At 41.5% G+C, this 57,671-nt stretch carries 43 protein-coding genes and 1 pseudogene (2 of these 44 only partly in view); 28 read left to right on the top strand and 16 right to left on the bottom strand.

Translation table 11 applies throughout. The annotated features are described in order from the left end of the window. From VB073_RS10805 to VB073_RS10815, 3 genes are all read left to right on the top strand, one after another. Positions 1-1,092: the end of an N-6 DNA methylase gene (locus tag VB073_RS10805; RefSeq protein WP_323404181.1), read on the top strand. It extends 1,716 nt beyond the left edge of the window; only the last 1,092 of its 2,808 coding nucleotides appear in the window; its start codon lies beyond the left edge, outside the window; its stop codon occupies positions 1,090-1,092. Further along, the gene (locus tag VB073_RS10810; RefSeq protein WP_323404182.1) at positions 1,085-1,960 is read left to right on the top strand and encodes a hypothetical protein; all 876 of its coding nucleotides are present in this window, start codon (positions 1,085-1,087) and stop codon (positions 1,958-1,960) included. Before VB073_RS10805 ends, VB073_RS10810 begins: the two co-directional genes overlap by 8 nt. An 85-nt stretch (positions 1,961-2,045) precedes the next feature. Beyond that, entirely contained in the window at positions 2,046-3,527 is a 1,482-nt protein-coding gene (locus VB073_RS10815; protein ID WP_323404183.1) for a glycosyl hydrolase family 28 protein, read from the top strand. Positions 3,528-3,606: 79 nt separating this feature from the next. Here the strand turns inward: VB073_RS10815 and VB073_RS10820 are convergent, their stop codons facing one another. From VB073_RS10820 to VB073_RS10840, 5 genes are all read right to left on the bottom strand, one after another. Then, complete coding sequence (locus VB073_RS10820) at positions 3,607-6,996, bottom strand: family 16 glycoside hydrolase (RefSeq protein ID WP_323404184.1); 3,390 nt, start codon at positions 6,994-6,996, stop codon at positions 3,607-3,609. 125 nt (positions 6,997-7,121) lie between these two features. Further along, positions 7,122-8,375 (bottom strand): Gfo/Idh/MocA family oxidoreductase, encoded by a 1,254-nt coding sequence (locus tag VB073_RS10825; RefSeq protein ID WP_323404185.1) that lies wholly within the window; start codon positions 8,373-8,375, stop codon positions 7,122-7,124. Positions 8,376-8,464: 89 nt separating this feature from the next. Then, positions 8,465-9,823 carry a Gfo/Idh/MocA family oxidoreductase gene (locus VB073_RS10830; RefSeq protein WP_323404186.1) on the bottom strand — a complete coding sequence of 453 codons (1,359 nt, stop codon included), beginning with the start codon at positions 9,821-9,823 and terminating at the stop codon, positions 8,465-8,467. Between the two features lie 13 nt (positions 9,824-9,836). Then, positions 9,837-10,781, bottom strand: a complete 945-nt coding sequence (locus VB073_RS10835) for a sugar phosphate isomerase/epimerase family protein (RefSeq protein ID WP_323404187.1) — start codon at positions 10,779-10,781, stop codon at positions 9,837-9,839. A gap of 87 nt (positions 10,782-10,868) precedes the next feature. Continuing rightward, a complete protein-coding gene (locus VB073_RS10840) occupies positions 10,869-11,861 on the bottom strand; it encodes a metallophosphoesterase family protein (protein ID WP_323404188.1) in 993 nt (330 codons plus the stop codon). A 269-nt stretch (positions 11,862-12,130) separates the two neighbouring features. Here VB073_RS10840 and VB073_RS10845 point away from each other — a divergent pair, with 269 nt between their 5' ends. The 3 genes from VB073_RS10845 to VB073_RS10855 are packed head-to-tail and all read left to right on the top strand — an operon-like array spanning position 12,131 to position 14,190. After that, the gene (locus VB073_RS10845) at positions 12,131-12,415 is read left to right on the top strand and encodes a LysO family transporter (protein ID WP_323404189.1); all 285 of its coding nucleotides are present in this window, start codon (positions 12,131-12,133) and stop codon (positions 12,413-12,415) included. Then, entirely contained in the window at positions 12,405-13,004 is a 600-nt protein-coding gene (locus VB073_RS10850) for a lysine exporter LysO family protein (protein ID WP_323404190.1), read from the top strand. Before VB073_RS10845 ends, VB073_RS10850 begins: the two co-directional genes overlap by 11 nt. A 55-nt stretch (positions 13,005-13,059) precedes the next feature. Further along, positions 13,060-14,190 (top strand): glycoside hydrolase family 130 protein, encoded by a 1,131-nt coding sequence (locus VB073_RS10855; RefSeq protein WP_416349527.1) that lies wholly within the window; start codon positions 13,060-13,062, stop codon positions 14,188-14,190. On the opposite strand, the gene VB073_RS10860 is transcribed toward VB073_RS10855, so the two are convergent. Next, positions 14,191-16,332, bottom strand: a complete 2,142-nt coding sequence (locus tag VB073_RS10860; RefSeq protein WP_323404191.1) for a hypothetical protein — start codon at positions 16,330-16,332, stop codon at positions 14,191-14,193. It abuts the gene before it with no gap. 477 nt (positions 16,333-16,809) lie between these two features. Between VB073_RS10860 and VB073_RS10865 the strand changes: the two genes are divergently transcribed. Together VB073_RS10865 and VB073_RS10870 are read left to right on the top strand one after the other, a co-directional pair. Continuing rightward, a complete protein-coding gene (locus VB073_RS10865) occupies positions 16,810-17,349 on the top strand; it encodes a DUF4230 domain-containing protein (RefSeq protein WP_323404192.1) in 540 nt (179 codons plus the stop codon). A gap of 176 nt (positions 17,350-17,525) precedes the next feature. Beyond that, a complete protein-coding gene (locus tag VB073_RS10870) occupies positions 17,526-18,050 on the top strand; it encodes a hypothetical protein (protein ID WP_323404193.1) in 525 nt (174 codons plus the stop codon). A 59-nt stretch (positions 18,051-18,109) separates the two neighbouring features. Here the strand turns inward: VB073_RS10870 and VB073_RS10875 are convergent, their stop codons facing one another. The 5 genes from VB073_RS10875 to VB073_RS10895 all read right to left on the bottom strand — a co-directional run bounded on the left by VB073_RS10875 (position 18,110) and on the right by VB073_RS10895 (position 24,304). Beyond that, entirely contained in the window at positions 18,110-18,667 is a 558-nt protein-coding gene (locus VB073_RS10875; RefSeq protein WP_323404194.1) for a GNAT family N-acetyltransferase, read from the bottom strand. 93 nt (positions 18,668-18,760) lie between these two features. Further along, a complete protein-coding gene (locus VB073_RS10880) occupies positions 18,761-19,483 on the bottom strand; it encodes a DsbA family oxidoreductase (protein WP_323404195.1) in 723 nt (240 codons plus the stop codon). Between the two features lie 531 nt (positions 19,484-20,014). Beyond that, positions 20,015-22,582, bottom strand: a complete 2,568-nt coding sequence (locus VB073_RS10885) for an ATP-dependent Clp protease ATP-binding subunit (protein WP_323404196.1) — start codon at positions 22,580-22,582, stop codon at positions 20,015-20,017. A gap of 235 nt (positions 22,583-22,817) precedes the next feature. Continuing rightward, the gene (locus tag VB073_RS10890) at positions 22,818-23,948 is read right to left on the bottom strand and encodes an AI-2E family transporter (protein WP_323404197.1); all 1,131 of its coding nucleotides are present in this window, start codon (positions 23,946-23,948) and stop codon (positions 22,818-22,820) included. A 125-nt stretch (positions 23,949-24,073) separates the two neighbouring features. Beyond that, entirely contained in the window at positions 24,074-24,304 is a 231-nt protein-coding gene (locus VB073_RS10895) for a hypothetical protein (protein ID WP_323404198.1), read from the bottom strand. Positions 24,305-24,422: 118 nt separating this feature from the next. On the opposite strand from VB073_RS10895, the gene VB073_RS10900 reads away from it, so the two are divergent. The 3 genes from VB073_RS10900 (at position 24,423) to VB073_RS10910 (ending at position 28,302) form a co-directional block, all read left to right on the top strand. Then, entirely contained in the window at positions 24,423-25,178 is a 756-nt protein-coding gene (locus VB073_RS10900) for an SDR family oxidoreductase (protein ID WP_323404199.1), read from the top strand. Between the two features lie 28 nt (positions 25,179-25,206). Further along, positions 25,207-27,624 carry an alpha/beta hydrolase family protein gene (locus tag VB073_RS10905; protein ID WP_323404200.1) on the top strand — a complete coding sequence of 806 codons (2,418 nt, stop codon included), beginning with the start codon at positions 25,207-25,209 and terminating at the stop codon, positions 27,622-27,624. Positions 27,625-27,732: 108 nt separating this feature from the next. Next, positions 27,733-28,302 carry a pyridoxamine 5'-phosphate oxidase family protein gene (locus tag VB073_RS10910; RefSeq protein ID WP_323404201.1) on the top strand — a complete coding sequence of 190 codons (570 nt, stop codon included), beginning with the start codon at positions 27,733-27,735 and terminating at the stop codon, positions 28,300-28,302. On the opposite strand, the gene VB073_RS10915 is transcribed toward VB073_RS10910, so the two are convergent. The 4 genes from VB073_RS10915 to VB073_RS10930 form a co-directional block, all read right to left on the bottom strand. After that, positions 28,289-28,819, bottom strand: a complete 531-nt coding sequence (locus VB073_RS10915; RefSeq protein WP_323404202.1) for a DUF192 domain-containing protein — start codon at positions 28,817-28,819, stop codon at positions 28,289-28,291. The genes VB073_RS10910 and VB073_RS10915 overlap by 14 nt on opposite strands. Before the next feature lie 124 nt (positions 28,820-28,943). Continuing rightward, complete coding sequence (locus VB073_RS10920) at positions 28,944-29,750, bottom strand: ABC transporter ATP-binding protein (protein ID WP_323404203.1); 807 nt, start codon at positions 29,748-29,750, stop codon at positions 28,944-28,946. 72 nt (positions 29,751-29,822) lie between these two features. Next, positions 29,823-30,830, bottom strand: coding sequence for an iron ABC transporter permease (locus tag VB073_RS10925; protein WP_323404204.1), 1,008 nt, complete (start codon positions 30,828-30,830; stop codon positions 29,823-29,825). A gap of 8 nt (positions 30,831-30,838) precedes the next feature. Continuing rightward, positions 30,839-31,645 (bottom strand): helical backbone metal receptor, encoded by an 807-nt coding sequence (locus VB073_RS10930; RefSeq protein WP_323404205.1) that lies wholly within the window; start codon positions 31,643-31,645, stop codon positions 30,839-30,841. A 311-nt stretch (positions 31,646-31,956) separates the two neighbouring features. On the opposite strand from VB073_RS10930, the gene VB073_RS10935 reads away from it, so the two are divergent. The 3 genes from VB073_RS10935 (at position 31,957) to VB073_RS10945 (ending at position 37,648) form a co-directional block, all read left to right on the top strand. Then, a complete protein-coding gene (locus VB073_RS10935; protein ID WP_323404206.1) occupies positions 31,957-32,229 on the top strand; it encodes a co-chaperone GroES in 273 nt (90 codons plus the stop codon). 122 nt (positions 32,230-32,351) lie between these two features. Then, the gene (groL, locus tag VB073_RS10940) at positions 32,352-33,986 is read left to right on the top strand and encodes a chaperonin GroEL (protein ID WP_323404207.1); all 1,635 of its coding nucleotides are present in this window, start codon (positions 32,352-32,354) and stop codon (positions 33,984-33,986) included. A gap of 392 nt (positions 33,987-34,378) precedes the next feature. After that, positions 34,379-37,648 carry a TonB-dependent receptor gene (locus tag VB073_RS10945; RefSeq protein WP_323404283.1) on the top strand — a complete coding sequence of 1,090 codons (3,270 nt, stop codon included), beginning with the start codon at positions 34,379-34,381 and terminating at the stop codon, positions 37,646-37,648. A gap of 128 nt (positions 37,649-37,776) precedes the next feature. On the opposite strand, the gene fldA is transcribed toward VB073_RS10945, so the two are convergent. Then, on the bottom strand, positions 37,777-38,283 hold the full coding sequence (gene fldA, locus VB073_RS10950; protein ID WP_323404208.1) for a flavodoxin FldA: 507 nt from the start codon (positions 38,281-38,283) through the stop codon (positions 37,777-37,779). 351 nt (positions 38,284-38,634) lie between these two features. Between fldA and VB073_RS10955 the strand changes: the two genes are divergently transcribed. The 14 genes and pseudogenes from VB073_RS10955 to VB073_RS11025 all read left to right on the top strand — a co-directional run. Beyond that, positions 38,635-39,033 (top strand): carboxypeptidase-like regulatory domain-containing protein, encoded by a 399-nt coding sequence (locus VB073_RS10955; RefSeq protein WP_416349528.1) that lies wholly within the window; start codon positions 38,635-38,637, stop codon positions 39,031-39,033. Between the two features lie 386 nt (positions 39,034-39,419). Next, the gene (locus VB073_RS10960; protein ID WP_323404209.1) at positions 39,420-41,384 is read left to right on the top strand and encodes a glycoside hydrolase family 97 protein; all 1,965 of its coding nucleotides are present in this window, start codon (positions 39,420-39,422) and stop codon (positions 41,382-41,384) included. 44 nt (positions 41,385-41,428) lie between these two features. Beyond that, on the top strand, positions 41,429-42,592 hold the full coding sequence (locus VB073_RS10965; RefSeq protein WP_323404210.1) for a glycoside hydrolase family 5 protein: 1,164 nt from the start codon (positions 41,429-41,431) through the stop codon (positions 42,590-42,592). 103 nt (positions 42,593-42,695) lie between these two features. Then, positions 42,696-45,365 carry a DUF5722 domain-containing protein gene (locus VB073_RS10970; RefSeq protein WP_323404211.1) on the top strand — a complete coding sequence of 890 codons (2,670 nt, stop codon included), beginning with the start codon at positions 42,696-42,698 and terminating at the stop codon, positions 45,363-45,365. A 53-nt stretch (positions 45,366-45,418) separates the two neighbouring features. Continuing rightward, positions 45,419-48,019 carry an SGNH/GDSL hydrolase family protein gene (locus VB073_RS17465; RefSeq protein ID WP_416349529.1) on the top strand — a complete coding sequence of 867 codons (2,601 nt, stop codon included), beginning with the start codon at positions 45,419-45,421 and terminating at the stop codon, positions 48,017-48,019. Positions 48,020-48,075: 56 nt separating this feature from the next. Then, complete coding sequence (locus tag VB073_RS10985) at positions 48,076-48,723, top strand: carbohydrate-binding family 9-like protein (RefSeq protein ID WP_323404212.1); 648 nt, start codon at positions 48,076-48,078, stop codon at positions 48,721-48,723. Positions 48,724-48,787: 64 nt separating this feature from the next. Further along, entirely contained in the window at positions 48,788-49,873 is a 1,086-nt protein-coding gene (locus tag VB073_RS10990; protein WP_323404213.1) for an aminoglycoside phosphotransferase family protein, read from the top strand. Between the two features lie 134 nt (positions 49,874-50,007). Then, positions 50,008-50,583 carry a DUF177 domain-containing protein gene (locus VB073_RS10995; RefSeq protein WP_323404214.1) on the top strand — a complete coding sequence of 192 codons (576 nt, stop codon included), beginning with the start codon at positions 50,008-50,010 and terminating at the stop codon, positions 50,581-50,583. A gap of 31 nt (positions 50,584-50,614) precedes the next feature. Then, the gene (gene rpmF, locus VB073_RS11000) at positions 50,615-50,800 is read left to right on the top strand and encodes a 50S ribosomal protein L32 (protein WP_323404215.1); all 186 of its coding nucleotides are present in this window, start codon (positions 50,615-50,617) and stop codon (positions 50,798-50,800) included. Positions 50,801-50,888: 88 nt separating this feature from the next. Next, entirely contained in the window at positions 50,889-51,896 is a 1,008-nt protein-coding gene (locus tag VB073_RS11005; RefSeq protein WP_323404216.1) for a beta-ketoacyl-ACP synthase III, read from the top strand. 112 nt (positions 51,897-52,008) lie between these two features. Then, positions 52,009-52,902 (top strand): GTPase Era, encoded by an 894-nt coding sequence (era, locus tag VB073_RS11010; protein ID WP_323404217.1) that lies wholly within the window; start codon positions 52,009-52,011, stop codon positions 52,900-52,902. Between the two features lie 129 nt (positions 52,903-53,031). Next, the gene (gene der / locus VB073_RS11015) at positions 53,032-54,345 is read left to right on the top strand and encodes a ribosome biogenesis GTPase Der (protein ID WP_323404218.1); all 1,314 of its coding nucleotides are present in this window, start codon (positions 53,032-53,034) and stop codon (positions 54,343-54,345) included. 290 nt (positions 54,346-54,635) lie between these two features. After that, positions 54,636-56,891: a DUF349 domain-containing protein gene (locus VB073_RS11020; protein WP_323404219.1), complete on the top strand. Its 2,256-nt coding sequence runs from the start codon at positions 54,636-54,638 to the stop codon at positions 56,889-56,891. A 204-nt stretch (positions 56,892-57,095) separates the two neighbouring features. Beyond that, positions 57,096-57,671 (top strand): annotated as a pseudogene (locus VB073_RS11025) (glycoside hydrolase family 43 protein) (its annotated part continues 375 nt past the right edge of the window); the annotation flags it as partial.

Here is a 57,671-nt window from a genome sequence, read left to right on the forward strand (position 1 = left end):
AAGCCTACGGATAGGGTCCCTGCAATTTTGCCTCATAATAATGTCTATGCGTTAATTCCAAATAATAGAATAGAGTTAAGTATAGAGTATTTATATTATCAATTGCATTCTGCTTTTATTCAGGAGCAGATTGAGAAACGCAAGCAGGGAGCTGTGATGCCTTACATCAGTATTGCAGGTCTTGAAGAGACCGTTATACCCTATATGAGCCTGGAAGCCCAGCATGAGTTTGTGCAAACCCAGAAAGCGAACCTGATCGCTGAAGAACGGAATAAGATAGAAGAACGGATCAAAGCATTGGGTTATAAAGAGGAAACAAAACAAGTTGAAGCCGATGTCATAAAGACATTGACGCATCAGCTAAGACCTACGTTTTCCGGATTGAATGGGATTACAAAACGTATAGAAAGAATTGTACAACGAGAAGAATTAGGTCATTTGAAAGAGTATGACAAGATAGAATTGAATGTGGATCCTGAAATTGAACGACATATATCCTTTCCTGAGAATTATACCCTTGATCAATTAATATACAACCTCTCCAAGGAAACTCAACATCTGAGTGACATTCTTACCAATGTGGATAAGGTGATGAATTTTAAATTACTACCGGAGGAATTAAGGGAAGAAAATATACTGGATTTTTTGAATGAATACAGGGCGCAGAAGATTGTAGAGCGTAATGGTGAATATGGTATAGAGGTAAGAGGAGAGTCTGTTTCAGTCCTTTTACATAAAACCTCTTTTAAGGAATTGTTGGATCAATTACTGATCAATGCTGAGAAACATGCATTTATCGATCAGTATAAAAACCAATCGAATAAAGTAATATTTATTGTGCGTTACAATAAAAGAAGAGAGGTTGTCTCCATTGAATATTCGAACAATGGAAAACCTTATGAACTAACTCAAAAAGACTTTGTGGCGGCATTTGAAAAAGGGAGTAGGAGCAAAGGCTCAGGAATCGGGGGCAATTATATCAATCGGGTTGTCGCGGCACATAAGGGAAAGCTAATCGTAGAAGAAAATAATAAAAAAGGTTTTTCATTGACCATTGAATTACCCACGCCAAATAGTAGCATGTATGAATAGTATTATTTTAGTTGATGATGATAATGAATTCATCAGGAACTTTACCAATGAGGCATACGCTAAAAAAATTACTGTGGCAGCAAAAACCAGCCTCGAAGGATTAAAGCAATTGCTTCCTGCTTATGCCCATAAATATGCAGCAGTTGTGTTAGATATAAAATGCCTTCTCCGGGATGACCAGGCAAAAGAAGATGCGTCTTTTATAACTTCAGCACTTAAATATTTGGATTCTACAATATCCGGATTTCCCCGGTTTATCTTGACCGGTGATGATTCTGAATTTGATACCCTCAAAAGATATTACACGGAAGAAAAAATGTTTATAAAGAAGCCTGATGATCAGGAAAGGCTTTTGAATGAGTTATTGTATTGTGTGCAAAATGCAGAACCACTCAGGATCAAAAGAGAGAATTTTGACATCTTTGATGCATTTGAACGTGGATTACTCCCTACAAACAAGGAGGTGACGGTGTTGAATATCATACGACGCTACGATGAGAAAGATCCGGCCAATTTTAAAGGTGTGATCGGAGATATAAGAGAGATCCACGAAGAAGTTTATAAGTCACTCAATAATAGAAATAAAGCGATAGTTCCCGATAGATATATCAATGCTAACGGTTCTCCCTCTTTCAGTGGCGATTTTTATAAGCATCTATTGGGAAACCCGGATCATAGGAGCGGTTTTGCTCCTACTACTCCTGTTTATCAGGATAGTACAGTCTCCTGCCATACTAAGCTCATCCACAGCGCTTGTAGCGAGTACCTGCACGGGACATCAAGGACAGGATTTTCAATTTCATCCTATACTTTGAAAAGTTTAATTAATAGCCTGATGGAAATAATAATCTGGTCAAAGCAATATTGAAAACATCCTCAAAGACTAAAAATGGGTCGAACGGAATAAAACACCCGGCGCATTCAGTGTAATTATTATTTGTATATACCTCCGTATGAAAAAAATATTCTTTCTATTATTATCTACTTGCATGGTAATCACTTCATGCAAATATTCTAAAAGTGATGTAATTGTTTACAGTGCTCCTGAAGGGGAGGCGTTAAACGAAAAATTCACTGTCTCTGTAAATGGTATTAATGTGCCTGTTTATAATGCCAGAGTATGTACCGAAGACATACAGGGACGTCATGAAGCGGGAATTATTTCTCTGGCAGATTCGGCTTACGATATTGCCGGTTTTGCCTCCTTTGATTTAAAAAAAGGGGCGGCAAGAGTTAGTATATCTGTAAGTGATTTGATTACAACAGCCCGGATACTTCCCACCTCTTTTGGTATAATTCCGACTATAAAAGGTAAAACGATCACTTTTGAAGTTGACACACCCCAACATGTTACAGTAGAGATCAATGGCGACCATATACGTTCGTTACACCTCTTTGTGAATCCGGAAGAAACAGACATTCCCGATCCAAACGATCCGAATGTGATTTATTTTGGTCCGGGTATTCATGAAATCACTTCAGTTCCTGTTGGCGACAATCAGACCGTTTATATTGCCGGAGGAGCCGTTGTGAGAGGTATATTGCCTGAAGATGGAAAGGATAGGGTAGAGCCCTCTTTTGTGTTGAGAGGTAAAAACATTACTTTCCGGGGCAGGGGGATATTTGATCAGGGGCAGATACCGCGCGTAAAGGGTCGCCAAACGATGAACGTTACTGTAGATGGATTTAAACTGGAAGGAGTCATATTATGCAATTCAAGTATATGGACAGTTGCTTTACGCGATTGTAATGATGTACATATAGACAATGTGAAAATATTTGGCCATCGCGCCAATTCCGACGGTATAGACATCACTGCCTGCATTGATGTATTGGTGGAAAATTCTTTTCTACGCACATGGGACGATCTTATTGTGGTTAAAACCTTGCGGGGTGTCACCCAGGAGGCTCGTCGTATCCATGTGCGGAAATGCGTACTTTATAACGAAATTGCCCATGCATTGAGTATTGGAGCAGAACTGACCCGGAATGTGGAAGATGTTTTATTTGAGGACTGCGATATAATTGGTGATCACGGACGTGAGTGGACACTACGTATTTACCACACTGATGCGGCAACGGTAAAAAATGTTCGCTTCGAAAATATCCGTATAGAGGAATCCGTTCAATTTGCTTCGTTATGGATAAATTCGGCAGTGTGGACCACAGACACTGAGCGCGGTCATATAGAAGATGTAGTATTCAGGAATATTACCGTCAACAATTCAGGTTATCAACTCCATAAGGATTTTGAGTTTTTGGGTTATGATGCTGATCATGCAATCAAAAACGTGTTAATTGAGAATGTATCGATCAATGGAAGAAAAATCACACAGGAGGATGTGAAGATCAATCCACCCATAGGTAGCAGAGAATCCAAAGAGGGTATCGTTATGAATGAATTTGTTCACAACGTAACCGTCATATCGGAATAAAACCGGTAATACCGGAAAACAAAAGCGCCATGCGGAATAAACCGCATGGCGCTTTTACTATACTACTGTTAACTATGCCTTATTTCAGTTCCTTGATACGGATATTCCTGAACTGCACTTTGGAACCATGCCCCAGAAAACCGATATGACCGGTTTTGTTGAGTAATCCGGGGTGTTCTTTTTTGTCTATCGTACCGTTTTTGGAGGCTTCACGGATATTGCCATCAAGGATAGTCGTTCCGTTAAGAATCACCTTGATATGATCACCGTTGGCAACCACTTCCTGGTAGTTCCATTCTCCGGTCGGCTTGAGAAACCCTCTCTTTGCAGGGATCACGCCATAGACTGACCCGTGATACTGGTATTTTTCCAACTTCTTGTAAATAGGTGCTTCGTTATCGAGTATCTGCAGTTCCATACCCCCATAAGCGGCATCTCCTTCTGTGGGAGTTCGGATACCTAATCCGTTATTGGCACCGGGTGTGAGCATGAATTCGAAGCGGAAAACAAAGTTGTCGAATTCGTCGGCGGTGTAGAGGTTACCTCCTGATCCCTGGCTGGGGTGTAGTACGATATTACCGCCTTCTACCACATAATCCTTTTTATTTCCTGTCCATTGGTCGAGGTTTGTCCCGTCGAAGAGGATCCGGAATCCTTCCTTCTCTTCTTCAGCCGATAACTTGAAGGGATCGGGGGCAGGAATCTCCCTGATGAAGATATCACGATAGGCTACCTCGCTACCATGAGCCTGTAATTCAATTTGTTCTACCGGGAAGATCGGCTGGTTCCTGTCCCAGAAGTTCTCCAATACCACTTCATCGGTTACAAGTTCGCCATTGAGCCAGACCGATACACGTTCACCTACCATCCGGATAAAGAAAGTGTTCCATTCACCCACCTTCTGGTCTGCCACCTTGAGTGGTTTGCTCGGGTTTTTCTGGTTGTTGTAGAGGCCTCCTGATCCCACTTCCGCACCTACATTCGTACGGGCGGTATCCCATATCTGTACTTGTGGCGTTCCACGCAAGTAGATACCTGCATCAGGTTCGGGACCCGGATAGAGTTTCCAGTCGATCATCATTTCAAAATCACCATACAGTTTTTCAGTACAGAGGTTATTGTATCCTTTCCCGTCGAAGAAGATAGTACCATCCACTACTTTCCAGTCATTTACCGCTTCCTTGTCTGCTTTGACCTGTGCAGCGGCCAGTTCCTTCTTACTCATTTTAGCCCGGGCAATAGGATTTTCCACCAATCCTTTCCATCCATCCAGGTTCTTACCATTGAATATGGAAATAAATCCTCCTTCGTTCGGATTCTCAGCCAGGAATTTGTTGATGGATTGTCGTTGGTAATCCGCATCGGGGTTAGAAAGCGTCTTGCTTACTTTATTCAGGATTTTGGTGGTTTCACTACCGGCGAATGAAGGATTATTGAGAGCAATATTCATTGCGGCCAATGCAGCCGATTCTTTCACCGCCGGTTCATCCATATAAGGCGCAACGAGAAGTAATGCCTGGTATTGCCCCGTATTGCCGATCATCCGAAGAATATCGTTTTTCTGTTTGTCGTTTTGGGCGAATTGCATCGCTTCACGGAGGTAGAGATACTGGATCGCTCCGGTCTGTCCGGATTTGCGGATAACAGAAATCAATGCGTCAGTCACCTTTTGCAATTCACCTTTGTCTTTACTGTTACGTGCAATATCGAGCATCGGGTAGATCACGTGGAACGATTTCCAATGGGTGAGTGCGTCAAAAGCAGCATCTTTTTCAGCCCCTCTGGCAGAAGCGTAGGCTTTGGTAATGAGCTCCATGGCTCCTTGCGAGCCGCTGTTTGCCAATGCAGTGTAATAAAGATGTTTCTTGGTAGAACTTTTCATCTTTTCCGTTACCAGAGGAAGTTGTTGTTCTGCCGGTAAATAGTTTAATGCTGCGTTAATGGCCTGTTGAATGGCAGGTGTTTGTGCCGCATCCGACCTTTCGAGCAAAGTAAACAGGTCGGCCAGATTCTTGTCAGTCACCACATCCTTTAGGGTATTGGCAGCAGCCGACTTCACTGTTTCATTGTCAATGAACATCTGGTTATATACCAGGTTATACTGGCTTTCCATCTTACGGTTGGAGATGAGTTCCAGGACAGCTTTTTTACCTGCATCGCCGATCTTGTCAAACGCGGAAGCGAGAGTATAGGAGATATCTCCATTAAAAGTGGAGAGCGCTTCTTTTCCCAGTGCTACAGTCTCTTCGTTATCGCTTTTCAGCAGAGAAGCCAATGCGATGAGTGACTCATCCCCACCGAACTTGGCCAACGAGAGTGCCCCCGCTTTTTGTGCCATTTTATCGGATGAATTGATCAGTTTCGCAATCTGCGGTATAGATGCGTTTTTATTATGATTGGCCGACCAGTAAGAGAGTGCTGTTTGTACTTGTGGCGACTTCGATGAAACAAGCTCTTTTTGTATCAGTTCTGCTGATTTTTTGTCATTTTCGAACGGATAGAGATTGAGCAGGCCGGAGAGGTAGGTGAGATCTCCATCCTTGATAGCACTTTTCAGTATATCCTCTTTTTTGACCGAAGGTTGGGCCAGTAAAAGTTTTGCGGCGGCAATCTTAATATCTTGTTTATTCTGTTTCCCCGCTGTAGCGAGCAGCTTCTCCGCCTCTTTCTTCACCGATTTGGGTGCAGTATTGTTCAATTTACCCAGTAGAGCGATGTATGAAGCGGTGGCATTATCTTTCTGATAAGCATAACCTGTTTTTTCTGCTGCGCTGCTTAATGCTTTGAGTGACTCTTGGGTGCCTATGTTTCCCAGAGTATTCAGCAATACTTTCTGTATCGCTTCCGATGGGTTGCCGTTCAGTAGACCAAGCAGCGTGGGTTCTGCTTGTGTAAGACCGGTTTGTCCGATGGCATTGATCAGATTCAACCGGATGCCGTCACTATTTGTCTCTTTGAGTGCAGCCAATAAGGCATTACCTGCTTTTTCGGTTCCGATAGAAGCCAGTGCCTGTGCGGCAGGAGCGGAGAGATAGTCATCTGTGAGAAAAGCCGACAAGCCATCCACATTGTCATCTGTTCCGATGGTACGAAGCTGACGTATCACGAATGCTTTCACATCTTTATCCAAGGGCTTGCCAAGCGCTTTCTGGAAAGCGCCGGCAGCAACCTTGCGTGCCGCATTGTCCTTGGCTGCGAAATGAGTCCATCCGCTGATAGCGAAATCCAGTGTCTCGTTGCTCTGTTTCCCCGGAGGATTCATCCTCCCGATCAGATCGAGTAAGCCAGCTTCTCCGGTGGAAACCAGATCGGCGATTGTCTGGTTATATTTCTGGGGGGTATCCGCCGGCAGTTGGGCCAGCGCATCGGCAATAATGGTGGAGGTTGTTCTCCCCGCTGGTAGTTGTGCCTGTATACCACTTGCAATAAGCAAGCTAAGGCAAAGTATAATTAATTTTATATGTTTCATTTTTTGAATTGGAAGTTTGAGATTGGAACTTGGAACTTGGAAATAGGAAGTTAAGAAGTTAAGAATTTTTGATTCCTGGTTCTTGTATTTACCTTCCCACTTTTTCACTATTTCACCTTTCCACTTTAAATAGTCCACGGAGCACGGACAGGTTGATTGATCAGGCGGTTAGCCTCTTCATCGTTCACAAAGAGTTCGTTTACAGGATCGTATTCGAGCGTTCTGTTCAGTTGAAGGGCGGCAATACCCATATTGACAATTGTACAGGAACGGTGTCCGTTGATCTCGTTCAGTGCGAATTTCTGTCTGTTACGAACACTTTCGATATAATTTGTATTTTGAATCTGAGGTTCGGGGAAATCAGCCAGTTTCTTTTGCCAATTGGGGATATCACATACGAAGTTCTGGTAAACATTTCCATTCGGTCCGGATATGTAGGGAGTTCCCGGTTTTCCGTAATCACCGCCCCAAAGAATAATCTGACAACCATCTTCATAGGTATAAGTGATACTCCTCCAGGTACCCACTGCATCGGGATGCTGTTGGGGCGCATCTACTTCCACTTTGACAGGACTGGTATCATCTTTTCCCAGCATATATTGTACGGGATCGATATAGTGTTGTCCCATGTCTCCAAGGCCTCCGCCGTCATAGTCCCAATATCCGCGGAAAGTACCGTGCACGCGATGTGCATTATAAGGTTTATAGGGAGCTGGGCCGAGCCACATATCATAATCGAGTTCCTGAGGAATTTGTTGTGGTTCCAGATGCTCTTTTCCAACCCAGAAGAATTTCCAGTCGAAACCGGTATGTTTGCTGATTGTCACCTTCAATGGCCATCCCAGTAAGCCGCTATCGACCAGTTTTTTGAGAGGTTTCATGGGTGTTCCCAATCCGTAGAATTGATCATGGAATCGGAACCATGTGTTGAGACGAAAAATGTTTCCGTGTTGGGCTATCGCTTCCCTTACCCGTTTTCCTTCACCTATAGTGCGGGTCATCGGTTTTTCACAGAAAATGTCTTTTCCTGCTTTTGCTGCTTCCACCGACATAATACCGTGCCAGTGGGGTGGGGTGGCGATATGTACAATATCCACGTCTTTGTCGAGGATCAGATCCCGAAAATCGTGATAGAGGTTGATCTTTTCTTTTACCATCGCGGCTGCCTGTGCAAGATGTGTTTTATCCACATCACACATGGCAACCACACGTGTCTTGTCATAGGGAATATGGCCACGGCCCATTCCCCCCACGCCGATGATACCTTTGGTCAGTTCGTCACTTGGTGCGATCAAACCTTTTCCTAGTACATTTCGAGGTACAATGGTGAGTAATGTAACTCCTCCCATTGTTTTTAAAAATTGTCTTCTGGAGGTCATTGTAATAAGATTTTTAGAATCAAGACTGTTAGATTTCAAGCCTTTTTCTTTATCAATAATTTTATATGAATAATTTTTTTTGGATTTTTTTATTCTTTATTCGGAACGCCGGCCAAAGGAATAGTTTCAGGAATACCTTCCACTTTCCCCATCACATAAGTCTTCGGTCCCAGATAGAGGTCGGAATTCATAATTTCTTCCCTGGAGACATCCTTCCCGGTATAGGCTGCTATTCTACCCATGATAGCCACCAGCGTGGAATTGGCCTGGTCTTCCCCATCATTGATCGTGTTGCCGCTCCTTATAGCAGTAACTAAATTGATGTGTTCCTGTACGAACGGGTTGGTTACATGCCATTCCGATTGAGGATCGTTCCCTTCAGGGTGGGGATATTGCCAGATCAGGTTACCTTTCAGGTCATATAATTTTCCTTCGGCATTGGCGTAACCCTGTGTACAGTTGATCTGTTCCACTTTCCCATTGGAACAACCGTCGATTTGTCTGGCAGCACAGTGGGTTCTCATTCCGCTTTCATAGAGATATTCGATGCTGAAGAAGTCGTATTGATCACCGGTAACCCGTCTCTGACGTCCGCCCCATCCTGTAGCTAATGTTGGATATTCGCCGAGATACCAGTTCATTACATCTATCTCGTGGATGAATTGTTCCGCAATGTGATCACCGGACAACCAGCAGAAGTTCACCCAATTCCTTAGCATATATTCCATGTCGGTCCACTCCGGTCTTCTACTGCGAAACCATAGTGCACCACCGTTCCGGATAATGTTGGCACCGGTAATTTCTCCGATTTCGCCATTCAATACCCTGCGCCGTGTTTCCATATAATCTTTCTGGGAACGACGGATCGTTCCGCTTATAACATTCAGTTTCATGGATTCCGCTCTTTTCATCGAAGCCATTACTTTGCGTACACCTGCCGGATCTACTGCGATCGGTTTTTCCATAAAGATATGCTTCTTTGCGTTTACTGCGGCCTCTACATGTGCCGGTCTGAAGTGTGGCGGGGTACACAGCAATACGACATCGATTCCCGCATCAATCACTTTTTCATAGCTATCGAACCCTATAAAACATTTTTCATCGGGTATTTCCACATTTTTCTCTTTTTTCAGAAGGTCCCTGCATGCATCCATCTTGTCCTGAAAAACATCACCCAGAGCCACTATCTGCAAATTGGGGCCGGCATTCAAAAAATCGATTGCAGCTCCCGTCCCACGTCCTCCACATCCGATCAACCCTGCCTTGAGTACTGGTCCGTCAGGTGCCTGGTCAAGTAACTTGGGTAGTCGTAATTCTTCTTTTTTCCCTTTTTGCTGGGATGAACAGGAACTTAAAAGGGGGATACCTCCCATCATACCTACAGTGCCTATCGTGGCCGAACTTTTCAGGAAGTTCCTTCTTGATAATAATGGATCGTTTGATTGCATTGAATTATATTTTTTAGTAAAAGGATATGATTTCATCCATTTGCATGGATATCTTCTTTAAATGATCTCTGTTTCCGCCCGGGACCTCTGCGGTAAGCCACCCGCCTGTATGGCCGACTTCACGTACAGCTTTCATAACTACTGGCCAGTTATTGTCGCCCTTTAGCAGTTCAACATTAAACCCTTCCCATAGTCCCTTAGAATTCATCAGTTCACGGCTGAACTCCTTGATATGGAGTTTCATGATTCTCCTGTTCAATGTTTTGATCCAGTGTTCAGGCCAACCGTAACGCAACACGTTACCGATATCGAAATACCATCCTACCAATGGATGATTGATTTCGTCAACAAACCTTTTGGCTTCCATGGGGCTGATCAGGAAATTATTCCATACATTTTCAAGAGCGATCTGCATTCCGGTTTCCTCAGCGTAGGGTATCAGTTCCCGTATGGAATTCTGGGAATTGATATATGCCTGCTCATAAGAAACCTTTTCATTGACAACACCCGGAACTACCAGTACGGTATCACCTCCCAGTTCTTTCACCTCCCGGAGCGATGTAGCTACCGATTGAATACATTTTTTCCTTACTTGTGGATCCGGATCGGACAGAGGTGATCCCCAATGATCTTTATTCACAACTGAGGGAAGTTCAATTCCGGATTTCTCCTTTGCTTTAAGGATCTCCGCCAACGGATAATCTGCCGGAGTGTTGAGTTCCACACCGTGATACCCCAGATCTTTTACAAGTTTAAATTTATCGGTTAGCGATAACTCTTCATTGATCATTCCTAACCCTAAACTCTTCTTTAAAGGTGCACTCCTTACATCCTGCTGTTTGGATTTCTCGTGTGACGGAGACTCCGAAGCAGAACGGATAACAGCCGAGGATAAGGGTGTGACCCCTGTTGCACCTGCAATAATGGCCGCTGATTTAATAAATTCCCGTTTGTTCATATCGGATAAAAGATAATAATATCGCGTAAAGATATTAAAATATTTAATAAAGGACTCTTTAACTTCGTAAAAAAGGTTTGCGAGCAGCTATTTAGACGGTTGGGTAAAGTCTGTCGGATAGGTGACTTTATCGCGGATCCTGCCATCCAACTGGTGCATCCATGTGTCGAATTCCCTCTTTCCTTCTTTGAGTACCACTATGCGGGCACCGTTGATTTCAAAAGTATAGGTGGTTTTCCAACCGCTGAAATGACCGTAAGCCAAGGCAATACCATAATAATCCACTATATAATCGTTCACATGGTCATGTCCGACGAATGTACCCATGACATCTCCCATTTCTCGCATCGAAAAGAACATACCTGTATTAAGGTCGGGAGGACATTCGTTTTCCCTTCTTTCTCCATAGCGCACATTTTTTTCATCGTTAAAAGCCAATCGGTATTCAGGTAATGGAATATGAAAATAGGCCAAAGCGGGTAATGGCTGGAATTTATTCCTGATGGTATAATGGAGGCTTTGTTCTCTATACCATTCTATCTGGCTGGTTGTTATCCAGCCGTAAGTTCCCACGTTGTCCATGCTTGGATAGGACCCGGAGTCAAAACAATATATAAGGGCCGCTTCCTTTAATGGTTTTTGGTTGCTATATACTGGAATTACATTATCCATCACTCTACCTTGGCTTACCTCCGACAACCTGTTCATGTTGAAAGGGTAGTTAGTGACAATATCTGCGATCTCTTCTCTGGTCACTCCTTGTTCGTGATCATGATTACCCAAGGTTACGGCGAAAGGTATTCTCCGTTCGATCACAGGGGCTGTAATTTTATCCCATCCTTCCCGTACAGGTCCGGTGACGATATCTCCTGTAAATACAACCAAATCCGGTTTTTCTGCATCCAATATTCTGGGAATAAGCAGTAGGGTGGTGTCTGCCTTCGGGTCCCCGTGCACATAATGCATGTCGGTAAATTGTACGATCTTAAATGTACCCTCTTTCTTAAAAGAAAGTTTTTGGGCATGCAACGTAATTGTAATTAGGCTGAACAGCAAAAAAAATATCCATTTTTTGTTCATGAGATTAAAATTTTTTTGATTCCAATAAAAGATATTATTCGTATTCACCAATCCGTCTTAACTTTGCTAGAAAGGATATCTGACTTCTACTTCAAATACATTAGGATTGGAGGCAAAGTTAAGACTTTCTTTAAATAAAACGATTAGTTGTTAAAGATTTTGAGTGATTTTTTTAAGGTAATATGTATTGAGACGAAAGTAGTGCTCCCTGTTTTGCCATCTCTGATTATTTATTTACTTTTGTTTTATATGATTTATTCTTTGTCAATATGTTCATAGCAATTGGTTTTATGGTGCTTGGAGGAGTTTTCGGATTTCTATTGCGAAAAAAGGAAATCCGAAATATTTCGAAAATTATTACATTGTTGATTTGGATCCTGTTATTTATACTTGGATTGGAGGTCGGTAGTAATTCCCAAATAATATCGAGCCTGGCCAATATAGGAATTGAAGCTTTAGTTATTACCCTGGCCGCAGTATTGGGAAGTGCTATAGCTGCATTATTGCTATGGAAGCATATTGGTAATAAGAAAAAGAATCTTCATGAGGAATAGTATTATTATTGTCTCTTTTTTTGTCTTGGGAGTATTGTTTGGTTACTTCAAGATTATTCCGTCTTCAGCTATCGAGAGCGATATAAGTTTTTATGTGTTATGTTGCTTGATGTTTTGTGTTGGGGTGGGATTGGGTAACGATTCCAGTATGCTGAAGCGTTTTAGGCGAATAAATCCGAGGTTTTACTTGCTACCGGTGGCAACGATTGTCGGTACTCTATCGGGGTGTGCGATAATCAGTCTTTTCCTTCCCGGTCGGTCGATTATTGACTCCATGGCTGTGGGTAGTGGTTTCGGATATTATTCGTTGTCATCAATTTTTATAACCGAATATAAAGGTGCGGAATTGGGAACTATTGCATTGGTTTCAAATATAACCCGTGAAATAATGACCTTGCTGTTGGCTCCTCTTTTTGTGAAATATTTCGGTAAACTGGCCCCGATTTCTGTGGGAGGTGCAACGACAATGGATACTACTTTACCGGTCATATTGAAATTTTCGGGGAAAGAATTTGCTGTTATCTCTGTTTTTCACGGATTTGTGCTTGACCTTAGTGTCCCTATTTTGGTTACATTATTTTGTTGGTGAATAAAATAGCTTATATAATATCATTATCATATTTTTTAAATTTAAAAGAATTGTCATGAGATATCAAATGATTAAAATGTTTATAACCACGGTGGTTGTCTCTCTTTCTATTTCCTGTGGCAACACGGAAAAGAATTATGTTCCTTCATTTCCCTTGGGGGAATTTAGTCGTCCAGCCTCTGTGAATCCTGTCATTTCACCCGATTCTAATTCCGTTTTTTATTGTCCCATGAATAAAGGTGACGTTCGCTGGGAAGAGAGTGATGCTTTTAATCCGGCAGCGGTTGTCAAAGATGGTAAAATATGTGTCTTATATCGTGCGGAAGACAATTCTGCTACGGGTATAGGTAAACGTGTATCAAGGATCGCCCTGGCGGAATCGACCGACGGATTTTCGATGAAAAGAAGATCAGAGCCGGTTCTTTTTCCTGATAACGACAATAATGCACAGTATGAGTGGCCTGGAGGATGTGAGGATCCTCGTGTTGCTGTTACCGAAGATGGGCTGTACACTATTTTCTACACCTCGTGGGATAGGAAAGTTGCGCGGTTATGCGTGGCCACATCCAGGGATCTGATTCATTGGGAAAAGCATGGACCTATTTTTGCAAAAGCATATGAAGGCCGGTTTCTCAATATCTGGTCGAAGGCCTCCAGTATCGTGACTACACTCAAAGATAACCGGTTGGTGATTAAAAAAATAAATGGTGAATACTTCATGTATTGGGGAGAACACGCAATCTATGGAGCCACATCCGATGATCTGGTAAACTGGACTCCTCTGTTGGATGAGAATAATGAACTGAAGAAATTGATGACGCCCAGAAAAGGGTATTTCGATAGTGATCTGACCGAATGTGGTCCTCCCGCAATCTGGACTGAAAATGGGATTATTTTGTTGTATAACGGGAAAAACAATGCTACAGCGGGTGATCCCAATTATGCATCCAATGCCTATTGCGCAGGTCAGGTACTGTTTGATAGTAATGATCCTACGAAGTTGATCAAACGATTGGATAAACCATTCCTGTTCCCGGAAGAGGATTTTGAAAAAAGTGGCCAGTACCCAGCGGGAACTGTTTTCATTGAAGGATTGGTCTATTTCCAAAAAAAATGGTTTCTATATTATGGGAGTGCCGACTCTCGTGTTTCTGTTGTGGTGTACAATCCATCGGGAACCGTGTGATTATTGCTTCGCTATCTCTTTAATTTTAGTATATTTTCTTAGTTGGGATTCATTTAACCTTTTATTTACCATGTCGTTGGTTATTTTTATATGCCAATTGCGCAACAGTTTTTCAATACCTCTGCTATTATCGGAGGGTATTCTTTTATGATTGGCTACAAAATTGATAAGGGAGTTATATTTATTGTTCCATTCGTAGTCATCTCTTTCTGTATCAATACCCTTGTATTGATTTCTTATCTCTTCTATCTCTTCTTTTTGCTTTTCTGTCAGTTGATCAAGATTTAGATTCTGTGTTCTCCACCATGTATATAATGAGATCTCATCAGGATTGGTTGAGTCAGGGAACGGAAAGTGCCAATTCTTCCATATGAATTTTTCCAAATTAGCAAGTGTTTGTTTAAATTCGTTGTTAGAAATATTTTTTGTTACAGTTTCGATCGTTCCATCATTATAGGTTTTATTGTACAAACTGAAATAACCTCCTTTACTCCTTATAAAACGCTTTTTATGATCACTGTATAATGTTGTGCGGATACTTTTCATATTTGTTTCCGGAAAGAATTGTAAAACGTAATTCGAAATTGCTTCGATCCTCTGTGGATTTTCCTGTTTATCCAAAAACTCTATGATCGTATCCCTGATCGTTCCTGATTTGATGTGTTCCCATTCTTTCAACATGTAGGTACTTTTCCTTCCTCTGTGGGTTATCAGATCGTGCTGATACAAAAGAGGGCGAAGTTGGGCAGGATTGTTATATTTATGTTTTGGAAATTTTTTCTTGAATTCTATAAATATATTATCGATATGCATCGGTTCACCGTTTTGTTTCAATATTCCATATAATACATCTGAAGGAGGAAGCATGGAAAATGTAGGAGTTGAAATTGTAATTTTCCCTGAAACTATTGACAGTCCAAACTCGTGTTTCAGAATATCTCTTGTAATCCTCATTACCTCTTCCATAATTTCGGACTTGTATTTTTTCCAGGCAGGAGAGCGCAATATGTAGGATTCGATGTCGGATAGAATTTCTGTTTGGCGGATGGATATTATATACTCAATATCGGTGACGAATTTATTGAAATTGAAAGCAAGTGCCACTTCTCCTGGTATCAATATCTTGTTTTTCCATATTGTGTTTTTCTCTTCCGATTCAAAATCTCCCAGTAATGTATGTGTATTCTCGCTGACTATTGCTAGTATCTGTAGGATAAATTCCCGGTTAAAATGAATATTCTCTTGTTCTATAATTCTACTGATCCGATCATCATCTTGCCATAAGATATCTTTATCATTAATCAGTTTCATATAAAAAAACCAATTCTCTTTCATCTCTTTAATAAGGGGATTACTCGTCGAAAAGAAATCTTTAAAGATCTTATTTTTGATTTGAATGATTCTGCTGCTTGATATTTTGTACTTTACTCCTAACACTGTACTTGATAGTGGTGTATCATTCTCGAATATAGGATAAGATTGAAAGAAAATATCCATGTCTCTACTGGGGTTTGATTTGAGTTCCCGTTCAAATATATAAAACATGGGCATATGACCGTATTGTGTATAATAATGGTATACAAAATCGTCTTCTATCCATTTTCCCTTTTCTAATATTAACTTTTCTCTGGAAAAAATTTCCTCCGTTAAATGCATCGTGTTGAAAATTTCTTTCTCCAGTCTCTTTTTCAATTCGACTAACTCCGGAAATGATTTATTACCTAGATTTCTGATATTCCTCAGGCGATTATCATGTTCCAATAAATAGTTATGCACAAAATAATCAAAATCAACAACCCTTAACCACTTTGCTGTACGATTGGAACAGGATGAAATGAGTTCATCATATTTTTTCACCAGTATATTTTTTTGTACCGGCGATAAGAAGTTTAACAATTCGGTCGATGAAATGAGTTTTTTGCTGATCAAACGGTGAAAATCATCCTCGGTCAACTCTTTTTGTTCTATTTTATCGTTAATCTCCACAATCTTTTCATTTGAATCTTTTAGCCGGGAAAGAGTTTTCAGGCATAATTTCTCTAGTTCATTCGCTGTTACACGACCTGCATGTGTCAATTTCAGGAAAGAACCTCCCGTTTCAAAATAGGTAACAACATCGTAAAGAGTGGGTAAATCTTCCATTAAGCAACAATTGATTGCACGGGTAGATAGTTCTCCACTATAATACATATCCTTAATTGATATGTTCTTCAATGATTTTTTTAACATAGCTCTTTTATTAAAATGTATCTCTGGTTATACAAAATATGTTGATCATCAGTAAATTATGGCTTCTTTGAGTCTTTGGCTAATTTACATGGGACCAATCGTATAAATAAATTATAATGCGCATTTCTGCTTTATAAAGATCGTCAGTAATAGATCAGTCATCAAAGATATATAAATAAAGCTATAAATAAAAAAATATCTGATAAGAAAATTCTTTGTATTCTCTTTTAAATTACTATTTTTGTGTGAATGGATTGGAGTCTTAAAGGAAGTTATATGAAATATAAAAGTTGTAACTAAGCAGATCTTAAAGGAGTGAGAACAAATATAAGAATAAATATATTGACGGTCTTTTTCTTCGTTCTCTCAGTTATTTTGGCAATCTTGTTAATGGCAGGTAACAAAAGAGCTGAGGCGTTGAAAGGATACGACAGTTCATCGGTGATGAATCGAATTTCGTATATGCAGGAACTGGCTCTGGTAAGGTATAACTATACCGGGGTGATCAGTTACAAGGACTACCGAAAGTTTCTCAATATCAATGTGCCGTTGACAGATAAATATTTTCTACTGAAATATAGCGGCTATATCAAGGCGGGAGTGGATTTCGACCAGATAAAGGTGACAGTGGACAACGATACTACCGTGCATATTTCGATTCCCAAACCCAGAATACTGGATACGGTGATCGATGAAAAAACGATACAAGTGTATAATGAAAGTGAGAATGCATTCAATCCCATTAAGATATCAGATTACAACGAAGCACTTACACGGGAGAAGAATGTGATGATCCGTGATGCCGTTGACCAGGGGATCTACAAACAGGCTACAGACGAGGCGAAGATAGCTATCAGGTCCCTTCTGAAAGAGATGGGGTTTAAGGAGATCCATATTACAGAAGAACTGATATTCCCTGGGCTGCATTGAACTAATTTGCTAATGTGCCAATCCCGATAAATCGAGATAACTTGTCTCGAATTTTAGGAAGCAGTATCAATATAACAAAGAATAAATAAGTAAATCTACAAACCGATGAATCAGTATATCAACGAATGATTCTTGTGTCTTGATTCTTGGTTCTTGTACCTAATTTTTTTAAGTATATGAAATTCACAATTAGATTGTATCTCTATTGGGTCTCTATTTTCCTGACATTCTTTGTCGGTGTTATTTTCGTAGTATATTTGCTATGGGATTTTCGACCGGTTTTCTGGCAGGTGGGATTGGTGTTTTTTATCGTAGGGATGATTCCTCCGGGAGTCATTACTCTTTTCTTTGCGAAGAGACTCGATTATATGGAGTCGGTTAATCCGGATCCGCCCTCTTTTTCCGGTCAAAGTGAAGCCCGATTCTATTTTAAGGGGCGTACAAATCATCCATTCGATGAGGTGTTACAGCGGATCGACCGGCAATGGATAATTTCTTATTCAGATAGAAAAGAAGGAGTTCTCAAATTCAGGACTGATGCGAGAATGATCTCATGGGGATTGGGAGGATACCTGAAGATGGAGGACAAGGAGAATATCCAGGTAATTATTTATCCCATTCATCCCCGATCCAAAAGAGAGAAACTGATGGTGGATCAATTGCTTCTCCTTATGGAGACGGTACTTAATCCTTGTAAGTAGGGATTCACTTTGATATTTTCTAATTTACAGAGGACTCCCTTCTATTTATAACCCGATAATTATTCTGGAACAACTGGATGGTTCCCTCCCTGTTCACAATACCGGATCACTTCCTCATTCACAAACTGGACAAAGTCGTTGTGCTGCTCTTTTGTGATCATATTGGGATAGCTTAATATAAGCAACTCTTGCGATTTCGCTTCAAGGCGGTAGGGTAGATGCATAAACCGGTAGGGAGTAAGGGTATAGCCCGCCCGTTCATAGAATTGTAGCCGCCGTACTGATAACTCGTTAATAAGAGGATCTATTTCAAGGATAATGGTATGTGCTGAATCACGCAGATGCCGGAGCATCTGTGAACCGAAATTTTTACCTCTAAGTTCCGGGCTTACCGCCAGATATTCCAGATAGCGATAGGAATCCCATTCCCAAAAGAACATTAGTCCGATTAACTCCGTTCCATCCCAAACAGACAAAGGAAAGAACCGCTCATCCTGACAAGCACGCAGATGATCTTCTTTTTTTCTTCTTTCCGCTAATGGAAAGCTTTCTTCATATAATTTCCAAACATTATCCCAACGTTGAGTATCGTCGGGTGCGATTCGCAAATATTCCATTGATAGCCTCTTTAAAAAAACTGGAAAGTAAACTGTTGTACTTATTATGCACGATGAAACAAAGATAACATAATCCTTTCAAGGATAAAAAATTTAAATCTCACATATTCCATCCGCATTACATGATTTTCCTTTGGTCACTTCCGGCCCTGAAAATGTCATATTATCTGTCCGGGTCTTCCAGTCATTATATGCTTTATTGAGCACTTTGAGAAACAGATCAACCGGTTCGGAGCCTATAATCGCCTGACGTCTATCTATCAGGAAAGTAGGTACAGTATCGAATCCCAGATTGGCTGCTTCCTGCATATCTTGTTTTATCTCGTATTGATAGTCATCACTCTCGAGCATATGTTGTATTTCCTCTTCGTCGAGACCACACTCAACCCCGATATTCATGAGCAGTTTCCAATCGCTGTAATCTTTGCCTTCTTCGAAATAAGCTTTTGACAGTTTACTGAGGACAAGTGAGTCCAGATTTTTTTTTGCCGCCAGTTTAATCAATCGGTGCGCATCTCGTGTATTAGCGGCAATTGCATCATTCAGTGCGAACGGAATACCGGCATCGTCAGCCAATCGTTTTATCCCTTCAAACATACGGTTCATATTCTCTTCCGGAAAACCGGCTATTTCCGTTAAATATTGTCTGACGGGGATACCACGACCTTGGTCGGGGAGATCAGCATTCAGCTGATATGCCTTCCATTCGAGTTGCACCTCATCGGCATGATTGAACTGTCGGAGCGCTTTCTCATAATGTGTCTTACCTATATGACAATAGGGACACATGATATCAGTCCATACTTCTATCTTCATACGATTATTTTCTTTTTATTAAAGTGTATAGAACTTGCAATAATCATGTAGTTGTGTTATAATGATTATCCTGCTCGTTTCCTATTTCCTGATGCTCCAGTTCAATCATATATTTTAGATAGACTACTTCACGTTGGTTGGCTGTCAGTTCGTTGAGGAGTGGAAGTGTCCTTTTTTTTGTAAGATCTCAGCTTTCTCACTATCTATTATATTGTCCGGTACTGTATAACCTGTACCGTGAAAAATTCGGCAACAGATTCGAGGGTCTCCTCCCGTATATTTTTTCTGGACAAATCTATAAGACGATGTTTAAATGATTTGAAAATATATGCTGTAATATTCTTTATGTGATTCAAATTGTCTCTACGTACAGTTTGTGGAATGTATCCTACACATTTCCTTCTGAAACCCAAACTCCACATGGCTTTATAGATTATGGAAAAAGAGGATTCATCCCCTTTTTCCATAAAGTTTTTCCAACTTAAATCGATACATGCCATGTGTTATAAGTCACGATCATTTATTATTTGATTACTTCTGATTTGTAGATTCTTTTTCTTTCTCCTCTACCTTCATGATCACTTTCTGGTTTTCACTGTCGAAATCTACCAGCACGGTATCACCTTCTTTCATCCCGGTACGGATGATCAACTCTGCCATTTCGTCTTCGATATATTTTTGGATGGCCCGTTTGAGCGGACGTGCGCCGAATTGTACATCGTATCCTTTGTTGGCAATGAATTCCTTGGCCGGTTCGGTCAAGGTGACATTGAAGCCCAGGTCCCCGATACGTTTGTAGAGACCTTTCAACTCGAGATCGATGATCTTGTAGATCGACTCTTTACTCAACTGGTCGAACATCACGATATCGTCCACCCTGTTCAGAAATTCGGGTGCGAATGCTTTGTTCAGCGCTTTTTGGATAATATTACGTGAATATTCGGCATCAGTTATATTCTGATTGACATTGAATCCTATACCACGTCCGAAGTCCTTCAACTGTCGTGTACCGATGTTAGAAGTCATGATCAGGATCGTGTTCTTGAAATCGATCCTCCGCCCGAGGCTGTCGGTCACATGTCCCTCATCCAGTATCTGCAGCAGTATATTGAATACGTCAGGATGGGCCTTTTCGATTTCGTCAAGCAGTACTACAGAGTAGGGTCTACGGCGTACTTTCTCCGTAAGCTGTCCACCTTCTTCATATCCGACATATCCCGGAGGTGCTCCCACCAGACGCGATACGTTGAATTTCTCCATGTATTCGCTCATATCGATACGGATCAGATTTTCGGAAGAATCGAACAAGAACTCAGCCAATTTCTTGGCAAGATGGGTTTTTCCCACACCTGTAGGTCCCAAAAACATAAATGTCCCGATGGGTTTATTGGGATCTTTCAATCCCACCCGATTCCGCTGGATGGCTTTGACGATCTTGTCTACCGCTTCATCCTGACCGATTACTTTGCCTTTCAGTTCATCGCGCATTTCCAACAGTCGCTGCCCTTCGGCCTGTGCAATCCGTTGTACCGGAACACCCGAGATCATGGCTACCACTTCGGCTATCTTTTCCTCATTTACGATCTCCGGCTTTTCCTTAATCTCTTTCTGCCAACGTTCTTCCTCTGCTTCGAGCATCAATAGTAACTGACGCTGTTTGTCGCGGTAACTGGCCGCCAGTTCATACTTCTGTGCTTTTACCGCATCGGTCTTCTGCTGTTCCACCTCTTTCAACTCATCTTCGAGTTGTTCGATGGTCTTTGGAATCACTATATTGGAGATATGTACCCTTGCTCCGGCTTCATCGAGCGCATCGATTGCCTTGTCGGGGAAAGTGCGATCGGAGACATACCGGTCTGTCAGTTTCACACACGCTTGTAGCGCTTCATCGGTATACCGTACATTGTGATGCTCCTCATACCGCTCCTTGATATTACGCAGTATCTGCAGTGTCTCTTCGGGAGTGGTGGGATCCACGATTACTTTCTGGAAACGGCGTTCCAATGCACCGTCTTTCTCGATGTTCTTTCTGTATTCATCCAGCGTGGTGGCTCCGATACATTGTATCTCTCCTCTTGCCAGAGCCGGTTTCAGCATATTGGCAGCATCTAGTGATCCTGCAGCACCACCGGCCCCTACGATAGTATGAATCTCATCTATAAAGAGAATGATATTTGGGTTTTTCGACAATTCATTCAGTATCGCCTTAATACGTTCTTCGAACTGGCCACGGTATTTTGTCCCAGCCACAATCGATGCCATATCGAGGGCAATTACCCGCTTGTCGAATAGAGCACGGGATACTTTCTTCTGAGTGATACGCAAGGCAAGACCATCCACAATGGCTGATTTACCCACACCGGGATCACCAATGAGAACCGGGTTGTTTTTCTTACGACGACTGAGTATCTGCGCAATACGCTCGATCTCTTTTTCACGACCTACGACCGGATCGAGACGGTTCTCCAATGCTGCACGGGTGATATCTGTTCCAAAATTATCCAGTACAGGTGTATCAGATCCGCTGCTCTTTGCCTGTTGTGAGGAAGAACTTTGGCTTCCTCCCTGATTGAACGGGTATTTTTCGTTCGCGTCATCATCATCGTCATCGGTGAAGTTGGCGCCTGCAGAGGGTAATTCTCTTTCCCCATCTTCAGCCCGGTTATCAAGAATACTCTTTATATAAAGGAGTGTACTTGAATAGTCGAGTTGAAACTGTGTGAGGATATCATTGATCAATGTATTTTTTTCTTTCAGCAGCGCTAACAGAATATGCTCGGAATCGGTCTCCCTGCTTTTGGTAAGACGTGCTTCCAGAATACTCATCTTTAATGCTTTTTCAGTATTCTTATTGATAACGAGTTCATTGGTTCCTTCATAGGGTTCCTGAGTGGTTCGCACATGTGAATCGATATAATCTTTCAGCACGTGCAGGTCGATATCGAAATCCTGGAGTACCTGAATAGCTAAGCCGTCGCCATCACGAAGGATGCCGAGCATAAGATGTTCAGGCCCTATATAGTTGTTCTGGAGCCTTCCAGCTTCTTCACGGCTATATGCCATGATGTCCCTGACCCGTTGAGAAAAGTTGCTATCCATATATTTTTATTCCCTTCTTTTGCTGTGTATCGACTACAAATATAATTTATTATTTCTAATCGAATAAAATTTTTTGACGGTCATCTAAAAAAATGATCGCTCATTTATAAGACCTTTGGATGGATAAGTACAAAAACAATGCCAAAAAAAGTGGAAAAGTGGGAAAGTGGGACGGTTGATTCGATGATCAACCGATTGTCGATTATATTATCGAATCAGTAAATCATCCCATCAATCAGTGTCCGGTTCGTTTTTCTTTTTTCTTTTTTGGTTTGACCGAATCAACCATCGGAATTTTCATCTTTCTCGATTTGATACGCGTAGTAACACGTGGTTCGGCTTTTGATCCGGGTACATATTCGTGACGGAACATGTTGAAGAAGAGGATGAACAGGGAGAGGATCAGGGGGCCGAAGATAACACCCCAGAATCCGAACATGGGAATCCCGATAAGTACTCCAAAGACGGTGATCAACGGATGGATATCGGCCAGTTTTTTTTGCAGCAGGAAACGGGCTACATTATCCACACCTCCAATAATAAACATACCATAGACCAGTAATGCGGCACCGTTCACGTAATCACCTCCCAGCAGCAGGGTGATACCTAACGGAACCCAGACGATCATGGTGCCTACAATGGGGAGAATAGTGGCAAAAGCGGTAAGAATGGCATACAAAATCGCGTTATCCACACCGAAATAGAGGTATCCCAGATAAGCAAAAAAGCCCTGAAGAATTGCCAGAAGCGGGATTCCTACGGCGTTTGCCTGAATAATCATACGGGTTTCCTCCGCCAAAATCTGCTTATTTTCTTCCTTGAACGGGAGGACTTCCCGGATGGCTGTTTCAAACGTATCATTGTTGAAAAGCATGTAATACAATACGAAGAGGATCACAATGACATTGATCACAAACGAATAGACACTGTTCCCAAGTAACTGCAGGATATTGGAGCCTACTCTCGGTAGAGCGGCCAGATTTTCAGGAGTGAATATATTGAATCCCAGTCTTTCTTCTAATGTGTCGACAAATTCGTTGATCTGTAGTAGAATCGCTTCCGGATTGATCGAAATCCCTGAAACGGTATCGATTACCAGGAAAGTGAGTCCGGTGAGGGGGAGAAGGATGAAGAAAAGTACTTCCAGCACGATGAGTAGTGCACTAAGGGATTTTTTGAAATTGAGTTTTTGCGTGAGAAATTTCTGTTGCCCGTTCACAAGTACATATAAGGTGGCCGCACCCAGGAAACCACTCATATAGGGACGGGTGTGTCTGAAAATGATCAATCCCAACAGGATGAGAAACCCGATCAGGATATATTTATGCCGTATTTCTTTTTTCTCTTGTTCTTTCTCTGTTAACATAGGAGATGATGTAAAATAAATACTATTGAATCGTTATCGTATTGTGTATCCAATCAATCCGAACAATCTCATTAACGGGTCCGATCTTCCAGACACCGAACCGTGGAAGTGAGAATAGAAGGGAATTACAGGAAATCTTCCGGTTTTGAAAATCCTCCCTCTATCAGCGCTTTTTTAGCGATTTCATAGTCGGAACTTCTCACCTGCATCTCAATATCCAAAAAAGGAAAAGTCAATCTGTTAAGTGTGAGATTTTTCATATAGGTATCAATTCCCTTCATCTCCATAAATGATTGAACGATGGGTACATCTGCGGGGAATGCAAATGTTTTCACTGTAATAAAATGTTCTTCCATAGATGATGCTTTTGTGATATGAACTTCTTTTCTGATAACGTAAAAATAGGCTTTTTTGTTTATTAAAAGATGGATCGTGTATTTTTTTGCACTAATTTTGACGATAATTATGGAGAAAATGAAAAAAATTGCGTTAGTTACGGGTGCCACATCCGGGATTGGGGGGGCCGCTGCTTTGAAATTTGCAGGAAATGGTTTCGATGTAATCATTACGGGAAGAAGAGAAGATCGGTTAGATCTGTTGAAGATGAAACTGGAAGAGACCGGTTCACGTGTATTGGCTCTTTGCTTTGATGTACGGAATGAAAAAGAGGTGAATGCTGCTCTTGTAAATTTGTCATCCGAATGGGAAAGTATAGATGTATTGGTCAATAATGCCGGCCTGGCTGTAGGTCTGGAGCCTGTTCAGGAAGGTGATAGTATTGACTGGAACCGGATGATCGATACCAATGTAAAGGGATTGCTGTATGTTACCCGTGTTATTTCGCAAGGAATGATTGCCCGTAAAAGTGGACATATTATCAATATCGGATCCATTGCCGGAAAAGAGGTCTACCCCAACGGAAATGTCTATTGCGCCACTAAACATGCTGTGGATGCATTGACAAAAGGGATGCGCTTCGATCTGCTTCCTCATAATATAAAAGTGACCCAGATTTGTCCCGGTGCGGTAGAAACGGAGTTTTCCATAGTCCGTTTTCATGGGAATAAGTGCCGGGCAGATAAGGTGTATGAAGGGTATGAGTGTTTAGTGGCCGACGATATCGCGGAATGTATTTGGTTTGTTACTAGCCGTCCTCCTCACGTAAACATTAATGATATGGTTGTGATGCCTACTGCTCAGGCGTCGGCTTCAGTTTTTCATAAATCATAGAATATGGTAAATAAAAAATATATTCACAATGAGAAGAATTTATATCCTTTTATTTGTTTTGCTTATGACAAACCTACTTGTTGAGTCGCAGGAGAATATCACCTATCAGGTGCCGCCATCAGAGATTCTGGAACTGGTCGATATTGAGAGAGCTCCTTCGGTCAATATGGACAGTAAAGGCGATCAGATGCTCTTTTTATACAGGAATACCTTCAAGACGCTTTCAGATCTTAATCAACCGGAAGTGCGATTGGGTGGTCTGCGTATTAATCCGGATGTCAATATATCAAGCACCGTTACCTATATAAATAATATTCGTTATAAAAAAACAACAGATAAAGATGTATTGCAGATAGAAGGATTACCTACCAATCCGTTAATAGCCAATATCTCTTTCTCTCCCGATGAAACTAAACTTGCATTTACCAATACGGTAGCCAACGGAGTGGAACTGTGGATTGCCGATCTGAAATCATTGCAGGCAAAAAAAATGACGGATGCAGTAGTAAATGCCAATGCGGGATTTCCTTATAGTTGGTTCAATGATGGTACCGGCGTTTTGATCAGAATTCTTCCTGAAAATTGTCCGGAATTGATTGATACCCAAAAGTCTTTACCGGAAGGGCCGATTGTCTCAGTCAGTAACGGACAGATTTCACAAAACCGTACTTATCAGGATTTGTTGAAAAATCCGGTTGATGAGGCAAACTTCGAGACTTTGATGACTTCTGAGCTTTATAGGATTGGACTGGATGGATCGAAGACGAAATGGAAAGGGGCTGGGATGTATATCGGACAGTCATTCTCTCCCGACGGAAAATATCTGTTGCTGACCACTCTTCGACGTCCATTCTCATATATAGTTCCCTATTACAGCTTTCCGAATGTGACGGAAATCTATTCTGCTGATGGGAATTTTATAGTTAAATTTGACGAACAGCCATTGCTCGATAACCTTCCGATAGGATTTATGGCTACCCAGGAAGGGAAGCGTGGTATCTACTGGCGTGCTGACAAACCGTCGACTCTCTATTGGGTGGAAGCGCTTGATAAAGGTGATCCGGAAGTGAAAGTTGATTTCCGTGATGAGGTATTCGAGCAGGATGCTCCTTTTTCTGGAACACCCCGTTCGCTGGTAAAAACTATAAACCGTTATGCGGGTATTACCTGGGGAAACGATAAATATGCTATTCTTCGTGACCGCTGGTGGAATACACGTAATCAGAAGATGTATCTTTTTAATCCGTCCGATAACAGCCAGTCCCCGCAAATCCTTGTCGACCGTAATTACCAGAATGTGTACGATGATCCCGGTTATCCGCAGACTGCGAAGAATGTCCTCGGTACTTATACGTTGCATATGGACGGAAATTCGATCTATTTCTTTGGAGATGGTTTCACTGCAGATGGACAGTTTCCGTTTATCGATGAACTGGATTTGAAAACATTGAAAAGGAAGCGAATATATCAATCTGCCTATACTGACAAGGTAGAAGAGTTGATCACATTTATCGATAGTAAAAAAGGTACAGTGATTACCCGAATCGAATCGCCGACGGAATATCCCAACTATTATATCCGTAATATTAGAAATAAACGGGTACCAGAACCGTTGACAGTCTTTGAAAACCCATTCATAAGCATTGAGAAGGTTTACAAGGAAGTAATCAGTTATAAGCGTCCTGATGGCGTTGAACTTACTGGTACATTATACCTGCCTGCCGATTACGACAGGGAGAAAAAGGAAAAGCTGCCGATGATCATGTGGGCATATCCTACCGAATACAAGAACCGAAGTAGTGCAGGACAGACTACTGCCAATCCCAATTCGTTCACTTACCTGTCGTATGGCAACCCTATTTACTGGGTAACCCGGGGTTATGCGATCCTGGATGATGCTGCTTTTCCCATTGTAGGGGAAGGAGACGAACAACCTAACGATACTTTTGTGGAGCAACTTGTGGCCAATGCCAAAGCGGCTATAGATGCCGTGGATGCATTAGGATATATCGACCGTAGGAGGGTTGCAGTAGGAGGTCATTCCTATGGCGCTTTTATGACGGCGAACCTGCTTACCCATTCCGACCTGTTTGCTACCGGTATTGCCCGTAGCGGTGCATACAACCGTACGCTCACACCGTTCGGTTTTCAGGCAGAAGAGCGAAACTACTGGGTTGCTTCCGATACTTATAATACTATGTCGCCTTTTATGCACGCCGATAAAATGAAAACGCCTTTACTCCTTATCCATGGGGAAAGCGACAATAACTCTGGTACACATACGATGCAGAGTGAACGTTATTTCCAGGCGTTGAAAAGTTTCGGAGCGCCTGTACGCCTGGTAATCCTGCCGAAGGAGAGCCACGGTTATGCTGCCCGGGAAAATATACTGCACCTCTTGTGGGAACAGGATCAGTGGCTGGAGAAGTATTTGAAAAGTGAATAGGTAGACAGGTAGGGAGATCTTGGGAGACAAGGAGAGTGGGAGAGGCTTCTAAACTTCAGACTTCTTAGTTCCCAGTTCTAACTTCTAATTTCTAAAAAATTATAATCAATGAGAAGAAAAGACCGTGAAATGGATCGTAATTGGGGATTACAGGTGATCGACCGTACTCCTTTTGCCGTACTTTCAATTACCGATACCAATGGTGATCCCTATGCTATTCCGTTATCGGTGGCCAGGGATGGTGAATATCTCTACTTCCATTCAGCAAGGAGCGGTACGAAAGTGGATCTGTTTCAATCGCAACCTTTGGCTTGTGTAACATTCGTAACCGATGTAAACGTACCGGAACTGCTTTCTGACGAAGAGATGGAGGAGATGCGCACGAACGAGGAGAAAGCCGGAGATATTGGGAGTAAGGTATTTACCACAGAATTTGCCTCGGCAATTGTATATGGTAGGATTGAACCTGTCACCTGTGATGAAGGAAAATACCGCGCATTAGAGGTGATCTGTCTGAAATATACCCCAGATAAGATGGCACTGTTTGACATGGCCGCTACATCGGGAATGAAACACACAAATATCTACAGCATTGCCATAGATCGAATCACCGCCAAACGGAAAAAATATGATGACGAAGGCAAGGAGATGAAGTGGGGTAGGTCTACTTCGGGATAGTAAATTCGATCTTGTCGCCGATGCTTATTCCGTGCCGGTTTGCGAAGCCTGTATTTACCTCTACTACATAGAGTGCCGGTTTCGTCGATGCGTAATTCCACTCTTTCAACGGAGTGGTATTTATATGGATGGTTACGATTTCTTTATTGGCATCTACAAAAATGATATCTAACGGGATATAGGTGTTTTTCATCCAGAAACTCTGCATCTCTTCTGTACGCTGTAAAAATAACATTCCCGCGTTCTCCGGTAGAGAGCGCCGGTACATTAATCCTCTTGCCCGTAGTTGGTCGTTATTGGCCACTTCAATTTCGATACCGGCCAGTGTGTCGCCATTCTGGTGACTTGTGAAGATTAGCTCACCCTGCTTACGGAAGGGGATATTCATCGCTTCCGGTTGTGTTGATATTTCAGGTTCAGATCCGGATCTTAGTAGAAAGTATATTGCTAATCCAACTACGGCAACCAATAAAATGATCAGATATAGATTCCTGCTACTTTTATTTTTCTTTGACATGCTACTTTTATTTTCGTTATTTATAAAGGCGATAAGTCACGTTGTGATGATCTATTCAAAGGTATAAAAAAAATGAAACAAAATGGTTTCAAACCAAAAAGTTTCAAACTAAAAAGTGAGACGGTTATCTCTTTGCATCTTGCAACCGCTGTCCCGATACGGGAAAAACTACCGGCTTACCCGATACGGGATTGGTTTTTACGATCACTACCGTATCATAAACACTCTCGATATGTTCATATGTGATCACCTCTTCGGTTGTTCCCTGACAGAAAGTCGTTCCATCTTTCATCATCATCAGGAAGTTGCAATACTCGGCGGCAAGCGACAGATCATGAAGGATCATCATTACGCTCAGCTTCATCTCTTCGTTTAGTCGCTGAATCAGGTCCATAAACTGCATTTGGTGGGTGATGTCGAGGTGAGAGGTGGGTTCGTCGAGCAGTAATAGGCGGGGATGCTGCGATAGGGCACAGGCAATATTGGCCATTTGTAGTTCACCGCCGCTTAATTCTGTCATCGATTTGTTGCGCAGACGATAGGTATTGGTCAGATGCATATAATGGTGTGCTATTTCGATATCTTCTTTCTTGTCGAAGAACTGAAATTGTTGACGGTAAGGGAGGCGTCCCATCAGCACATATTCTTCTACCGACAATTCCGCCATTTCGGAGAATTGGGAAACGATCGCAATCTTTTGTGCCTTCTCTTTCCAGGTAAGCTTAGACAGGTCGATCCCCTCAAGCAGGATATGTCCTTCTTTCAATGGTAGCGTTCCGGATATCCCCTTAAAGAGCGTGGTCTTCCCCGATCCGTTTGGTCCGATGATCCCGGCAAATGATTCTTCCCTGAGCGACAAGTTGATATCATGCACTCGGAAACCGCTGCCATAACCGCAAGAGAGATTTTGTATGTCGAGGAAACTTTTCATTTTTTTTAAATTACCAATTACCAGAAAACTAAAAGTGAAAAACTAAAGAACTAATTTCATCACATCGTTACATCATCTAATCACTTTACGTCTCAAATTGGCCAGCAGCACGATGAATACTATACCACCCACGATACCGGTAATGACTCCGATGGGTAGTTCATTAGGTGAAATAATGGTACGTGCCGCCACATCACACAGGATCAGAAAAATACCGCCGCTCAGGAAAGATGAGATTAGCAGTATACGATAATCTGTTCCTACCCACAAGCGTACGATATGAGGAATGACGAGTCCCACGAATCCGATCACTCCTGCTACGGCAATGCAAGCTCCGGTAAGTAGTGATGTGAGGATAAAAAGGATACGGATCACGCTGTTGGCATTAAACCCGAGATGTCTGGCTTTATCTTCTCCAAGTCGTAATGCGTTGAGAGGCATCGCAAACAGGTAGGATATGATCAGGCAGAACAGGGAAAGAGCAATCATTACGATGATCAGGGTATTGTCCGATTCGTTGAGCGATCCCATCATCCAGAAAACAATACTGTGGAGATTATCTCTGGAAGTAATAGACATGAGAAACATCATCAATGAGGAAGAGATAAAGCTGATCATCACGCCGATAAGCAGCATCCGGTTGACGCTGAGTCCCCCTCTTCCGAGACTAAGGGTATATACAAGGAATATGGTAACAAAAGCGCCGATAAATCCTGCGAATGGGAGAAACAATATATTGAGCAGATACAGTCCTGATACGATGGCAAAAGTGATCCCCAGCGATGCGCCTCCGGAAATTCCGAGGGTGTACGGTTCTACTAACGGATTCCGGTAAATACCCTGTAATATAGCTCCCGCCAGGCTAAGGCTGCCACCAATGGTCAAACCGAGCAATGTACGTGGGATACGGATGAATGCCAGTGCGCCGTACTCCATGCTCTCCTTTTCGGAAAGAATACGTGGGATCTCGCTGATCCTTATAGGAATTTCCCCCATTCCCAGCGATAGCATGAAGGAGCCCAGTAACGCTACGATAAGTAGCAGTACATAAACACCCCAAACCCATTCTTTTCGTTTCATCCTTGAAATTACAGGTTGATCAATTGATCCATCACTTTCATTGTTTCAACAAAGGTAATAGGAGTCGGTTGGCAGGCGATCTCCGAATCGATGATGAAAATTTGTTTCTTTTTGCTGGCTTTCAATCCAGTGTACCTCTTCCATGTTTTCAATTCCTCTTCTCCCACAATACCCATGGTAGCAATAAATATATAATCAGGATTGTTTGCGATAACAAATTCGCGTGTAACAGTACCTTGTGTCAGCTTCCCGGCAATATTTTCGATCCCCATCAACGTCATATAGTCATTCATAAATGTATTTGAGATAACGGTGAATAACGGATCAGCTCCGATTTGAAAGAACATTTTCTGGCCTCTTTTATGTTTGTTCTTTTCCGCTATTTTTTCGATGGTATGTTTACTTTCCTCTACCATGATAGCCGCTTTTTCGGTTTTGCCGATCAGTTCACCCAATTGAAGAAACTGCTCACAAATATCATTGAAAGATTTCGGGGATTGGATCGTCTCTACTCTTATTCCCATTTTTTTCAACAATTCCGTATCTTTGGGATCGGTAAGCCCCGATGCCAGTACCAGGTCGGGTTTGAGGCTGATGATCTTTTCTATATTCGCTTTTATGACTGACGATACGATCTCTTTGTTATCTTTTTTAGCCGCTTCACAATAGCTGGTACATCCTACCAGCTTGTCCTGCGCTTCCAGATAATAAATGCTTTGTGTAAATGAGGGTGCTAATGATACAATACGCATATAGGATTGCCCCTGCACAGCAAATGTAATAAGTATATATAAGAACAGAAATATTTTTTTCATTTGTTGTTTGAATTTAGAACTTAGAAGTCCGAAGTTTAGAAGTCTTGGTTCTTCACTTTCCCACCTATCAAGTTGCAAAGGTAACAAGAAACGTTCGAAATAGTTTAACTTTAGAGGAAGGGTTTTTCTATTCTTGAGATTTGATGTAAAGAGAGTGACTGAAATTTTGGCAGGAATTTTGACAGTTTCCATCCTCATCGATTGCTTTTTTTGGCAGAAAAGGTATTTAAGTAAATTTGGCACAGAATTCGCATTGAGGTAATGTCAATTAGAACAATAACATTAATTATATTAATATCAATTTTAGTAGTATGAACATTAAACCATTGGCAGATAGAGTGCTGGTAAAACCGGCAGCTGCGGAAGAAAAAACAGTGAGTGGAATTATTATCCCCGATACGGCAAAGGAAAAACCACTGAAAGGTGAAGTGGTCGCTGTAGGAAAAGGTACAAAAGACGAAGAAATGATCGTTAAACAAGGCGATAAAGTGCTGTATGGTAAGTATGCAGGCACTGAAATTGAAATCGATGGTGTACAACACCTCATCATGCGTCAGTCAGACATTTTAGGAATCATCGAATAAACACCAGGTTAAAAGATTGACTTGGATAGGTGGGAGGTCGATTCAATCAGATCACTTTTACTCGCTTTCATTCAATCTGTTTGACTAAAAACAAATAACAAATAAATAAAAAACGAAATAAAATGGCTAAAGAGATTAAATTTAACATGGATGCCCGCGATCTTCTGAAGAAAGGCGTGGACGAATTGGCAGATGCCGTTAAAGTAACATTAGGTCCCAAAGGCAGGAATGTAATTATTGATAAAAAATATGGCGCTCCCCAGATTACCAAAGACGGTGTAACCGTTGCTAAAGAGATCGAATTGGATGATGCTTTTCAAAATATGGGAGCACAACTGGTGAGGGAAGTAGCCTCTAAAACCAATGACGATGCCGGTGACGGAACAACTACCGCTACCGTTTTAGCACAATCTATTATTGGTGTAGGTTTGAAAAATGTGACTGCCGGTGCCAATCCTATGGATCTGAAACGTGGTATCGATAAAGCTGTGGCGACTGTGGTCGAAAACATCAGAACTCAGGCTGTAGAAGTAGGTAATGACTTGAAGAAGATTGAAAACGTTGCTAAAATTTCTGCGAACGGTGATGAAACCATCGGTAAGCTGATCGCTGAAGCGATGCAGAAAGTAAGCAAGGAAGGTGTGATTACAGTGGAAGAGTCGAAAGGTACCGATACGTATGTAGATGTGGTGGAAGGTATGCAGTTCGACCGTGGATATATCTCCCCCTATTTCGTCACTGACACAGAAGCGATGGAAGTAGATTTTGAAAATCCGTTGATTCTTATCCATGACAAAAAGATCTCGGCTATCAAAGAACTTCTTCCTATTCTGGAAAAAGGAATTCAAACCGGTAAACCATTATTGCTTATCGCCGAAGATATCGACTCCGAAGCACTTACTACTTTAGTGGTAAACCGTTTGCGCGGATCGTTGAAAGTCGCTGCTGTAAAAGCTCCCGGATTTGGAGACCGCAGAAAAGAAATGCTGGAAGATATTGCCATCCTGACTGGTGGAGTAGTGATTTCGGAAGAGAAAGGCCTGACTTTGGAAAATGCAACTCTCGACATGTTGGGTAGCGCAGAGAAAGTGACTATCGATAAAGATACCACTACGATTGTAAATGGTGAAGGCGAAAAAGAAGCCATTAACAATCGTATCGGACAAATCCGTTCACAAATTGAAAAAACTACATCCGACTACGATCGTGAAAAACTGCAGGAACGTTTGGCTAAACTGGCAGGCGGTGTAGCAGTACTTTACGTGGGTGCTCCCTCTGAAGTGGAAATGAAAGAGAAGAAAGACCGTGTAGAGGATGCCCTTTCAGCAACTCGTGCTGCCGTAGAGGAAGGAACTGTTCCTGGTGGTGGAGTAGCCTATGTACGTGCTATCGAAGCGCTCGAAGGCTTGAAAGGAGAAAATGAAGACGAAACTACCGGTATCGAAATCGTGAAACGCGCTATCGAAGAACCGCTTCGTCAGATTGTTTCAAACGCAGGAAAAGAAGGTGCCGTAGTAGTACAGAAAGTACGTGAAGGCAAAGGCGATTTCGGTTACAATGCTCGCTACGATCATTATGAAAACCTCTATGAAACAGGCGTGATTGATCCGGCTAAAGTAACCCGTGTTGCTTTGGAAAATGCTGCTTCCATTGCCGGTATGTTCCTCACAACTGAATGTGTTATTACCGATAAGAAAGAAGACCACCCGGCTCCAATGCCTCCTATGGGTGGAGGAGGAATGGGCGGCATGATGTAATCCTTGTATAGATTATATTGATACGCTATAAAGGCGGATGGCTGAAAATGAAAATTGAAAGTCATCCGCCTTATTTTTTGTTAGAAAGAAAGATGAAAAAGTGCTTTTATTTCAATTTATTATTTTACATTCCTGTTTAATTATTGTTATTTTAATTATTTAATTATCAATAATATATAGTGTTAAAAAAGAGGGGAAAAGTAACGAAAATGTAACAGAATTCAGACAAATATATCGTACTTTTGCGCAAGATTTTTGTAAAGATTTAGCTTAATTAAAACAGGATTGAAAATTAAAACATTGAATTTATGGTAAAAAGATTGAAGTTTTTAGCTGTAACTCTTACTTTAATGATGGGAACTGTGATGCAGGCTCAGGTGACTACTTCCAGTATGAGTGGACGTGTCACAGATGTTGACGGAGTCGTGATCGGAGCAAGCGTTGTAGCTACACATGGACCTACGGGAACAGTGTACGGAGTGAGTACCAGAACCGACGGAACATATAATTTGCCAAATATGCGTATAGGTGGACCTTATACTTTGGTAGTATCCTATATTGGGTATCATACGGAAACTTTCAGTAATATAAATCTTTCTTTAGGAGAGGATTTCGTTTTGAATATCTCCTTGAAAGAGGATACACAATTATTGGACGAAGTTGTTGTTATAGGGGAAAGAAATCCTATTATTTCCGGGAACAGGACAGGTGCTCAGGAGATCATTACCCGTGAAAAAATGGACAAACTGCCAACGATAAACCGTTCGCTTACAGATTTTACAAGACTAACGCCGATGAGCAGTGGTAGTAATTTTGGCGGAGTATCTTATCGCTTCAATAATGTTACCGTTGATGGTGCTTCTTTTAATAATTCATTCGGATTAAGTTCGTCTCTTGGGGCTTCCGGGACTGAACCTATTTCTTTGGAAGCTTTGGAGCAGGTACAGGTGATGATTGCTCCCTATGACGTCAGAAATGGTGGATTTACTGGTGCAGGTATCAATTCTGTAACCAAATCAGGTGCGAATGATTTTCATGCCTCAGCATACATATATACAAAGAGTCCTTCTATGATGGGGTATCGTATTAAGGATGAAGTTTTAAATGTTTCCGAGTTTTCTAACAAACAATATGGGTTTAGTCTTTCAGGAGCATTTATCAAAAATAAATTGTTCTATTATATCAATGCTGAAATTGATCGTCAGGAAACTCCGATTACTTACACAACAGCGAACTCCGCAGTAGATGCAATTGTACTACAAGATCTGTCGAATTTTCTTCAGACGAATCTGAATTATAACCCGGGCAGTTTCGATTTAACGAAACGAAATACTCAGGCCGACCGTCTTACCGCACGGGTAGACTGGAATATCAATGTGAAGAATGTGTTGAGTTTAAAGTATTACTATTTAAAATCATTCAATACGAATAATCCTTCTACTTCGGGAACTCCGCTGAATGGACGTGGTCCGAATGAATATGCGATTCCTTATACTTCGTCGTTTTATAGAGTAAATAACAACTTCAATATATTGATGGCCGATCTGAATACCATTATTAACGATAATATGAGTAATTATCTCAAGATAGGTTATTCGAGATTACGTGATTTCCGTGATATGGATGGAGGCTTTTTCCCGCAGGTAGACATATTAAATGGGAGCGGACAGGCTTACACAACATTTGGAACTGAAGCGAATTCATATAATAATCAGTTAGATACGGATATCTGGCAAATACAGGATAATTTCATCATCAATCTGGATAATCACCAACTCACCTTTGGTACACAGAGCGATTACAGGGCCTTCAGAAATGGTTTTGCACAGAATTATCCCGGTTCATGGGTCTTTGCTTCTGTAGACGACTTCAAATTCAATGTGCTAGCAACGAGAGATTATTTATCACGCAATAACGGAAGTATAAAAGGTTTTGATATTCGTACTTTTGATCCTACTACTTACGGTTTCGCTTCTACTGTAACCGGGTTGTCAAACTCTACTACATCCGGAGGCGCTGCGACAACTTATCAACAAAAGTATGCAATTGGCGATCAATTTCCTTTCGCCGAAGTAAATGTATTCCAGATAGGACTTTATGCACAGGACAAATGGAAGATAACAGACAAATTGAATGTTACATTGGGTTTGCGTATGGATATTCCTGTCTTTGTGACAGACCTGCCAGAGAATGAAGCGGTAGCTGCTGAGACCTACCGCGATGGAATTAAGATAGATGTATCCAAACTCCCCTCTGCGAAGCCTCAATTTTCTCCTCGCTTAGGATTTAATTACAACCCGTTGGATGACTCATCATTACAATTACGTGGTGGAACGGGATTGTTTTCCGGAACACCTCCGTATGTCTGGATTAGCAATCAGGCTGCCAATAATGGTGTATTGTTCGGAGATATTAACTATGGTAAACCTGATGAAAAAGCTTCTCTGGGTTTTACCGGTGATTTAGATAGCTACAAACCGGCAGCCGGTAGTGCTACCAGGGCTGACCTTGCTGTCACAGCACCCGATTTTAAATATCCTAATTTGTGGAAAAGTAATGTCGCCGCAGACTATAAATTCCTCGACGGCTGGATCGCTACCGTTGAACTCCTTTACTCTAAAGATTTAAACGCTATTTATCATGATAATATCGGATTGATGGAAACAGATAAGTTCGTGAAGGAAGGTTCACAGAATTTGCGTCCTATGTATAATAGAAGTTATTATAGTGATCAACCCGGAAATAAAGAGGCTGGAAATAATGTGGTGATGTTGCGTAATACGAATAAAGGTTATTCATTCTATACTACCCTTCAGTTGCAGAGAACTTTTTATGATGGAGTCCTTGAGGGCTTGTATGTGAATGGATCATATTCTTTTGGATCGGCAAAAAGTGTAACGGATGGAACATCATCAGTAGCCACTTCTGCATGGCGTTATCGTCCTGCCATCGACCCGAATGCTGAAGAGCTAGGATATAGTGCAGGCGCATTCGATGGACGGTTGTTGCTGTCAGCTTCCTATACTATGAACTGGGATAAAAATGCTGCTACTAATATCGGTTTGATTTATCAACGCTATCGTCCTTTCCGTTATTCTTATACTTATAACGGTGATGTGAACGGAGATTTAAGGGGAGAAAACGATTTGATATATATTCCTAAAGATGCAAATGATATCAATATCGTGTTGGAACGTGACAGAAATGGCAATTTAGTTGATGACAGAAGTATTGACGATGTGCGGAAGCAAATAAATCAGTTTATCAATCAGGATCCTTATTTGAGTAAGCATAGGGGAGAGTTTGCGGAACGTAACGGTGCCAAGGCTCCCTTTGCGAATCAATTGGATTTTAGTCTCTATCATGATATCAAAGTTATACACGCCAATGGACGCCCTCATACCTTGCGTTTCAGTTTTAATATACAAAATTTCCTGAATCTTTTGAACAGGAATTGGGGTGTACAACAAACAACAGTGCTTGGGGATCAACAATATCAATTCCTGAAAGTCACACAAACACCTTCAGCAACCAATAATTATGAGGCTGGATTTACCATGCCGTTAAGTACTACTAAACAGGTGATTGAAGAAACATTCAAGGATAATTTGTCAAATGCATCTCGCTGGCAAATGCAATTTGGTTTAAAATATATTTTCTGATTAGAGTATCCAAAATTAATCAATAAAAAACCCACCATCCGTGGGTTTTTTATTGATAGTGTGTTGTACATGATTAATAATTTATACTTTCAACCATCGGCTAAAACTGATGACTTATTATACCGGAATCAGTCAAGATGTGGTTTCAGGGAATTTACCCAAGCCTCTACCCGGCTGTCAGTTTTGTTGCCTTCGTTGTCCTCATCTAACGGTAATCCGACGAAAACTCCATTGCGTAGTGCCTGAGAGTCGTCGAACGTATATCCCTCCGTAGATACTTCTCCGACGAAAGTACAACCAGTCTTTGCAAACTCATCATAAAGGATGCCGAGTGCATCGACAAAAGTGTCAGGATACCCTTCCGCATCACCCATTCCGAATAAAGCAACAATTTTGCCTGTCAGATCGAGTTTCTTAATCTGTGGGAAGAAAGAATCCCAATCATCCTGCAATTCTCCGATACTCCAGGTAGGAGCCCCCAGAAGAAGTACACCGGGCTCCAATAATTCCTCAGGAGATACATCGGCAAGGTCTTTTAATACGGGTGAATAAGAGGCCAGCTTTTCAGCGACTAGTCGGGCTGCGTACTTCGTATTACCGGTACTTGAACCGTAAATAATAGCTATTGATTTCATACGATTTGTTTTTTATTAAAATGTATGGATTGTAAAGTATAGACTTTTAGAACCAAGATTTTTAGAATCAAGACTTTTAGTCTTGGTTCTTGACTCTATTACCTTTGCTCTTATTGAATTTTTTACAAAGTAACATGATTCCTTTAGATATTACAATGACCAAAAATGATTATTTTTTACTGAAAAACTATCACTATTGGGGATTGATATTATTTATAATTGATAGTAATTTTGCGTTCCTTAAAAAAAGGGTTTATACAAAATAACATAATAGAATGAAGATTACACATTTATTTTTATTATTATTTGTACTGTTACGTATATCCGATGTTTTTTCGCAAGCACAGAACAGTGAAGGAACGCTCTCCGGGAACCTCCTATCGCTCAGATGGTACATTTGTGGTGAAAAATATTCCTGAAGGAAAACAAACGATAGTCGCCCAATATGTGGGATACAAACCGCAGGAGATCGAAGTATCGGTAGATGCCGGAAAAGAGAAAGAAATCCGGTTTGAATTGGAGGAGGATATGTTTAACCTAGAACAGGTGATGGTTACCGGAACACGGACGCCTCACTATGTAAAGAATGTGCCCATTCGTACCGAAGTGGTTACTTCACAATTGTTGAGGACCAAGAACGCCCAGAATATCTTTGAGGCATTGGAAGCGGTTCCCGGTCTCAGGGTTGAAAACCAGTGCCAGTTTTGTAATTTCTCCATAGTACGTATGCAGGGATTTCAATCAATATAAATTATTGATCCGGGAAGCGATAAACACTACTCGTACAATTCCACTGCTAAGGATAAATTTTCGTGCCCGGTTTTTGTCGAGTGCATTTTTTAATTTCGGTTTTTCAATTAAAAATTTGGATGAAAAGAAAAAAAGAGGTTAATTTGTTTTTCAATACCCCGTAATGAAAATCCGGTTATAATAGATGGTTTCTATTGATTTAGCTTGGAGAATTTTTATAGAAAAGAATCTCGGATATATCTTATATTTTATATAGATCCAAAGACGCATGGAAAGTGAAAAACTACTTTGTGATGTGTGGTGAACGAAGTTCTGATCATCTGCCGGTGGTTATGGATATAATAGTCCGATAAATAAATGAATATACATTAAGCAAGTCATACAAGATGAAAAAAATTATTCTACCTCTCTTCATTTTTTTATTTTTTATAGCCAACAATATTTATGGCAAAACCATCGAACTTACATCTCCCAATAAGGAGATTAAAGTATCTATCCGGATTGGCGATAAAATCTATTACTCGGTATTTTACAATAATGATCTGTTGTTGGAAGAATGCCATATGCAGCTCTCTTTGAGCGATCGTGTTTTAGGTGAACAGCCTAAATTGAAAAAACAGAAACAGCTATTGATCAATGAAACATTAAGTCCCATAGTACCTTTGAAATATGCCTCGGTTAACAATCACTATACTCAGCTTACACTGAATTTCCAGGGAGATTATGGCGTAGAGTTTCGTGTGTTTGATGATGGGGTCGCCTATCGATTCATTACGAATTACAAAGATGAAACGATTGTGATGGGTGAAGACTTTGCGATTAACTTTCCTACCGATTATCTGGCCCATATGCAACAGCAGCATGGCTTTAAAACCGCTTATGAGGAACCTTATACCCATATCCGGACAAAAGATTTTCCATCGCAGGAACGCAAAATGTGTGTACTGCCTCTTTTGTTGGATACGGAAAAAGGGTATAAGATACTGATCTCGGAGTCTGATTTGTCCGATTACCCGGCTATGTTTTTACAGGGTACTACCGGAAACGGTATGATATCTACTTTTCCAAAAGCTCCTCTTGAATTTGGGGAAGATGGCGATCGTAGTCTGAAGATATTGAAAGAGGCTGATTATATTGCAAAAACCTCGGGGAAAAGGAATTACCCGTGGCGTTATTTTGTGATTACCAAAGATGATACACAGATATTAGAGAATACAATGACCTACAAGCTGGCTGCCAAAAACGAGATATCCGAACCTTCATGGATAAAACCTGGTCAGGCAAGTTGGGAATGGTGGAACGGGGCCTCTCCTTATGGACCGGATGTGAATTTTATAGCAGGATTCAATATGGATACCTATAAATATTTCATTGATTTTGCGGCTAAATATGGGGTAGAGTATCTTGTAATGGATGAGGGATGGGCAAAATCGACACGTGATCCTTATACCCCCAATCCCACCGTTGATGTCCATGAGATCATCCGTTATGGAAAGGAGAAGAATGTAGGTGTATTCTTATGGCTGACATGGTTGACGGTGGAGAATAATTTCGAGCTGTTCAAAACTTTTGAAGAGTGGGGTGTGAAGGGCGTAAAGATTGATTTCATGGACCGAAGTGACCAATGGATGGTGAATTATTATGAGCGGGTAGCAAAAGAAGCGGCCAAGCATAACCTGCTGGTAGATTTCCATGGCTCGTTCAAGCCGGCAGGCCTTGAATATAAATATCCGAATGTGATATCCTATGAAGGAGTCAGGGGTATGGAGCAAATGGGCGGATGCTATCCCGACAACAGCATCTATTTGCCGTTTCTGCGGAATGCGGTAGGCCCTATGGATTATACGCCGGGGGCGATGATCAGTATGCAATCTGATACCTATGGAGGCCGTTCGGGCGATCGTCCCAATTCCGCAAGCATCGGTACACGTGCCTATCAAATGGCACTGTTTGTCATATTTGAAAGTGGTATTCAGATGTTGGCTGACAATCCTACGCTTTATTACCGTAACCACGAATGTGCTGAATTCATCACCCAGGTTCCGACGACCTGGGATGAGACCCGTGTCCTTGAAGCGGTTGTTGGGGAATATGCCATCGTAGCAAAACGCAAAGGTGATACCTGGTTTATTGGGGGAATGACTAACAGCAAGGAAAGGGAACGGACTTTTGAATTGTCACTCGATTTTCTTCCCAAAGACAAAACGTTACATATGACCTCTTTTGAAGATGGTATCAATGCCGGCCGGCAGGCGATGGATTATCGCAAAAAGGAAATAACCGTAGCGGCCGGTGATAAGATAACGGTTAAAATGGTGAGAAACGGGGGATGGGCAGCCAAGATCGAATGAAAATTTCTCCGGTCGATTATTGTAGCAATTAAATAAGTAGACAGATGAAACGACGTGATTTTTTGAAAACGACAGCAATCGGAGCCGGTATGATTGGCCTGGGCAACCATACTGATATTTTCGGGCTCCCGCAATATGAGCCGATAAAGAATAAACTGCCTCGTTGGCGTGGTTTTAATATTCTTGATTTTTTTACTCCGCAGCGATACGTCGCAAATCCCCGGCGGTTTGCCGATACGGAACAGGATTTCAAGTGGATGGCCGATTGGGGGTTCGACTTCGTCCGTATCCCCATCGCTTATCCCAGCTATCTGAATTATGACCCTGCTTCAGGAAAAGATATTACTCCCGAACAGACCATTGATTTCAGGGAAGAAGCGCTGGATGCTATCGAGCAGGTTGTGTATGCTGCTAATAAGTACCATCTGCACGTAAGCCTTAATTTACATCGGGCTCCCGGTTTTTGTATCAATGCCGGATTCCATGAACCCTTCAACTTATGGAAAGATGAAGAGGCTCAACAGGCTTTTTATTACCATTGGAGCATGTGGGCAAAGCGTTTCAGGAATGTTTCCCCCAACTTGTTAAGTTTCGACCTGGTCAATGAACCCTGTTTCAAGGAGGATATGAACGATCAGTTCTCTCCCTCCAAAGCGATTCCAGGTGATATCTACCGTAAGGTAGCTGTTGGCTGTCTGGATGTTATCCACAAGCAGAATCCCGACAGGCTGGTGGTTGCTGACGGAAACCACGGCGGATCGCTGGTAATTCCGGAATTGACCGATTTACCCATAGGCCAGAGTTGCAGAGGATATTTTCCACATTATATATCCCATTATCGTGCCGAATGGGTATGGAAAAATCCTGATGATGCACCGTTGCCTGTATGGCCGGGTACTATTGACGGTCAGAAGTTCGACCGTGAAGTGCTTGAAAATTTCTACCGTCCCTGGATCGATCTGGTAAAACAAGGGGTCGGCGTGCATTGTGGTGAATGTGGATGCTACAGTGAAACACCGCACGATGTCTTTCTCGCATGGTTTGAAGATCAGTTGGATATTTTGACTACCCACGGTATAGGGTGGGGATTATGGAATTTCCGGGGAACTTTCGGCCTTATCGATTCAAGGAGGAAGGACGTAGCTTACGAAGATTGGTACGGACATAAGTTAGACGGTAAGCTTTTGAAGTTGCTTCAGAAGTATTAGCTGATCATACATAATTCTCCTGAAAAGCCTTTGTCGCATGTATAAAAAGATAATCACTTATATCTTGATAATCCTATGTTTGTTAATAGGATATATCGATATTATGCAAGCCGGAAATCTTCAAAATGCGATTACTTTAAGGCCCAGAAACACCGATTACAATCAAGTAGAATTTAAAGAAGAGAAGGGAGAGTGGGTCATTATCACCAAAGGGAATGATCCTTATATCTTTTTTGATACATCCGAACCGGTTGATTTCAGTAAACAGTATATGCTTTCATTCGAAAGTTTTAATACCACTGAATCGTTACCCATGGTCATTTTTGTAGGTAGTCAACTGGATTGGGACCATCTGGTGGAAGGATATGATATCTCCCGTACAGAAGGGTGGACTTCCAATGGTTATGACTTGTCAGTTGTTCGGAAATCTCCGTCCGATCCTTTTACATCTGTCCGCATCCGGTTTGGTAACTCTGGGGAAAAATCATTGCGTATCCGGAAAATAGAACTCAGGGAACCCACGGCGCAGGAGTTGGAGTTGATAGCCAATAGAGAAAGGTGCTTACAGGAGGATGAGGCATTCTCAACCCGTTTGCGTTCATATCTGCAGAAGGATTTTTCTTCGGAGATCTTATCAGTGCATGGCACATACTACTTGGGAGAGATGGAGATCAAAGGAGTAGTGAGGGAAACAATAACGGGAAATATAGGATTGGCAGAGGTCCCACTGTGGGAAGATGCAACGCGGTTATCTGCTCCGGTAACCTTCATCCCCCTTGAAAATGGATCTTTTTCACATAGGGTTGCCCGGATGGCTGAAGATCAGCATGACCGGTTCTTGTCGGGATGGGCCATTGTCCGGAAGAAGAGTCCTTCCGGGTATGAACTGCTGTCGGCTGTACATTATGCCGATGAAATTGAACCCAGGGATCAACTCGAAAAAATGATTCCTCGTTCATTGAAAGGGATTGGAGGATGTCCGTTCGACCATCCCGATATGAAAGAACTGGGTATCGCTTCGGTTACATTTAATATTCTTCTGGATCGTATCTTATTTCTTGAAGATGCTCCCGGTCGTACCCCCTATCATTATGCCGGAAAAACATGGTATGTCGATATGGAAGGAGAACTGAAAGGTATCGACAGGGATATGAAAATTGCACAGGAAAACGGCTGGATGGTATCGGCAATCCTTTTGATACCTGTAAACCGGGCCGTAGAAAAAGATTCCTGGACACGAAGGGTTGCCCATTCGGAGGCATTGACGAGTGGCGCTTTTGCTATGCCGAATATGACTGATAAAGAAGCAGTGGAGGCTTACGCGGCAACCATGAATTTTCTGACAGAGCGTTATAGCACGCCTCAATACGGTCGTATTCATCATTGGATCATACACAATGAGATACAAAACGGCTTCTTTTGGACAAGTGCGGGAAGTAAGAGAATTGAAACATATATGAACCTGTACCAAAAGTCGATGCGATTGGTATATACACTTGCCCGTCAATATGATCCGAACGCCAAAGTGCTGATTTCATTGGATCATGATTGGTTTGTCACCAGTGATATGCGCGGTTATAAAGGTAAAGAGTTACTTGACCTTTTAGTGGAATTCTCCCATCAAGAAGGTGATTTTGAATGGGGCATTGCACAGCATCCCTATCCGCAGGATATTAATAATCCGCGTACATGGGAAGATGATAAAGCTGTATTGGATTTTAAAACGCCTTATCTTACTCCTAAAAACCTGGAAGTATTGGATGCCTGGGTATCTCAACCTCACGTTTTATTTCGTGGTAACCCCAGGGAGATACAATTTACGGAACAAGGACTGAATTCTCCTGATTACTCTGAGAAATCCCTGATAGACCAGGCTGCAGGTATGGCATATACGTGGGAGAAACTGAAAAGGATGAAGAATGTTACTGCTTACCAGTATCATTTGTGGGCGGATGCTTATGAAGAGGGAGGACTGAAATTGGGACTGAGGAAATATTATAATGCGGAAGGTGATCCCCATGGGAAGAAGCCCATCTGGTACTTATATCGATCCTTGGATACTCCCGAATATGGAAAAGTACGGGAAGCGTACAAGAGGGTAATCGGGATAGATTATTGGGACGAAGTCTATTTTGGTGCAGAGGGTTGGCAATTACTTTTTGATGGACAGACAACGAACGGATGGCATTCTTTTAACAATGAAAAGGTGCTGCCTGCATGGAGGGTAGAAAATGGAGAATTGGTGCTGAGAATAACGGATGACGGTGAAAGAGGTTGGGATTTGGTTACTGATGAAGAGTTTGAGGACTTTGATTTGCGGTTGGAGTGGAAAATATCAAAAGGAGGTAATAGTGGTATCTTTTTTGGTGTGAAAGAGGGTCCCGAATATGGATGGGCTTCCAGTACAGGTGTTGAAATGCAGGTATTGGATAATATAGAAGGTGCGGATAGAGGCGATCCGAAACATTTGGCCGGCGCGATGTATGACCTGATTGATGCTTCGAACTCATCTAAACCCAGACCGGTCGGTCAATGGAATGAGGTGCGGATATTCAAAAACGACGGGAAAGTAACCTTCTGGCTGAATGGAATTATAACCGCCCAGATCGATATGAACAGTGTCGCTTGGAAAGAGTTAGTAAACAATAGTAAGTGGAATGGAGCAGACCAATACAATGGTTCCGATTTCGGTAAATTTTCGAAAGGTAGGATTGCTTTACAGGATCATTTTGATGGAGTGTATTATCGCAATATAAGAATAAAAAGACTTTGATAGTTTTGCATCTTGTCCTTGCAATATTTTTTATAATTAAACAGTGCTATTCTATGCAATTTAAGCAGATTATAACCATGATGGTTGGCGTTAGTAAAGGTATTTTTTTTATTTTTATTATTTTATTTTCGAGTCCTGTTTTCTCCCAAACCCGTTGGCATGACCCGCTGAAAGCAGATTTCAATGTGGTTCAGAATCAGGGATGGGCAAACGAAATAGGGAAAACATACCACCGATTGCCAAACAGGGCGGAAGAGGTGGTGAGGACACCTGTTTGGAACTTATCACACAATTCTGCAGGATTAGCTGTCCATTTTTACTCCAATGCTGAAAAAATCGAAGTCAGATACCAGGTGACGGAGGGTATAGCGATGCCTCATATGCCTGCCACCGGTAAGTCGGGCGTGGATCTCTATGCTATCGACTCAGACGGGAAATGGCGTCTGGCTACAGGTAAATATAATTTTGGCGATACCGTCACTTATATTTATGAAGGTTTGGCCCAGAGCCAATACCACAAACGAGGATTTGAATACCGCCTTTATCTCCCTTTGTATAATTCTGTGAAATGGATGCAAATCGGTACTCCCGCTTCAGCGGAATTTGAATTTATTCCCACGTTAAAGGAGGCTCCTATAGTTGTGTACGGCACATCTATCGCACAAGGTGGCTGTGCTTCACGGCCGGGAATGGGATGGACCAATATCTTATCCAGGAAACTTGATTATCCGGTCATAAATCTCGCTTTTTCCGGTAACGGACCTCTCGAAAAAGAGTTAGTTGATTTGATGGATGAAATAGAGTCATCGCTTTATATCTACGATTGTCTACCCAATATGGGTTCCCTGCCATCGGAAGAAGTAGTCAAAAGAACTATTTATGGAGTAAGAAAGGTAAGAGAAAAACATAATACTCCTATTCTGTTGGTCGATCATATCGGTTACAGGAATGAGGAGGTGAATCAATCTTCCAGAGAGTTGGGAGAGAGGATGAATAACGCTTTAACCCAGGCGTATGATTCGTTGATTGATATGGGAGTGAAGAATATCTATTACTTACGCAGAGATATGATCAATTTTCCCGTGGATGGATGTGTCGACTATATTCATCCCAATGATCTGGGAATGCAGGCTTATGCCGATGCTTATGAAAAAATGATCAGGGAGATACTCAGTATGCCTGCCGGGAACTTAAAGACAACTCAGCCTGTCAGTCAGCGGAGGGAGCCTTATATATATGAATGGAAAAAGAGACACGAAAATATACTGCAGGATATTCAGCAGAAAGCTCCTTCAAAAGTGATTATCGGTAATTCCATAACCCACTACTGGGGAGGCAGTACCGAACATCAAAATGGCAGCCGTAGTTGGGAAAGCCAGATGGTTCCTTCCGGATACTTTAACCTGGGATATGGTTGGGACAGAATTGAAAATGTGTTGTGGCGGGTTTATCATGGAGAGCTTAGCGGTTATGATATGGAGGAGGTTGTGCTGATGATTGGAACGAACAATTTAGGATTAAACTCTGATGAAGAAATTGTAGAAGGCCTTCGGCTTCTTTTGAAGCAGATCAACGTTCGACAACCAAAAGCAAAAATAAAAGTGATCGGATTGTTTCCAAGACGAGATGCCGAAAACCATGTAAAAACTATTAATGAGCGCATTTCTAAAATGGTTTTATTTCATGGCTACAGTTATATGGACGTGGGGCATCATTTGCTGCAAAAGGATGGGAAAATCGATGAATCATTGTTTTTGGATGGTTTACATCCAAATGAGGAAGGTTATTTGAAGATCGTGAGTGATATCGTTACTTCTAATGCCCTGGAAGAAAAACCTGTTATCAGATTCGGTGTTATTGCCGATATTCAATACTGTGATTGTGATAAGCGTGGAAAAAGATATTACAGGGAGGCATTGCAAAAGCTGGATCAGTGCGTGGATCAACTGAATAGCGAAAAAGTACAGTTTACGGTCAATCTGGGTGATTTGGTAGACAGGGATACTCCTCGTAACCTGGATCCCGTGCTTTCCCGTTTGAATAAACTGAATGCTACTGTCTATAATCTGACTGGTAACCATGACTATGAAAATATTGATAATGAGCAGTTATATGTATTGTTGAATATGCCATCGGAATATTATTCTTTTCAACAGGCCGGTTGGCGGTTTGTAATGCTGAATACAAACGAAATCGCATCCTACTCCAATGTAAAAGATACATGGAAGGAGAAAGAACTGAAGGAAATGAAAAACAATGTGCGGAAAACTACAGGACAAGATGCTGCGGATTATAATGGAGGTGTCAGTAGCAAACAATTACAATGGTTGCAACAATTACTCGAAAAATCGAAAGATAGCGATGAGAAGGTATTGATCTTTTCACACCATCCTTTAGGTTGTGTGAAGGGATTGACAGCATTGAATGATCAGGATATTGTATCGATGGCTTCTAAATTCAGTTGTGTGAAAGCACTTATCGCCGGGCATCACCATGATGGCGCCTTTTGTGAAGTGGAGTCATTGCCTTCAGTTGTGGCGGAGGGTATGATAGAAACCGAAGATCAAAATGCCTACGGCATTATTGAGTTGTTTCCCGATAAACTGGTTCTTCAGGGATATGAGCGAATGACATCAAGGGTGATACACTTTTAAAAATAATTTTTTGTCGGTTTTCGCTAAAAAGAATATCTTTGGGAAAATTTATAAATATGAGAACACTAAGGGTACCAAAGCAGAATGTTTCACAACTTGAAACGGTTTTTGATAAGATAAAAATACTTCATGAGGCAGGTGCGGCAGCACCTATCGATCAGGTAAACTGGAAAGACGATTTCCCTAAAAGTCTGCCCGTTACTGTGCGTGTAGCACATGATGGGGAAAAGTTATATCTCTATTATACTGTCATAGGGGAAGCTGTCCGTGCAGTGAATACCGGAGATTTCGGGTCGGTATGGGAGGATAGTTGTGTGGAATTCTTTATGCAGCGGGACGGGGAAAGTGGATATTGCAATTTCGAATGCAATATATTGGGAGTATTGCTCTCCAGGCGCCATGAAAGTAGAGAGAAGGGTGAGATGCAAACCTCTGAAATGCCTTTGATCCTCAGGTTTGGCACCATTTGCCACAGGTATGAAGGAGACCGGCAGGTGAGTGACTGGACTATGTATCTTGAAATTCCCAAAAAAGCCTTGGGATTTGACTCATTTGAATCACTTTCAGGGCAAAGATTAAGGGCTAATTTCTATAAATGCGGCGATGAAACCCCGGAACCTCACTTTTTAAGCTGGAATCCTATCGATCTTCCCAAGCCCAATTTCCATGTTCCGCAGTTCTTCGGATTATTGGATTTGGAATGAGAATGAGTGCATCACAACAGATGGATAATTGCAATAAAACTAAAACGGAAATATAATGGAGGAGATGAACAAACTGAAAGAGATCGTTTCTCAGTTTATAGGAGACGATGCTAATGTGGAGATAAAACCGCTTGGAAAAGGACATATCAATGATTCGTATAAAGTGGTGTCGGGTGATAAGGAATATGTGTTGCAACGCATTAATCACCATATATTCAAAAATGTGCCTGAATTGCAAAACAACATTCAGAGGGTGACGGATCACATCCGTAAAAAGTTAGGGGAACAAGGTCTCACCGACATTGATCGTCGTGTGCTTACATTGATCCCTACAAAGGAAGGAGCACTTTACTATAAAGACACAACAGGTGATTATTGGAGGGTGATGGATTTTATCAAAGAGAGCAAAAGTTACGATGAAATTAATCCTGAACTGGCATATCGTGCGGGAATGGCTTTCGGCGATTTCCAGAAAATGCTGGCAGATCTGCCGGGAGAACCACTGTTCGAAACCATACCTAATTTTCACAATATGGAAGCCCGCCTGGAGACATTCCGTGAGGCGGTGAAGGCCAACAAGGCCGGACGATTCGATAAAGTTGCCGGGTTGGTAAAGGAGATTGAGGATCGTGCCGAAGAGATGTGCAAGCCGGAAAAGTTACACCGTGAAGGTAAATTGCTTAAACGGATCAATCACTGTGATACCAAAGTGAATAATATTTTGTTCGATAATGACGATCAGGTACTCTGTGTAGTGGATCTGGATACTGTGATGCCGGGCTATGTCCTCTCCGACTTTGGTGATTTTATCCGTACCGGGGCCAATACCGGAGCAGAGGATGACAAGAATCTCGATAATGTATCTGTCGATCTGGCTATCTTCGAAGCATATGCAAAGGGTTATCTGAAGAATGCAGCTTCATTCCTTACCGATGTGGAGATAGAAAACCTTGCTTTCGGTGCAAAACTGTTGACCTATATGCAGACGGTACGTTTCTTTACAGATTATATCGATGGTGATACTTATTATAAGATTGCCTATCCTGAACATAATCTGGTGCGAACCCAGGCACAGTTTAAACTGTTGCAAAGCCTCGAGGAAAACTTTGAGAAGATGCAACAAATTATTAAAGATGCGGTTAAAAACTAAAAGTCAGAATTCAAGTCTTTGATAATTAGTAATTAGTAATTTGGTAATGGGTGATTAATAAATATATTAAACGAAAACAGGCGGTGTAAAGAAAAAATCACTATCTTTGCACCGCTTTATTTTGAGGAAAAAACGTGGCAAAATTCAGTTTGTACAAAATTTCCCTGAAAAATCTTTCTGAGGGAGTGCATACCTTTGAGTATGACTTGGATAGGAAATTCTTCGACGCTATTGATGGCGACGAAGTACGGAAAGGTAACGTGAAGGTGACAGTCAAAGTGCGGAAGACGTCATCCACTTTCGAATTTAATTTCGATCTTAAAGGGATTGTGCAGGTACCCTGTACGCGCTGTCTGGACGATATGAATTTGGATGTTGATACGCAGAACCGGCTGATTGTGAAGTTTGGTAAGGAGTATTCGGAGGAGAGCGATGAGATAGTAATCATTCCGGAAGAAGAAGGAGAGATCAATATAGCATGGTTCCTGTATGAATTCATAGCTCTGACTATTCCCATTAAACATGTGCATCCCGCAGGAGAGTGCAACAGGGTGGTCTCCTCAAAACTGCGTAAACATCGGGCAGTCAGTACTGATGATACCGATGATGATGACGGAGAGATTCCTGATGATGATTTTTCTGATGATGAGTCGCAGGACAACGATCCCCGTTGGGATGCACTTAAAGGATTGAATCTGGAAGAGAATTGAATATATAAACAATTAAAAACCAAATATAAAAATGGCACATCCAAAAAGAAGACAGTCTTCTGCAAGACAAGGAAAAAGAAGATCACACGATCATGCCAAATTGCCTACAATGGCAATCTGCCCTAATTGTGGAGCATGGCACATTTATCACACCGTATGTGGCGATTGTGGTTACTACAGAGGTAAATTGGCTATTGAAAAAGATGTAACGGCATAATTGGCCTTTAGTTTACAGAAATAGTAGACCCTGAAACGTCACAATAGCTTTTCAGGGTCTTTTTTCGATAATTATTTTTTCTAAGACGATGAGACAATTAAACGCCGTAATTACTGGAATTACTGCCAAAGTGCCGGATTATATTCTTACTAACGAAGAATTGTCCACTATGGTTGATACGTCCGATGAGTGGATCATGACTCGGGTGGGGATAAAAGAACGACGGATCTTGAAAGGAGAACAACAGGGTATTTCAGTATTAGGTACAACGGCTGTTAAAGAACTTCTGGTGAAGACGGATACTGCACCTCAAGATGTGGATGCAGTAATTTTTGCAACCTCTACTCCCGACCATATTTTTCCTTCTGCAGCCTCTATCGTGGCTGAGAATAACGGTATCAAGAATGCATTCTGTTTTGATATGGAGGTAGCCTGCTCAGGTTTTGTTTATGGGCTGGAGATTTGCAATGGTCTCATCCAAACAGGAAAATATAAAAAAATAATTTTGCTGGCGGGCGATAAGATGTCCTCCATCACTAATTATAAAGACCGTACCACTTGTCCTCTATTCGGTGATGCTGTCGGTGCGGTAATGATAGAACCTACCGAAGAGAAAATCGGTGTCATAGATGCTGAACTTCATTCGGATGGAGTAGGGTATCAGCCTTTGCAATTGAAAGCTGGTGGCAGTAAATTCCCTGCAACCCATGATACGGTGGAGAATGCAGAGCATACATTATATCAGGATGGGAAAGTGGTCTTTAAGCATGCAGTATCGCGTATGGCCGAAGTTTCGTTGAGTATCATGGAGCGAAATAATCTGTCAGTTGATCAGGTGGATTGGTTAGTTCCCCATCAGGCAAATATGCGTATTATTGACGCTACAATAGACCGTACGGGCCTACCTCGTGAAAAAGTAATGATTAATATTGGGCATTATGGAAATACAAGTGCAGGCACCATCCCTCTTTGTTTGTGGGAATGGGAACCTAAGCTGAAGAAAGGTGATAACGTCATTCTGGTCGCTTTTGGTGCTGGTTTCTCCTGGGGCAGTGTTTACTTGAAGTGGGGATACGACGGAGTTAGTGAAAAGTGAAAAACTAAAAGTTAAAAACGATAGATGATATAAAATGAGCGCATTGGAAACGATGCGTTTTTTTAGTGTACCGGATTAATATGTTATCTTTGCCCTGTTAAGAGTTATAATTATGTTGAATAATACGCATCGTTCCGGTTTTGTCAATATTGTGGGTAATCCCAATGTAGGCAAATCCACATTGATGAACCGATTGGTAGGGGAGAAGATTTCCATTATCACAGCAAAATCACAGACTACGCGTCACCGTATTATTGGGATTGTAAATAACACTGATTATCAGGTGGTTTATTCTGATACACCCGGAGTATTACGTCCTAATTATAAGTTGCAGGAGTCAATGTTGAACTTTTCGCTGTCTGCACTTGATGATGCAGATGTATTGCTCTATGTGACCGATGTGGTAGAGAAGATCGATAAAAACGATGAATTCTTGAGTAAAGTGCAACGATTGAATCTCCCAATCTTACTGCTGATCAATAAAATAGACCAGACCAATCAGGCTGAATTAGAGAAAATGGTGGAATTATGGCATGAGTTATTACCTCAAGCAGAGATATATCCCATCTCTGCATTGAATAATTTCAGTGTAGATGTGGTACAGAAGCGTATTCTGGAGCTTTTACCTGAATCGCCTCCCTATTTTGAGAAAGATGCATTGACCGATAAACCCGCCCGATTCTTCGTTACCGAGATTATCCGGGAAAAGGCGTTACTGATTTATCAGAAAGAGGTGCCTTATTCCATCGAGGTGGTTGTGGAAGAGTTTAAGGAAGAGAGCAATTTGATTCGTATCAGGGCAGTGGTTATGGTAGAACGTGATTCCCAGAAAGGGATCGTAATTGGTCATAAAGGCGAGTCGTTGAAGAGATTGGGAACAATGGCACGAAAAGATATCGAACGCTTCTTTGAGAAAAAGGTCTTTTTACAACTGTATGTGAAGGTTGAAAAAGATTGGCGAAACCGCGATAATATGCTGAAAACGTTTGGGTATAAACTGGACTAACCCCGATAAATCGGGATAGGTAGTGTTAATCGAAACGTGGTGAAGATCCCGGCTTGACGGGATATGGATAATTACTAACTACCAATTACCAATTAGTCTTGGTTCTTGGCTCTTGATTCTAAAAAAGATATGCAAAATTTAGTAGCAATAGTTGGACGTCCTAACGTAGGGAAATCCACCCTTTTTAATCGATTGACACAAAGTCGTCAGGCTATTGTGACAGAGGCTGCAGGTACCACGCGTGACCGTCAGTATGGAAAAGTAACCTGGGGTGGACAGGAATTTTCACTGGTTGATACCGGTGGTTGGGTCGTGAATTCCGATGATGTGATGGAAGATGAGATCAATAAACAGGTGCGTATAGCTATTGAAGAAGCCGATGTAATCTTATTTGTGGTGGACGTGATGAATGGATTGACCGATCTTGATGAAGGAGTTGCCCATATGTTGCGTAGAACCCGTAAACCTGTGGTGGTCGTGTCTAATAAATCGGATAATTTTGATTTGGGGCACCAGTCCGCAGAATTTTATTCCCTGGGTTTGGGTGATCCATTCAGCATTTCAGCCATTAATGGGTCGGGAACCGGAGATCTGCTGGATCATATCCTGACTCTCTTCTCGAAGGATAATACAGAGGAAGAACTGGAAGATATCCCTAAATTCGCTGTGGTAGGCCGTCCTAATGCAGGGAAATCTTCTATTATCAATGCACTAGTCGGGGAAGACAGGAGTATTGTGACAGAAATTGCCGGTACTACCCGTGATTCGATCCATATGCGTTATAATAAGTTCGGTATGGATTTTTACCTGATTGATACGGCTGGGATCCGTAAGAAAGGGAAAGTGACGGAAGATTTGGAGTATTTCTCTGTGATCCGTTCTATCCGTGTTATAGAAAACGCCGATGTATGTATTCTGATGCTTGATGCAACTCGTGGCATCGAAAGCCAGGATCTGAATATTTTCTCTCTGATACAAAAGAACCGGAAGGGATTGGTGGTTTTCGTCAATAAATGGGATACAGTGGAAGAGAAGGACAATATTGTGATCAAGACATTCGAGAATACCATCCGTGAACGTTTGGCCCCCTTTACCAATTTCCCGATAATCTTCGGTTCGGCGTTGACAAAACAGCGAATTCTTAAGGTGATGGATACTGCTAAGGAGGTGTATCAGAATAAAAAACGAAAAGTGCCTACAAGCAAACTGAATGAAGTGATGTTACCGATTATTGAGCGGACCCCCCCTCCTTCAAATAAAGGTAAGTTTATAAAAATCAAGTATATAACCCAGCTTGCCAATACCCAGGTGCCTTCATTTGTTTTCTTCTGTAATCTGCCGCAATGGGTTAAAGAACCATACAAACGGTTTGTTGAAAATAGAATGCGTGAAAATTGGAATTTTTCGGGAACCCCCATTAATATCTTTTTCCGGGAAAAGTGACGATTGATGTGGATAGGTGGAGAAGGGGATAGGTGGATGGGTGATTGGGATACAAATGAGAATCCCTGATCTAAAGTATAAAAGTCTTGATTCTTGGTTTTTGCTTCTTAATTCTTGATTTTGAATAAAAAAAATGAACTAATCGTATGAAATCACAAAAATATTGTGTTATTTTGTATTACTTTTGAAGAGGTAGACGAATGATAAAAACTGCTATCTTATTTTAAAAAGGATAAAATTGAAATGCAACATGCCGGTTTCTTGAACCGCACTAAACGAAGGGATTACTGATGAATACGAAAAACAATCTTGATAACGAGAAATTACCTGTTAACGAAGAACAAGACGATAGAATGCTACAGTCTGAATCTCCTGCAAAGGATTCGACGGTGGAATATCCTCAGGCTGAGAACTCTGCTGCAGAGGAAGCGGATGAGGATATTTTGGCGGAAACAGCGGATATTGCTTCTGTAGAGGTTAATAAGGAAGAGTTGTCGGAGGATGTAAAAGAAGTTGTTGGGGAGAATGTTACCGCCGAAGGTGTTTTCGAGGAAGAGATAGTTTCGGAAGAGGTGGCAACTGAGGACACAGCTTCGAAAGAGGTCCCAATTGAAGAAGTTATATCTGAGGATATACCGGTTGAAGAAAAATCTCAGAAAGAGGCAGTCGTTGAAGAGACTGTAGTTGATAAAGCTGAAGATACAGTTGAGGAAACTGTTAGAGTTGAAGAGGAAGTATCTGCTATTGACTATGACCTGGATGATGGGAATGGTGTAGAAGGTTCTGAGGAAGAAGAAGATTCGGATGAGGATTCAGTTGTGGATGATGTATCCATTGCTTTGATTCCGATTGAAGAGATCGTTCATAACCTGCGTGAGTTGCTGAACTTAGAAGATCCCAAACGCAAGGATATGGATGAATATAAAAACCTGTTCTATCGTTCTTTGCGAAACGAAACAGAATCACAGAAACAGGAATTCCTGTCAAAAGGGGGAGAAGAGATTGATTTCGTAGGAAACGAATCAGAAATCTATGCCGAAGGAAAAGAATTACTTCAAAAAATAAAGGAAAAGCGTGCCACTATTCTTGCCCGGGAAGAGGCTGAGAAAGAAAAAAATGTAGCCAAAAAACTGGCTATCATAGAACAGATTAAAGTCCTGACCGAAACACAGGGGCAAGAAGATTTCAATAAGATTTACCAGGAGTTCAAATTACTTCAACAGGAGTGGAACGAGATCAAATTGGTACCGCAGGATAAGGTGAATGAGTTATGGAAATCGTATCAGCGGTACGTTGAAAAATTCTATGATCTGGTACGCATTAATAATGAGTTCCGGGAATATGATTTCAAGAAGAATCTTGAGATAAAAACCGACCTATGTGAAGCAGCGGAGAGGCTCAACGATGAGCCCGATGTGGTGTCGGCTTTCCATCAATTGCAAAATCTGCATCAGGAGTGGAGAGAAGTCGGTCCTGTTTCCAGAAAAGATAGGGAAGAGATATGGAATCGTTTTAAAGAGGCGTCAACCCAGATCAATAAAAAATACCAGGTTCATTTTGAGCTGCTAAGAGAAAAAGAGAATGAAAATCTGGCATTGAAGACCGCACTTTGCGAAAAGCTCGAAGCTATCGATTATAGTCAGATCAAATCTGTCAAGGAGTGGAACAATAAAGTGAAAGAGGTGCTTGATATACAGTCTCAATGGCGTCAGATCGGTTTTGTACCTAGAAAATGGAACACAAAGATTTATAAACGTTACCGTGCTGCCTGTGATTTCTTCTTCAGAAGTAAAAATGAGTTTTATAAATCTCTTCGAGGAGAGATGGAAGAGAACCTAAGAAAAAAAATTACCCTGTGTGAACGGGCTGAAGCTATTAAAGAGAGTCACGATTGGAAGAATACAACAAGAGAGATGATTGATATCCAGAAAGAGTGGAAGGCTGTTGGTGTCGTTCCGCACAAATATGTGGACAGTATCTGGAAAAGATTTATTTCGGCCTGTGATTACTTCTTTGAGCAGAAAAAATTGAATACTTCTTCACAATATGAACAGGAGCAAAGGAATCTGGACGAGAAAAAAGTTGTCATCGAGAAAATAAAACAACTGGATACAGCACTGGAAATGGAAGATGCTCTGGTTAAATTACATGAATTGATGGACCAATGGTATGAGATCGGACACGTACCCTATAAGATGAAAGATCGTATTTACAAAGAGTTCTACGATGCCACTGAAGCCCAATTCGACAGGTTGAACGTGGGTAAGGCAGAACGGAAACTGGAAGCCTATAAAAGTACGATTTCAGATATTGCAAGATCGGATAATTCAAAAGGACAATTACTCAGGGAGCGTGAAAAGTTGGTTCGTCAGTATGAGAGAATAAAAAATGAATTACAAACCTATGAGAACAATATCGGTTTTCTTTCTATATCATCCAAAAAAGGAAATCACTTACTGGATGATATGAATCAAAAAGTAGAGAAGATTAAATCTGAATTGGTCTTATTGGAGAAAAAGATCAGAGCTATCGAAGAGGAATTATAGTTGTTCTGAAAGATAGATAATTATTGAACGACCGGGATATATCCGGTCGTTTTTTTTCACTTTTTCTGTAATAGTTTTTTTCAGTTATGAAAACTTTCTGATACGTTTTTTGTATTTTTTGACACGATAATTACAGTGCAATCAATTAAAAGATTGTTATTTTGAATTGACTATATGCGATATATGAATTAATGAAAAGAAGAGATGAAATCAAATTTAAATCTATTGTTCTGTGTGATGCTATGCCTGATCGCGATGATTTCTTGTAGAACCAATCCCGCAAGTAAGACGAATGATGATAAAACTATTATCGAAAAAAAGGTTCCCCTGGCAGATCCGTTTATTCTATTTCATAACAATACTTACTATGCCTATGGAACGGGAGCTGCGGATGGGATAGCGGTGATGACTTCCGGTGATTTAAAGAATTGGACCAGAGTAGAGGGACTGGCGTTACACAAAGACAATTCCTATGGAGACAAATGGTTTTGGGCGCCTGAAGTATATTACATTAAGGAGAAGAATAAGTTTTTCATGTACTATTCCGCGGAAGAGCATATTTGTGTCGCTACTTCCGACTCACCCTTGGGGCCTTTTGTACAGAAGGAGAAAAAACCGATGTTAGAGGGTGAAAAAGCAATCGATAACACCCTGTTTATCGATGATGATGGAACCCCCTATCTCTTCTTCGACCGTTTCAATGATGGATTGAATATTTGGGTAGCTAAGCTCGAGGAAGATTTAATGACCATCAAGAAGGAAACCCTCCACCCCTGTATT

It is taken from the genome of Proteiniphilum sp., assembly GCF_034927365.1.
Classification (GTDB): Bacteria; Bacteroidota; Bacteroidia; order Bacteroidales; family Dysgonomonadaceae; genus Proteiniphilum.

Coding starts and splice junctions, on each gene's coding strand:
- VB073_RS10870 (WP_323404193.1), top strand. CDS start 17,526: ATGAAATTCACAATTAGATTGTATCTCTATTGGGTCTCTATTTTCCTG.
- VB073_RS10985 (WP_323404212.1), top strand. CDS start 48,076: ATGAGAACACTAAGGGTACCAAAGCAGAATGTTTCACAACTTGAAACG.
- VB073_RS10910 (WP_323404201.1), top strand. CDS start 27,733: ATGAGAAGAAAAGACCGTGAAATGGATCGTAATTGGGGATTACAGGTG.
- VB073_RS10960 (WP_323404209.1), top strand. CDS start 39,420: ATGAAAAAAATTATTCTACCTCTCTTCATTTTTTTATTTTTTATAGCC.
- VB073_RS17465 (WP_416349529.1), top strand. CDS start 45,419: ATGCAATTTAAGCAGATTATAACCATGATGGTTGGCGTTAGTAAAGGT.
- der (WP_323404218.1), top strand. CDS start 53,032: ATGCAAAATTTAGTAGCAATAGTTGGACGTCCTAACGTAGGGAAATCC.
- VB073_RS10855 (WP_416349527.1), top strand. CDS start 13,060: ATGAGATATCAAATGATTAAAATGTTTATAACCACGGTGGTTGTCTCT.
- VB073_RS10810 (WP_323404182.1), top strand. CDS start 1,085: ATGAATAGTATTATTTTAGTTGATGATGATAATGAATTCATCAGGAAC.
- VB073_RS10860 (WP_323404191.1), bottom strand. CDS start 16,332: ATGGAAGATTTACCCACTCTTTACGATGTTGTTACCTATTTTGAAACG.
- VB073_RS10965 (WP_323404210.1), top strand. CDS start 41,429: ATGAAACGACGTGATTTTTTGAAAACGACAGCAATCGGAGCCGGTATG.
- groL (WP_323404207.1), top strand. CDS start 32,352: ATGGCTAAAGAGATTAAATTTAACATGGATGCCCGCGATCTTCTGAAG.
- VB073_RS10900 (WP_323404199.1), top strand. CDS start 24,423: ATGAAAAAAATTGCGTTAGTTACGGGTGCCACATCCGGGATTGGGGGG.
- VB073_RS11020 (WP_323404219.1), top strand. CDS start 54,636: ATGAATACGAAAAACAATCTTGATAACGAGAAATTACCTGTTAACGAA.
- VB073_RS10835 (WP_323404187.1), bottom strand. CDS start 10,781: ATGAACAAACGGGAATTTATTAAATCAGCGGCCATTATTGCAGGTGCA.
- VB073_RS10890 (WP_323404197.1), bottom strand. CDS start 23,948: ATGTTAACAGAGAAAGAACAAGAGAAAAAAGAAATACGGCATAAATAT.
- VB073_RS10840 (WP_323404188.1), bottom strand. CDS start 11,861: ATGAACAAAAAATGGATATTTTTTTTGCTGTTCAGCCTAATTACAATT.
- VB073_RS10885 (WP_323404196.1), bottom strand. CDS start 22,582: ATGGATAGCAACTTTTCTCAACGGGTCAGGGACATCATGGCATATAGC.
- VB073_RS10875 (WP_323404194.1), bottom strand. CDS start 18,667: ATGGAATATTTGCGAATCGCACCCGACGATACTCAACGTTGGGATAAT.
- VB073_RS10820 (WP_323404184.1), bottom strand. CDS start 6,996: ATGAAACATATAAAATTAATTATACTTTGCCTTAGCTTGCTTATTGCA.
- VB073_RS10905 (WP_323404200.1), top strand. CDS start 25,207: ATGAGAAGAATTTATATCCTTTTATTTGTTTTGCTTATGACAAACCTA.
- rpmF (WP_323404215.1), top strand. CDS start 50,615: ATGGCACATCCAAAAAGAAGACAGTCTTCTGCAAGACAAGGAAAAAGA.
- VB073_RS10850 (WP_323404190.1), top strand. CDS start 12,405: ATGAGGAATAGTATTATTATTGTCTCTTTTTTTGTCTTGGGAGTATTG.
- VB073_RS10925 (WP_323404204.1), bottom strand. CDS start 30,830: ATGAAACGAAAAGAATGGGTTTGGGGTGTTTATGTACTGCTACTTATC.
- fldA (WP_323404208.1), bottom strand. CDS start 38,283: ATGAAATCAATAGCTATTATTTACGGTTCAAGTACCGGTAATACGAAG.
- era (WP_323404217.1), top strand. CDS start 52,009: ATGTTGAATAATACGCATCGTTCCGGTTTTGTCAATATTGTGGGTAAT.
- VB073_RS10880 (WP_323404195.1), bottom strand. CDS start 19,483: ATGAAGATAGAAGTATGGACTGATATCATGTGTCCCTATTGTCATATA.
- VB073_RS10895 (WP_323404198.1), bottom strand. CDS start 24,304: ATGGAAGAACATTTTATTACAGTGAAAACATTTGCATTCCCCGCAGAT.
- VB073_RS10845 (WP_323404189.1), top strand. CDS start 12,131: ATGTTCATAGCAATTGGTTTTATGGTGCTTGGAGGAGTTTTCGGATTT.
- VB073_RS10830 (WP_323404186.1), bottom strand. CDS start 9,823: ATGCAATCAAACGATCCATTATTATCAAGAAGGAACTTCCTGAAAAGT.
- VB073_RS10920 (WP_323404203.1), bottom strand. CDS start 29,750: ATGAAAAGTTTCCTCGACATACAAAATCTCTCTTGCGGTTATGGCAGC.
- VB073_RS10865 (WP_323404192.1), top strand. CDS start 16,810: ATGGCAGGTAACAAAAGAGCTGAGGCGTTGAAAGGATACGACAGTTCA.
- VB073_RS10935 (WP_323404206.1), top strand. CDS start 31,957: ATGAACATTAAACCATTGGCAGATAGAGTGCTGGTAAAACCGGCAGCT.
- VB073_RS10990 (WP_323404213.1), top strand. CDS start 48,788: ATGAACAAACTGAAAGAGATCGTTTCTCAGTTTATAGGAGACGATGCT.
- VB073_RS10930 (WP_323404205.1), bottom strand. CDS start 31,645: ATGAAAAAAATATTTCTGTTCTTATATATACTTATTACATTTGCTGTG.
- VB073_RS10970 (WP_323404211.1), top strand. CDS start 42,696: ATGCAAGCCGGAAATCTTCAAAATGCGATTACTTTAAGGCCCAGAAAC.
- VB073_RS10815 (WP_323404183.1), top strand. CDS start 2,046: ATGAAAAAAATATTCTTTCTATTATTATCTACTTGCATGGTAATCACT.
- VB073_RS10825 (WP_323404185.1), bottom strand. CDS start 8,375: ATGACCTCCAGAAGACAATTTTTAAAAACAATGGGAGGAGTTACATTA.
- VB073_RS10945 (WP_323404283.1), top strand. CDS start 34,379: ATGAGTGGACGTGTCACAGATGTTGACGGAGTCGTGATCGGAGCAAGC.
- VB073_RS11005 (WP_323404216.1), top strand. CDS start 50,889: ATGAGACAATTAAACGCCGTAATTACTGGAATTACTGCCAAAGTGCCG.
- VB073_RS10915 (WP_323404202.1), bottom strand. CDS start 28,819: ATGTCAAAGAAAAATAAAAGTAGCAGGAATCTATATCTGATCATTTTA.